57 protein-coding genes (2 of these 57 running past the window's edge) are annotated in these 55,156 nt (G+C 62.8%); 29 read left to right on the top strand and 28 right to left on the bottom strand.

The features are described from left to right. A protein-coding gene (gene dnaK, locus ACX3P0_RS15545) for a molecular chaperone DnaK (protein ID WP_459089819.1) crosses the window boundary here: on the bottom strand, positions 1-1,671 show its 5' portion. Its footprint begins 246 nt before the window's first position; 1,671 of the gene's 1,917 nt are visible here — the first part of the coding sequence; the start codon lies at positions 1,669-1,671; its stop codon lies off the left edge, out of view. A 388-nt stretch (positions 1,672-2,059) separates the two neighbouring features. Here dnaK and ACX3P0_RS15540 point away from each other — a divergent pair, with 388 nt between their 5' ends. Beyond that, entirely contained in the window at positions 2,060-2,524 is a 465-nt protein-coding gene (locus ACX3P0_RS15540; protein ID WP_459077807.1) for a group III truncated hemoglobin, read from the top strand. A 108-nt stretch (positions 2,525-2,632) separates the two neighbouring features. Continuing rightward, entirely contained in the window at positions 2,633-2,797 is a 165-nt protein-coding gene (locus tag ACX3P0_RS15535) for a DUF3309 family protein (protein ID WP_459089817.1), read from the top strand. 3 nt (positions 2,798-2,800) lie between these two features. Here ACX3P0_RS15535 and ACX3P0_RS15530 read toward each other — a convergent pair whose 3' ends face one another. The 3 genes from ACX3P0_RS15530 to ACX3P0_RS15520 all read right to left on the bottom strand — a co-directional run bounded on the left by ACX3P0_RS15530 (position 2,801) and on the right by ACX3P0_RS15520 (position 5,942). Then, complete coding sequence (locus ACX3P0_RS15530) at positions 2,801-3,520, bottom strand: Crp/Fnr family transcriptional regulator (protein ID WP_459089815.1); 720 nt, start codon at positions 3,518-3,520, stop codon at positions 2,801-2,803. 128 nt (positions 3,521-3,648) lie between these two features. Beyond that, the gene (locus ACX3P0_RS15525; RefSeq protein WP_459089813.1) at positions 3,649-5,049 is read right to left on the bottom strand and encodes a phospholipase D family protein; all 1,401 of its coding nucleotides are present in this window, start codon (positions 5,047-5,049) and stop codon (positions 3,649-3,651) included. A 71-nt stretch (positions 5,050-5,120) separates the two neighbouring features. Next, positions 5,121-5,942, bottom strand: a complete 822-nt coding sequence (locus ACX3P0_RS15520) for an endonuclease/exonuclease/phosphatase family protein (RefSeq protein ID WP_459089987.1) — start codon at positions 5,940-5,942, stop codon at positions 5,121-5,123. 217 nt (positions 5,943-6,159) lie between these two features. Between ACX3P0_RS15520 and ACX3P0_RS15515 the strand changes: the two genes are divergently transcribed. Further along, on the top strand, positions 6,160-8,526 hold the full coding sequence (locus ACX3P0_RS15515; protein WP_459089811.1) for a cation:proton antiporter domain-containing protein: 2,367 nt from the start codon (positions 6,160-6,162) through the stop codon (positions 8,524-8,526). Between the two features lie 9 nt (positions 8,527-8,535). Here the strand turns inward: ACX3P0_RS15515 and hemA are convergent, their stop codons facing one another. After that, entirely contained in the window at positions 8,536-9,813 is a 1,278-nt protein-coding gene (hemA, locus tag ACX3P0_RS15510; protein ID WP_459089809.1) for a 5-aminolevulinate synthase, read from the bottom strand. 253 nt (positions 9,814-10,066) lie between these two features. On the opposite strand from hemA, the gene galE reads away from it, so the two are divergent. Together galE and ACX3P0_RS15500 are read left to right on the top strand one after the other, a co-directional pair. Beyond that, positions 10,067-11,074 (top strand): UDP-glucose 4-epimerase GalE, encoded by a 1,008-nt coding sequence (gene galE, locus ACX3P0_RS15505; RefSeq protein ID WP_459089807.1) that lies wholly within the window; start codon positions 10,067-10,069, stop codon positions 11,072-11,074. A 111-nt stretch (positions 11,075-11,185) separates the two neighbouring features. After that, positions 11,186-12,436 carry a D-amino acid dehydrogenase gene (locus tag ACX3P0_RS15500; RefSeq protein WP_459089805.1) on the top strand — a complete coding sequence of 417 codons (1,251 nt, stop codon included), beginning with the start codon at positions 11,186-11,188 and terminating at the stop codon, positions 12,434-12,436. 112 nt (positions 12,437-12,548) lie between these two features. On the opposite strand, the gene ACX3P0_RS15495 is transcribed toward ACX3P0_RS15500, so the two are convergent. After that, complete coding sequence (locus tag ACX3P0_RS15495) at positions 12,549-13,535, bottom strand: Gfo/Idh/MocA family protein (RefSeq protein ID WP_459077816.1); 987 nt, start codon at positions 13,533-13,535, stop codon at positions 12,549-12,551. A gap of 127 nt (positions 13,536-13,662) precedes the next feature. Here ACX3P0_RS15495 and ACX3P0_RS15490 point away from each other — a divergent pair, with 127 nt between their 5' ends. Then, the gene (locus ACX3P0_RS15490) at positions 13,663-14,658 is read left to right on the top strand and encodes an aldo/keto reductase (protein ID WP_459077817.1); all 996 of its coding nucleotides are present in this window, start codon (positions 13,663-13,665) and stop codon (positions 14,656-14,658) included. Positions 14,659-14,675: 17 nt separating this feature from the next. On the opposite strand, the gene pheT is transcribed toward ACX3P0_RS15490, so the two are convergent. The 7 genes from pheT to infC all read right to left on the bottom strand — a co-directional run bounded on the left by pheT (position 14,676) and on the right by infC (position 20,971). After that, entirely contained in the window at positions 14,676-17,084 is a 2,409-nt protein-coding gene (gene pheT / locus ACX3P0_RS15485) for a phenylalanine--tRNA ligase subunit beta (protein WP_459089803.1), read from the bottom strand. Next, the gene (locus tag ACX3P0_RS15480) at positions 17,081-17,620 is read right to left on the bottom strand and encodes a hypothetical protein (protein WP_459089801.1); all 540 of its coding nucleotides are present in this window, start codon (positions 17,618-17,620) and stop codon (positions 17,081-17,083) included. Before ACX3P0_RS15480 ends, pheT begins: the two co-directional genes overlap by 4 nt. Before the next feature lie 11 nt (positions 17,621-17,631). Further along, positions 17,632-18,729 carry a phenylalanine--tRNA ligase subunit alpha gene (gene pheS, locus ACX3P0_RS15475; protein WP_459089799.1) on the bottom strand — a complete coding sequence of 366 codons (1,098 nt, stop codon included), beginning with the start codon at positions 18,727-18,729 and terminating at the stop codon, positions 17,632-17,634. A 151-nt stretch (positions 18,730-18,880) separates the two neighbouring features. Further along, complete coding sequence (gene rplT / locus ACX3P0_RS15470) at positions 18,881-19,279, bottom strand: 50S ribosomal protein L20 (RefSeq protein ID WP_459077820.1); 399 nt, start codon at positions 19,277-19,279, stop codon at positions 18,881-18,883. 33 nt (positions 19,280-19,312) lie between these two features. After that, positions 19,313-19,522, bottom strand: coding sequence for a 50S ribosomal protein L35 (gene rpmI / locus ACX3P0_RS15465; protein ID WP_459077821.1), 210 nt, complete (start codon positions 19,520-19,522; stop codon positions 19,313-19,315). Between the two features lie 179 nt (positions 19,523-19,701). Continuing rightward, on the bottom strand, positions 19,702-20,328 hold the full coding sequence (locus ACX3P0_RS15460; protein WP_459089797.1) for a methyltransferase family protein: 627 nt from the start codon (positions 20,326-20,328) through the stop codon (positions 19,702-19,704). A gap of 106 nt (positions 20,329-20,434) precedes the next feature. Further along, a complete protein-coding gene (gene infC, locus ACX3P0_RS15455) occupies positions 20,435-20,971 on the bottom strand; it encodes a translation initiation factor IF-3 (protein ID WP_459077921.1) in 537 nt (178 codons plus the stop codon). Between the two features lie 214 nt (positions 20,972-21,185). Between infC and ACX3P0_RS15450 the strand changes: the two genes are divergently transcribed. The 4 genes from ACX3P0_RS15450 (at position 21,186) to ACX3P0_RS15435 (ending at position 24,564) form a co-directional block, all read left to right on the top strand. Further along, the gene (locus ACX3P0_RS15450; RefSeq protein ID WP_459089795.1) at positions 21,186-21,980 is read left to right on the top strand and encodes an alpha/beta hydrolase; all 795 of its coding nucleotides are present in this window, start codon (positions 21,186-21,188) and stop codon (positions 21,978-21,980) included. A 1-nt stretch (position 21,981) separates the two neighbouring features. Continuing rightward, on the top strand, positions 21,982-23,124 hold the full coding sequence (locus ACX3P0_RS15445; protein ID WP_459089793.1) for a benzoate/H(+) symporter BenE family transporter: 1,143 nt from the start codon (positions 21,982-21,984) through the stop codon (positions 23,122-23,124). A gap of 115 nt (positions 23,125-23,239) precedes the next feature. Continuing rightward, complete coding sequence (locus tag ACX3P0_RS15440; protein ID WP_459089791.1) at positions 23,240-23,710, top strand: DUF2852 domain-containing protein; 471 nt, start codon at positions 23,240-23,242, stop codon at positions 23,708-23,710. Positions 23,711-23,805: 95 nt separating this feature from the next. Beyond that, complete coding sequence (locus ACX3P0_RS15435) at positions 23,806-24,564, top strand: M48 family metallopeptidase (RefSeq protein WP_459089789.1); 759 nt, start codon at positions 23,806-23,808, stop codon at positions 24,562-24,564. A 9-nt stretch (positions 24,565-24,573) separates the two neighbouring features. Here ACX3P0_RS15435 and ACX3P0_RS15430 read toward each other — a convergent pair whose 3' ends face one another. Then, positions 24,574-24,792 carry a hypothetical protein gene (locus ACX3P0_RS15430; protein ID WP_459089787.1) on the bottom strand — a complete coding sequence of 73 codons (219 nt, stop codon included), beginning with the start codon at positions 24,790-24,792 and terminating at the stop codon, positions 24,574-24,576. Positions 24,793-24,895: 103 nt separating this feature from the next. Between ACX3P0_RS15430 and ACX3P0_RS15425 the strand changes: the two genes are divergently transcribed. The 6 genes from ACX3P0_RS15425 to ACX3P0_RS15400 all read left to right on the top strand — a co-directional run bounded on the left by ACX3P0_RS15425 (position 24,896) and on the right by ACX3P0_RS15400 (position 31,288). After that, the gene (locus ACX3P0_RS15425; protein WP_459089985.1) at positions 24,896-25,555 is read left to right on the top strand and encodes a phosphoribosylanthranilate isomerase; all 660 of its coding nucleotides are present in this window, start codon (positions 24,896-24,898) and stop codon (positions 25,553-25,555) included. 26 nt (positions 25,556-25,581) lie between these two features. Continuing rightward, positions 25,582-26,802 carry a tryptophan synthase subunit beta gene (trpB, locus tag ACX3P0_RS15420; RefSeq protein ID WP_459089785.1) on the top strand — a complete coding sequence of 407 codons (1,221 nt, stop codon included), beginning with the start codon at positions 25,582-25,584 and terminating at the stop codon, positions 26,800-26,802. Position 26,803: 1 nt separating this feature from the next. Then, entirely contained in the window at positions 26,804-27,646 is an 843-nt protein-coding gene (gene trpA / locus ACX3P0_RS15415; protein WP_459089783.1) for a tryptophan synthase subunit alpha, read from the top strand. A 35-nt stretch (positions 27,647-27,681) separates the two neighbouring features. Next, positions 27,682-28,605: an acetyl-CoA carboxylase, carboxyltransferase subunit beta gene (accD, locus tag ACX3P0_RS15410; protein WP_459077830.1), complete on the top strand. Its 924-nt coding sequence runs from the start codon at positions 27,682-27,684 to the stop codon at positions 28,603-28,605. A 59-nt stretch (positions 28,606-28,664) separates the two neighbouring features. Beyond that, on the top strand, positions 28,665-29,996 hold the full coding sequence (locus ACX3P0_RS15405; RefSeq protein WP_459089781.1) for a bifunctional folylpolyglutamate synthase/dihydrofolate synthase: 1,332 nt from the start codon (positions 28,665-28,667) through the stop codon (positions 29,994-29,996). Positions 29,997-30,184: 188 nt separating this feature from the next. Further along, the gene (locus ACX3P0_RS15400) at positions 30,185-31,288 is read left to right on the top strand and encodes a hypothetical protein (RefSeq protein ID WP_459089780.1); all 1,104 of its coding nucleotides are present in this window, start codon (positions 30,185-30,187) and stop codon (positions 31,286-31,288) included. 75 nt (positions 31,289-31,363) lie between these two features. Here the strand turns inward: ACX3P0_RS15400 and ctaD are convergent, their stop codons facing one another. Beyond that, positions 31,364-32,959 (bottom strand): cytochrome c oxidase subunit I, encoded by a 1,596-nt coding sequence (gene ctaD / locus ACX3P0_RS15395; RefSeq protein WP_459089778.1) that lies wholly within the window; start codon positions 32,957-32,959, stop codon positions 31,364-31,366. A gap of 96 nt (positions 32,960-33,055) precedes the next feature. Next, entirely contained in the window at positions 33,056-33,718 is a 663-nt protein-coding gene (locus ACX3P0_RS15390; protein ID WP_459077834.1) for a 5-formyltetrahydrofolate cyclo-ligase, read from the bottom strand. A gap of 133 nt (positions 33,719-33,851) precedes the next feature. Between ACX3P0_RS15390 and ACX3P0_RS15385 the strand changes: the two genes are divergently transcribed. Further along, positions 33,852-34,697, top strand: coding sequence for a LysR family transcriptional regulator (locus tag ACX3P0_RS15385; RefSeq protein WP_459089776.1), 846 nt, complete (start codon positions 33,852-33,854; stop codon positions 34,695-34,697). On the opposite strand, the gene ACX3P0_RS15380 is transcribed toward ACX3P0_RS15385, so the two are convergent. Both ACX3P0_RS15380 and ACX3P0_RS15375 read right to left on the bottom strand, forming a co-directional pair. After that, the gene (locus ACX3P0_RS15380; protein WP_459077836.1) at positions 34,694-34,909 is read right to left on the bottom strand and encodes a hypothetical protein; all 216 of its coding nucleotides are present in this window, start codon (positions 34,907-34,909) and stop codon (positions 34,694-34,696) included. The genes ACX3P0_RS15385 and ACX3P0_RS15380 overlap by 4 nt on opposite strands. Before the next feature lie 178 nt (positions 34,910-35,087). Continuing rightward, positions 35,088-36,623, bottom strand: a complete 1,536-nt coding sequence (locus ACX3P0_RS15375) for an FAD-dependent oxidoreductase (RefSeq protein ID WP_459089774.1) — start codon at positions 36,621-36,623, stop codon at positions 35,088-35,090. Positions 36,624-36,811: 188 nt separating this feature from the next. On the opposite strand from ACX3P0_RS15375, the gene ACX3P0_RS15370 reads away from it, so the two are divergent. The 6 genes from ACX3P0_RS15370 to ACX3P0_RS15345 all read left to right on the top strand — a co-directional run bounded on the left by ACX3P0_RS15370 (position 36,812) and on the right by ACX3P0_RS15345 (position 43,370). Further along, positions 36,812-37,507: an RNA polymerase sigma factor gene (locus ACX3P0_RS15370; RefSeq protein ID WP_459089772.1), complete on the top strand. Its 696-nt coding sequence runs from the start codon at positions 36,812-36,814 to the stop codon at positions 37,505-37,507. Between the two features lie 395 nt (positions 37,508-37,902). After that, positions 37,903-39,735, top strand: a complete 1,833-nt coding sequence (locus ACX3P0_RS15365; protein WP_459089770.1) for an assimilatory sulfite reductase (NADPH) flavoprotein subunit — start codon at positions 37,903-37,905, stop codon at positions 39,733-39,735. Positions 39,736-39,742: 7 nt separating this feature from the next. After that, positions 39,743-41,470: an NADPH-dependent assimilatory sulfite reductase hemoprotein subunit gene (locus ACX3P0_RS15360; protein WP_459089768.1), complete on the top strand. Its 1,728-nt coding sequence runs from the start codon at positions 39,743-39,745 to the stop codon at positions 41,468-41,470. Between the two features lie 103 nt (positions 41,471-41,573). Further along, positions 41,574-42,134 (top strand): hypothetical protein, encoded by a 561-nt coding sequence (locus tag ACX3P0_RS15355; protein ID WP_459089766.1) that lies wholly within the window; start codon positions 41,574-41,576, stop codon positions 42,132-42,134. Positions 42,135-42,234: 100 nt separating this feature from the next. Next, positions 42,235-42,672, top strand: coding sequence for an alternative ribosome rescue aminoacyl-tRNA hydrolase ArfB (arfB, locus tag ACX3P0_RS15350; protein WP_459077842.1), 438 nt, complete (start codon positions 42,235-42,237; stop codon positions 42,670-42,672). A 68-nt stretch (positions 42,673-42,740) separates the two neighbouring features. Then, on the top strand, positions 42,741-43,370 hold the full coding sequence (locus ACX3P0_RS15345; protein ID WP_459089764.1) for an alpha-ketoglutarate-dependent dioxygenase AlkB family protein: 630 nt from the start codon (positions 42,741-42,743) through the stop codon (positions 43,368-43,370). Here the strand turns inward: ACX3P0_RS15345 and ACX3P0_RS15340 are convergent. The 9 genes from ACX3P0_RS15340 to hisB are packed head-to-tail and all read right to left on the bottom strand — an operon-like array spanning position 43,321 to position 49,208. Next, positions 43,321-44,190: a glycosyltransferase family 87 protein gene (locus ACX3P0_RS15340; RefSeq protein ID WP_459089983.1), complete on the bottom strand. Its 870-nt coding sequence runs from the start codon at positions 44,188-44,190 to the stop codon at positions 43,321-43,323. The two genes, ACX3P0_RS15345 and ACX3P0_RS15340, sit on opposite strands and share 50 nt — an antisense overlap. Beyond that, complete coding sequence (locus ACX3P0_RS15335; RefSeq protein ID WP_459089762.1) at positions 44,187-44,600, bottom strand: hypothetical protein; 414 nt, start codon at positions 44,598-44,600, stop codon at positions 44,187-44,189. The genes ACX3P0_RS15340 and ACX3P0_RS15335 overlap by 4 nt, the downstream gene beginning before the upstream one ends. Before the next feature lie 10 nt (positions 44,601-44,610). Further along, the gene (coaA, locus tag ACX3P0_RS15330) at positions 44,611-45,570 is read right to left on the bottom strand and encodes a type I pantothenate kinase (RefSeq protein ID WP_459089760.1); all 960 of its coding nucleotides are present in this window, start codon (positions 45,568-45,570) and stop codon (positions 44,611-44,613) included. A gap of 24 nt (positions 45,571-45,594) precedes the next feature. Then, positions 45,595-45,921, bottom strand: coding sequence for a phosphoribosyl-ATP diphosphatase (locus tag ACX3P0_RS15325; RefSeq protein ID WP_459089758.1), 327 nt, complete (start codon positions 45,919-45,921; stop codon positions 45,595-45,597). An 8-nt stretch (positions 45,922-45,929) separates the two neighbouring features. Beyond that, the gene (hisF, locus tag ACX3P0_RS15320; RefSeq protein ID WP_459089756.1) at positions 45,930-46,724 is read right to left on the bottom strand and encodes an imidazole glycerol phosphate synthase subunit HisF; all 795 of its coding nucleotides are present in this window, start codon (positions 46,722-46,724) and stop codon (positions 45,930-45,932) included. Next, entirely contained in the window at positions 46,721-47,485 is a 765-nt protein-coding gene (gene hisA, locus ACX3P0_RS15315) for a 1-(5-phosphoribosyl)-5-[(5-phosphoribosylamino)methylideneamino]imidazole-4-carboxamide isomerase (RefSeq protein ID WP_459089754.1), read from the bottom strand. The genes hisF and hisA overlap by 4 nt, the downstream gene beginning before the upstream one ends. After that, the gene (gene hisH / locus ACX3P0_RS15310; protein ID WP_459089752.1) at positions 47,482-48,132 is read right to left on the bottom strand and encodes an imidazole glycerol phosphate synthase subunit HisH; all 651 of its coding nucleotides are present in this window, start codon (positions 48,130-48,132) and stop codon (positions 47,482-47,484) included. Before hisH ends, hisA begins: the two co-directional genes overlap by 4 nt. Then, on the bottom strand, positions 48,133-48,606 hold the full coding sequence (locus ACX3P0_RS15305) for a DUF2628 domain-containing protein (RefSeq protein ID WP_459089750.1): 474 nt from the start codon (positions 48,604-48,606) through the stop codon (positions 48,133-48,135). A gap of 2 nt (positions 48,607-48,608) precedes the next feature. Next, positions 48,609-49,208 carry an imidazoleglycerol-phosphate dehydratase HisB gene (hisB, locus tag ACX3P0_RS15300; protein WP_459089748.1) on the bottom strand — a complete coding sequence of 200 codons (600 nt, stop codon included), beginning with the start codon at positions 49,206-49,208 and terminating at the stop codon, positions 48,609-48,611. 193 nt (positions 49,209-49,401) lie between these two features. Between hisB and hslV the strand changes: the two genes are divergently transcribed. The 6 genes from hslV to ACX3P0_RS15270 all read left to right on the top strand — a co-directional run bounded on the left by hslV (position 49,402) and on the right by ACX3P0_RS15270 (position 54,710). Then, complete coding sequence (gene hslV, locus ACX3P0_RS15295) at positions 49,402-49,953, top strand: ATP-dependent protease subunit HslV (protein WP_459077852.1); 552 nt, start codon at positions 49,402-49,404, stop codon at positions 49,951-49,953. A gap of 7 nt (positions 49,954-49,960) precedes the next feature. Beyond that, positions 49,961-50,476: a GNAT family N-acetyltransferase gene (locus ACX3P0_RS15290; protein WP_459089746.1), complete on the top strand. Its 516-nt coding sequence runs from the start codon at positions 49,961-49,963 to the stop codon at positions 50,474-50,476. Beyond that, on the top strand, positions 50,473-51,075 hold the full coding sequence (locus ACX3P0_RS15285) for a DUF2585 domain-containing protein (RefSeq protein ID WP_459089744.1): 603 nt from the start codon (positions 50,473-50,475) through the stop codon (positions 51,073-51,075). Before ACX3P0_RS15290 ends, ACX3P0_RS15285 begins: the two co-directional genes overlap by 4 nt. Before the next feature lies 1 nt (position 51,076). Next, the gene (locus ACX3P0_RS15280; RefSeq protein WP_459089742.1) at positions 51,077-52,129 is read left to right on the top strand and encodes a hypothetical protein; all 1,053 of its coding nucleotides are present in this window, start codon (positions 51,077-51,079) and stop codon (positions 52,127-52,129) included. Between the two features lie 24 nt (positions 52,130-52,153). Continuing rightward, a complete protein-coding gene (hslU, locus tag ACX3P0_RS15275) occupies positions 52,154-53,467 on the top strand; it encodes an ATP-dependent protease ATPase subunit HslU (protein WP_459077856.1) in 1,314 nt (437 codons plus the stop codon). Between the two features lie 283 nt (positions 53,468-53,750). Further along, entirely contained in the window at positions 53,751-54,710 is a 960-nt protein-coding gene (locus tag ACX3P0_RS15270) for a DUF1402 family protein (protein ID WP_459089740.1), read from the top strand. Positions 54,711-54,714: 4 nt separating this feature from the next. Here ACX3P0_RS15270 and ACX3P0_RS15265 read toward each other — a convergent pair whose 3' ends face one another. Next, a protein-coding gene (locus ACX3P0_RS15265; RefSeq protein ID WP_459089738.1) for an IlvD/Edd family dehydratase crosses the window boundary here: on the bottom strand, positions 54,715-55,156 show its 3' portion. It continues 1,361 nt past the right edge of the window; only the last 442 of its 1,803 coding nucleotides appear in the window; its start codon lies off the right edge, out of view — the gene reads right to left on this strand; it ends in the stop codon at positions 54,715-54,717.

The following is a 55,156-nucleotide window of genomic DNA, read 5'->3' as shown; positions in this document are numbered from 1 at the left end:
GCGGTCTTCCTCCGAAACCTTCTCGCCATACTCCTTCAGCGACTTCTCCGAAGAATGCGCCAGCGCTTCGGCCTGGTTACGTGCTTCGACCAGCCCGCGCCGCTTCTTGTCGGTCTCGGCATTGGCCTCGGCATCCTTGACCATCTTGTCGATGTCGGCGTCGGAAAGGCCGCCCGAGGCCTGGATGCGGATCTGGTGCTCCTTGCCGGTGCCCTTGTCCTTGGCGGAGACGTTGACGATGCCGTTGGCGTCGATGTCGAAGGTGACCTCGATCTGCGGCACGCCGCGCGGCGCCGGCGGAATGCCGACCAGGTCGAACTGGCCGAGCGCCTTGTTGTCCTGCGCCATCTCGCGCTCGCCCTGGAAGACGCGGATGGTCACCGCGCTCTGCGAATCCTCGGCGGTGGAGAACACCTGGCTCTTCTTGGTCGGGATCGTCGTGTTGCGCTCGATCAGGCGCGTGAACACGCCGCCCAGCGTCTCGATGCCGAGCGACAGCGGCGTCACGTCGAGCAACAGCACGTCCTTGACGTCGCCCTGCAGCACGCCGGCCTGGATGGCCGCACCAAGCGCCACCACTTCATCCGGGTTGACGCCCTTGTGCGGCTCCTTGCCGAAGAACTGCTTCACGATTTCCTGGATCTTGGGCATGCGCGTCATGCCGCCGACCAGAACCACTTCGTCGATCTCGCCGGCCTTGAGGCCCGCGTCCTTGAGCGCCGCCTTGCAGGGCTCGATGGTGCGCTGGACGAGATCGTCCACCAGCTGCTCGAGCTTGGCGCGGGTAAGCTTCAGCGTCAGGTGCTTCGGGCCGGTCTGGTCGGCGGTGATGAAGGGCAGGTTGATCTCGGTCTGTGTGGTCGACGACAGTTCGATCTTGGCCTTCTCCGCAGCTTCCTTGAGGCGCTGCAGGGCCAGCTTGTCGGTTTTCAGGTCGATGCCCTGTTCCTTCTTGAACTCGGCCGCCAGGTACTCGACCAGGCGCATGTCGAAATCCTCGCCGCCGAGGAAGGTGTCGCCATTGGTCGACTTGACCTCGAACACGCCGTCGCCGATTTCCAGCACGGAAATATCGAAAGTACCGCCGCCAAGGTCATAAACGGCGATGGTCTTGCCTTCCCTTTTGTCGAGGCCGTAGGCGAGCGCTGCCGCAGTCGGCTCATTGATGATGCGCAGCACTTCAAGGCCGGCGATCTTGCCGGCGTCCTTGGTGGCCTGGCGCTGGGCGTCGTTGAAATAGGCCGGAACGGTGATGACCGCCTTCTCGACCTTCTCGCCGAGATAGGCTTCCGCCGTTTCCTTCATCTTCTGCAGGATCATGGCCGAAATCTGCGAGGGCGACTGCTTGGCTCCGCCGGCTTCCACCCATGCGTCGCCATTGTCGCCCTTGACGATCGTGTAGGGGACGAGATCCTTGTCCTTGGAGGTGACGGGGTCGTCGTAGCGGCGGCCGATGAGGCGCTTGACCGCGAAGACGGTGTTTTCAGGATTGGTGACCGCCTGGCGCTTGGCCGGCTGGCCGACGAGACGCTCGCCGTCGCTGGAAAAAGCGACGATCGAAGGCGTCGTGCGCGCGCCTTCCGCATTCTCGATGACCTTCGGCTCCTTGCCGTCCATGATGGCGATGCAGGAGTTGGTCGTTCCGAGGTCGATACCGATTACTTTTGCCATTTTTTTTCGTTCTCTCCGCTAAGCAGGTTTTCCGGACCCATCAGGCGTTCCGTGGAAAACCCCTGTTCACAAGAATTTCCGTCGCTACAACCGGCTCATGTCCGGGCAGCGAACGGCTTGCCGGGTATATAAGAACAGGCTTGGCGGCACGCAAGCGCTCTACACGAGACATTAACAGCAGGCTTTGCCGGGAACGGCGGGCTTTGTCGGAGCGCCAGCTTGCTTTATCGCAAATACGAATTACCTGCCTGCTCTATGACGGTCATGAGAGACGGTTTGATAATTCGCGTATGTAAGCACCGGAAGCGCGGAAAACCACGCCAGATGACCGGCAGGGTAGAATTTCCAAACAGTCTCCAGGACGTGGAATGAAGACGGAACAGGAAGCATGACGCAAATTCGAAAAGGTCGGGAGACGATCATCATCGACGGTGTTCCGTTGCCGGAGGTTCTCGACGAGGCGATGGTCCATGCCGTCGTTCACGGATTCTATGACGAGATTCGCCGCGACGCTCTGCTGGGTCCGGTCTTCAACAGCCGTATCGCGCCGGAGGCCTGGCCCGTTCATCTGGCAAAAATGTGCGACTTCTGGTCATCGATGCTTTTGCGCACGGGCCGCTATGACGGGCGGCCATTGCCGCCGCATCTGGCCATTCCGGGACTTGGCGAGGCGCATTTCCGGCGTTGGCTGACATTGTTTCGCGCAACCGTGCGGCGCCTTTGCCCGCCCGATGTGGCGGCGCTGTTCATGGATCGCGCGCTGCGCATCGCGCACAGCTTTCGCCTGGCGGTCGCCTTCAGCCGTGGCGAAAACTCGGTCGCCATCGAGCCTATCCTCGAAGACAGCCTTTAACGCCACGCTGCCGGTCTCAAGCGCCCCATGGAACGCGAGACGGCTCTGCGCGTTCTCTCCTGACGCAATCGACGCCGCAGTGGCGCCGACAGTCGAGGAGGCCGCATCATGGGCTTGGGCACCATACTTATCATCATTCTGGTTCTGGCGCTGCTTGGCGGCTTCAGCGGCTTTGGCGGCGGACCTTTCTACGGCACCGGCTATTACGGCGGCGGCGGACTTGGCCTAATCTTGATTATCGTCATCGTTCTCGTCGTGCTCGGCCGAATATAGCGCTCAGCGCGGCTCCTTCTGCAGGCTGAGATAGGTGGGATCGAATTCCGCGATCTCCACCAGACCGTCCCAATCATCGATCTGCACACGGTCGCCTTCCCAGGTGATGACGCCGCGTTGCCGCAGGTCTCGCAGCGTGCGGTTGACGTGGACGAGGGAAAGCCCGAGCGCATCCGCCAATTGGTTCTGCGTCAATGGCAGCTTGAAACTCAACCCTTTGGTCTGGTCCACGATCTTCAGGCGCGTATAAAGTTCACACATGAGGTGCGCCAGCTGGCCGATTGCAGGCCTGCGCCCCATGGCAACCAGCCATTCGCGGTGTACCGATGCGTCGATCAGCGTATCGAGCCAGAGCATCCGTGCAAGATGAGGGGACGTTTCCGTAAGCTTCTTCAGCGCCTCGTGTTCGACCTGAACCAGCGTGCAGTCCGACAGGGCAACGACGCCATGCGCCAGCACCTTCAGCAGGAAGCCATGCAGGTCGAGGAAGTCGCCTGGAACGTGAAACGCCACGATCTGGCGGCCGCCGTCTTCCAGTACCTTGAAGCGGCCGCACAGGCCGTCGACAAGAAGCAGGCTCACCTTCGGGCGGGCGCCTTCACGCACGATCTCTTCGCCGGCCAGATAGGATTTCTCCCGCGCAAACAGCGCGAAGAGTTCCGTTTTCTCCTTCTCGGAGATGACATCCCGATGGCTAAGCTGCAGGAAAAGGGGAAGGGCCAAGGGCGATCTCCAACGACGTGCAGCGCAGGGAAGAATCCCTCGACGGCAACGGGTAACCGGGCGTAGGCCGGATCGGCGCACGCGCTCACAGCAAAGCAACGGGTATCCCCGCAAGGCCGGCCCGTCAATTACAGCTGCGACTCGATCGGCAGCCAGCGGACCAGCTTAGCCAGGACGCGCCGGGACAGGCTGGCTTCCGGTTCGGTGGTATATTGGTGCATCTGGCCCTGGTCGATGCCGGTCCAGACCAGCCTGCCGTCGCGCAGGGTCACGGCATAGCTTGTCTGCGGCAGGATCTCGTGGCGGAAGCGCCGGCGCAATTCCGCCGCCAGCCACTCGTCCTCGAACAGCACGCCCATCTCCGCATTCAGCGATATAGAGCGCGGGTCGAAGTTGAAGGAACCGACGAAGCCGATTTTCCCGTCGACCGTAAAGGCCTTGGTGTGGAGGCTGGCGCCCTTGGAGCCGAAGACCGAGATATTCGCCTGCCGGCTGAACGGCTGCAGTTCGAATAGCCGGATGCCGGCTTTCAGCAGGCGCTTGCGGTAGTTGGCATAGGCGCCGTGCACGGTTGCGACATCGGTGGCGGCGAGCGAGTTGGTCAGCACGGTGACAGTCGAACCCTTTGCCACCAGTTGCGAAAAGATGGCCGTGCCCTTCCTGCCGGGGATGAAATAGGGCGAGACGATTTCCAGATTTTTAGCGCTGGATTGCAGGATCGGCAGCAATTCCCGCATCAGCCAGCTTCGCGTTTTCTCGCCGCGAACCTTTTCCGGCGGATCGGAGATGACGCGGGCCGCCGGGGTCCAGTGGAAGCCGCCGCCCGCCGCGATGAACTCGGTGATCGAGTTGAGGCTGCGCAGGCCCTCCAGCAATGCGGTATCCTCGGTGCGGTCGATTTGCGAGACGAAGCCCGCCACTTCGGCAGGCTCACCCGGATGCAGCGCGCCGATGCCCATGACGGCGGATGAGTTCCAGAAGGCTTCGAATATCCGCGTAGCCTGCGAAACGGCCGGCCCCACCAGCAGCAGATCGAGGTCGCGGAAATTCGTCTCCGCCGCGTCGAAATAGGCGTCACCGATATTGCGCCCGCCGACGATGGCGATGGTATCGTCGGCAATCCATGCCTTGTTGTGCATCCGTCGCGTCATCGCGAACAGGCGGAAGACCAGCTCAAGCCCGCGCAGCAGGCTGCCGTTCCTCATGCCACTCGGATTGAACAGCTTCAGTTCGACGTTGGGGTGCGCATCAAGCGCCTGATAGGCGCTGTCGCTGTTGGGAGAATTGATGTCGTCGAGCAGAATGCGCACCCGCACGCCGCGCTCCGCCGCCCGTACGACCTCCTGCATCAGCAGGCGCCCGGTATGGTCGTCGTGCCAGAGGTAATACATCAAGTCGAGCGTGCGCGTAGCGCTTCGCGTGGCCAGGATACGCGCGGCGAAGGCGTCATAATTGTCCGCGATCAGAAGCAGGCCGGTATTGCCCGCCCTGATCTTGTCCTTTGCCAGCCGCGAAACCGCCAGGTCCATTCTCTTCCCTTCACCGCAGCCCGCGCGTTGCGCATTCAGGTTGGGCGCATCCAGGCTGGAGTAAGAACTGTTCAGGCGCGGTCTGGTTGCGTGGCCGCCTGCCTTATGCTGTCGAGGTTCAGCCGCGCCTTGATCGGCAAATGGTCGGACGCGAGCCGGGCGAGAGGCGATTGATGAACCTCGATGCGGGTGATGAGGCTGGCTGGCCGGGCCAGGATGCGATCCAGCGCCAAAAGCGGAAAGCGTGACGGAAAGCTCGGCAGCACGGCGTGGACCGGGCCGAAATGCGGCAACAGCGCCAGCAGGGAAGAGCGGTTGCGCACGCGCCATTCGTTGAGGTCGCCAAGCAGGATGGTCGGCCGCAGCACCGACTGCGTCGCCTCCACCAGCGCGCTTGCCTGCTGCGAGCGCGAGCGCCGCAACAGGCCGAAATGCGCTGCTACGACGCGCAGAGCGACACCCTTCAGTTCCAGATCGACGATAATGGCGCCGCGCGGCTCGAATCCCGGCAGCCGGACCTGGCGCACGCCCTGTACGATGCCGCGGCGCGCCAGGATGAGATTGCCGTGCCAGCCGTGGCTGCCATGGTGTTCAGGCGTATGTGTGGGGACGAGATCGGTATCGCGTTGCAGCGCGTTCAGGTCGAGCAGGCCCAGCCGCGCGCCGGTCCGCTCGTCGGCCTCCTGCAGCGCGACAATGTCGGCGTCGAGTTCGCCAAGGACTCGGGCGATCCGGGCCGGATCGAATTTGCCATCCGTGCCGACGCATTTGTGGACGTTGTAGGAAGCAATCGTCGTGCAGGCCGCGTCGCTTTCGAAATCGATGAAGCCCGGCGCCTTCCGGCGAAGCGCGCTGGCGAGCGAATGGGGAAGGGTCTGCGAACGGTCGAGCATACGGTCCGGTTTTGCGCGGGAAGGGGATTGGCTGATATGCCGGGCGCCGCTGTTAACGGACATGACGCCCAAGGGTTCCGAGATTCGGCCGGACAAACAGCGGGCAGGCGCATGTGGCGGGGGATGCTTGCATCATCGGAAAAGAATAGGGTTCAACGCAACGTAAATCCACTTCCGGGCGTTTCAGTCGATAGAATTGCGGGGGATAAGAGGCTCAATGTATCGTGCAGGCAACGGACGGCTGGTCTCTGTTTTCATTCTTGGGCTGGGTTTTGCACTGTTGCTCGTGGCTTCGGGGCGCGCCTGGGCGGAAACTGGCGGGGCCGACGGTCCCAGCCTTTCCGGATCGAGCGAAACCGCCTTCGTCGCCGGTATCGTCCTTCTTTTGATCGTCGGGCGCGGGCTTGGCGAAATCCTGCAGCGCCTGGGGCAGCCCGCCGTCATGGGCCAGTTGATCGGCGGCATCGCGCTCGGACCGTCCCTGTTCGGCTGGCTATGGCCCTCGGCACAGCATTTCGTGTTTTCCAGCGATCCCGTCCAGAAAAGCATGATCGACGCCGTTTCGCAGCTTGGCATTCTCATGCTCCTGCTTTTGACCGGCATGGAGACCGATTTGAAACTGGTGCGCCGCGTGCGCGCGGCCTGCGTTTCGATCTCGACCACCGGCGTATTGGTGCCGTTCGCCTGTGGCTTCGCGCTGGCGCAGTTCCTGCCCGGAGAACTGCTGCCCGAACCGGACGAGCGCATCGTCGCCGGCCTTTTCCTCGGCACCGCCCTGTCGATTTCGTCGGTCAAGATCGTCGCCATGGTCGTGCGCGAAATGAACTTCATGCGCCGCGACATCGGCCAGATCATCGTCTCCTCCGCCATCATCGAGGACACGGTAGGCTGGCTGATTATCGCCGTCACCTTCGGCATCGCCACCCATGGCAAGGTCGAGGTGCTGTCGCTGCTGGGCACCATCACGGCGGTGGCGGCGTTCATGGTGTTCAGCTTCACGCTGGGCCGGCGCATCGTCTTCACCCTTATTCGCTGGACCAACGACGTTTTCCGCAGCGAATATGCGGTCATCACCATGATCCTCATCATCATGGGCGTCATGGCGCTGATCACCGACCTGATCGGCGTGCACACGGTGCTTGGCGCGTTCATCGCCGGCATTCTGGTCGGCGAATCGCCGATTCTTTCGGATCACATCGAAACCCAGTTGCGCGGCATCATCACGGCCTTGTTCATGCCCATCTTCTTCGGCGTGGCCGGCCTGTCGGCGGATCTTACCGTGCTCGTCGACCCGACACTGGCCCTGCTTACCCTTGGCCTCGTCGTCATCGCCAGCGTCGGCAAATTTAGCGGCGCATTCATGGGCGGCAAATTCGCCGGCCTGTCCTGGAAGGAAGCGACCGCCATCGGCTGCGGCATGAATGCGCGGGGCTCCACGGAGGTCATCGTCGCCAGCATCGGCCTGTCGATGGGCATCCTGTCGCAGAACCTGTTCACCATGATCGTCACCATGGCCGTGCTGACCACGCTGGCCATGCCGCCGATGCTGCGCTGGGCGCTGGCGCGGCTGCCCATGGGCGAAAAGGAAAAGGAGCGCGTCGAGCGCGAGGAACTCGACCAGCGCGGTTTCGTGTCGAAACTCCAGCGCCTGCTTCTGGCCGCCGACGACAGCGCGATCGGCAAGTTCAGCGCCCACCTTGCGGGTTTGATCGGCGGCGGCAGGGGGACGCCGACAACCTTCCTGCATCTGACAACAGGCACGGCCTCGGCCGGCGCTGCCACCGGGAAGGGCCCGCAAAAGCACATGGACACGATCCGGAAGGGGGCCAAGGCCAGCGCCACGGCGGCCAAGGAAAGCGACGACAGCCCGGTCGAGAAAGTTCATCTCAGCATGCGCAGCGAAAGCGGCGCCACCGGCAAGACGATCAGGGAGGAAGCGCGCAAGGGCTATGACATGCTGCTTGTCGGCCTCAACAACAGCCTGACCCAGAAGGGCGACTTCACCGCGCGCCTGAACGACCTGGCCAGCGGTTTCGACGGTCCCCTTTGCATCGTCGTGAAGGGGTTCGGCGCAACCGGCAGGATGCCTACCCTGCAGGCGGGCGAGACCATCCTCGTCCCGGTCAACGGCACCGATGCCTCACGCCACGCCGCCGAACTGGCGTTGGCGATGGCGCGTCCCAACCGCGCCCGCGTCAAGGCGCTCTATGTATCGCAGGAAGGAAAATCGAGCCGGAAAACCTCGATTTCGCATCAGCATGAGGAAGCCGTCCTCAAGGACATCGCCCAACTGGGCGAGCGCTATGGCGTATCCGTGCTGACGGCGATGCGGATGCAGGGCGGGGCCGGCGAAGCCATCCGTAAGGAAGCGGCGAGGGGCATTGCGCTGATCGTGATGGGCGTCACCCAGCGGCCGGGAGACGAATTGTTCTTCGGGGACACGGCGGCAAACGTCTTACAAAAATGTCGCGGCCCGATCGTGTTGCTTACCACCGGCCGTGTCCAGCGCGACGATGCCGAACAGGAAGCGATCCGTTCCGCCGTCCCGGTCGAGCAAGACGATAAAAATAGCGGGGAAGCCTGAAAGGCTGGTTCAGCCGCCAGACTTGGGCACGAGCAGCGGTATGACGCGTTCGCTTTCCGCAACGGCCGGGCGTCCGGCCCCGCCATAGGCAATGCCCAGCGCGTCCCACGTCTCGACCAGCGCGCCTTGCAGTTCCAGGATCAGTTCGTCCGAGTGGTAAGGCGTTGGCGTGATACGCAGGCGTTCGGTGCCGCGCGGCACGGTCGGATAGTTGATCGGCTGGATGTAGATGCCGTGTACGCCAAGCAGGCGGTCCGTGGCCATTTTGCAAAGCTCGGGGTCGCCCACCAGGATCGGCACGATATGGGTGTTCGAGGCCATCACCGGTAGACCGGCGGCGGCCAGGATGTGCTTGGTGCGCTCCGCCTGGCGTTGCTGCGCGTCACGCTCGGTCTGCGAGGTCTTGAGGTGCCGGATGGAGGCTGTCGCAGCGGCTGCGATTGCCGGCGGCAGTGCCGTGGTGAAGATGAAGCCCGGCGCATAGGAGCGCACGGCGTCGATGATGGCGCTGGTGCCGGTGATGTAGCCGCCCAACGTGCCGAATGCCTTGGCCAGCGTGCCTTCGATGACGTCGATGCGGTCGGCCAGCCCCTCGCGCTCGGTGATGCCGCCGCCGCGCGGCCCGTACATGCCCACGGCATGGACCTCGTCGATATAGGTCAGGGCGTTGTATTTTTCCGCCAGGTCGGCGATTTCCTTGATCGGCGAAATGTCGCCGTCCATCGAATAGACGCTCTCGAAAACGATCAGCTTGGCGCGCTCGCGGCCGGCCGCCTGCAGCAGGCTTTCCAGATGCGCGACATCGTTATGGCGAAAAATCTTCTTTTCCGCGCCGGAGCGACGCACGCCCTCGATCATCGAGGCATGGTTCAGTTCGTCGGAAATGACCAGGCAGTTGGGCAAAAGCCGCGCGATGGTCGAGATCGACGCCTCGTTCGAGATGAAGCCGGAGGTGAAGACGAGCCCGGCCTCCTTGCCATGCAAATCGGCCAGTTCAAGCTCCAGTTCGACCAGCGGGTTGCTGGTGCCGGAAATGTTGCGGGTGCCGCCCGCGCCCGAACCCATGCGGCCGGCCGTGTTCTGGAATGCAGCGATCACGTCGGCGTGCTGCCCCATGCCGAGATAGTCGTTCGAGCACCAGACGGTAATTTCCTGCTCGCGCCCGTTGGCGCGCCAGATGGCGCGCGGGAATTTTCCGACGATGCGCTCGAGATCGGCGAAGACCCGGTATCGCCGCTCTGCGTGGAGCTGGTCGATGGCATCCTCGAAGAACCGCTGGTAGTTCATGCTTGCGTCCCACATTTTGCACGGATCATAACCACTGGCTGTTTCCGCGTCCACCGGACCCGTTTGGTCAAAATGCCACGCCTTTTCCTAACAGTGAACAACCACGTTCAAAGGACCTGGTCTTTGTTTTGAAACAATCCAGTCTCAAATAGGTTGTTTGCCGCCGGTCCCTGCGTGGGATTTTAACCGCTTGCGGCGGACAGTGCACCAATCCTAAAGTTCAAGCTGTTTCCAGCGTAACAGAGGGTATCGCATGACGGTTCTGGTAACGGGGGGTGCCGGCTATATCGGCAGCCACATGGTCTGGGAGTTGCTGGATGCCGGCGAAAGCGTCGTTGTCCTCGACCGGCTGTCGACCGGCTTCGAATGGGCGGTGGCCCCCGAGGCGAAACTCGTCGTCGGTGACGTGGCGGACAAGGAACTGGTCGGCCAGATCATTCGCGATCATGGCGTCGACGCCATCATCCACTTCGCCGGTTCCATCGTGGTGCCGGAATCGGTCGCCGATCCGCTCGGCTATTACGAGAACAACACCTGCAAGACGCGCGCGCTGATCGAGACGGCGGTGCGCGAAGGCGTGGCCAATTTCATTTTTTCCTCCACCGCCGCCGTTTATGGCGGGGCCGGGCTGGAGCCGGTTCGCGAAGACGCGCAACTTTCCCCGGAATCGCCCTATGGCCTGTCCAAGCTGATGAGCGAATGGATGCTGCGCGATGCGGCGGCCGCGCACGGTCTTCGCTATACGGCGCTGCGCTATTTCAATGTCGCCGGCGCCGATCCGAAAGGCCGCACCGGTCAATCGACGCCGGGCGCTACCCATCTCATCAAGGTCGCCTGCGAAACAGCCCTTGGAAAACGCGCCTCGATGCAGGTGTTCGGCACCGATTATGAAACGCCGGACGGCACCTGCATCCGCGACTATATCCATGTCAGCGACCTGGCGGCGGCCCACAGGCTGGCCTTGCAGCGGCTGCGTGCCGGCGGCGCGAGCATGATCGCCAATTGCGGCTATAGCCACGGCTATTCGGTGATCGAGGTGATCGACAGCGTGCGCCGCGTCTTCGGTCACGACTTTCCGGTCGTCATGGGTGGCCGCCGTGCCGGCGACGCCGCCGCCGTCGTCGCCAATTCCGATCGCGCCCGCAGCGAACTTGGCTGGGTGCCTAAGCACGACGACCTGACCCGGATCGTGACGGACGCGCTGGCGTGGGAGCGTATCCTGACGGCCAAGAATTCTTCGCGCGCGGCTGACTGGCCCTAAAGCTGGATGGGTTTGAGGGGTCGAAGCGCTGTTGCGTAAGCGCTATGGAGGCAGCTTCGACGCACGGCGTGTTGAGTCGTCGGCGCCACTCCGGCGGGCAGGGGATGTAGCATGAAGATACTCGTTTTGGGTGCCGGCGTGGTCGGCACGGCTGCCGCCTTCTATCTGGCGAAAGACGGCCATGAAGTCACCGTCGTCGAACGGCACGCCATGGCTGCGCGCGGCACCAGCTATTCCAATGCGGGGCTGGTTTCGCCGGGAGACGCCACCGCATGGGCCTCGCCGGCGGCGCTGAAGACTTTCGTACGCGGCATTTTCAATCATGAGCTCGGCGTCAAGGTCAGGCTTTTGTCCGATCCGTATCTCCTCGCCTGGAGCCTGCGCTTCCTGCGCCAATGCACGTCGGGCCGCGTCCGCGCCAATACCAACGTCAAGCTGCGCATGGCGCTTTATTCGCGCGAATGCATCAACGCGCTCTCAACCGAAACCGGCATCGCCTACGACGAACGCAAGAAGGGCATCGTCTATTTTTTCCGCACGCAACAGTCCTTTGATGCGGGTGCGCAAAGTTACCTGTACCTGGGCGAGCGCGGGCTGGACGTCCAGGTCGTCGACCGCGACCGGCTGGTTCAACTGGAGCCCGGCCTGGCCGCCTCCAGGGCCGACATTGCCGGCGGCGTCTATTCGTCGATGGACCAGACCGGCGATTCGCGGCAACTGGTCGAGGCGCTTGCCGCCTATGCGGTGGAAAAGCTCGGCGTAAAATTTCTGTACGACACCACGGTCGAAAGCCTCGACATCGAGGGCGACAGGGTGCGGTCCGTGATGACCTCCGCCGGCCCACTGAGCGGCGATGCCGTGGTTCTCGCGATGGGGCCTGAAAGCGGCCCGTTTGGCCGCCGCTACGGCATTGACCTGCCGATCTATCCGGTCAAGGGTTATACGGCGACGGTGACGCTGGAAGACGAAAGCAAAGGCCCGACCATGGGCGGCGTCGACGAGGATCGGTACGTCGCCTATTCGCGGCTGGGAAATCGGCTGCGGATCGGCTCGACGGCCGAACTCACCGGTTTCGACCGCAGCTTCAAGCCGCGCGACTTCGCCTCCCTGTTCAGGGCGGCGCACGAGCTTTTCCCCGGCGCGTTCGATGAGAAAAAGGCCGAGCTTTGGGCGGGTTTGCGGCCGATGATGCCCAATTCCGTTCCGGTGCTGGGGCAGGCGCGCTTCAAGAACCTCTATCTCGATACCGGCCACGGCCACCTTGGCTGGACCCTAGCCTGCGGTTCCGGGAAATTCCTGGCCGATCTGGTTGCCGGGCGCAAGCCGGAGATCGATCCGCAGGGACTGCTCTATCAAGCATAGACTGCGCGCTAAAGCACGTCGCGATCTTTCAGGTTCGCTTGCCGTGCTTTAGGTCTTTGTTTTTTCGCATGTCTTTGCCCCGAAACCGGTTTCCACTTTCGGGAGACATGCTTTACACCGCCTCCCAGCCGTCCTTTTCGCCGGCGCGGTAAATGGCGTCTATGACCTTCTGGTTGAGCACGGACTCTTCCAGCGTGAAGACGCGGTCCTTGCCGCCCATTGCAGCCCGCGCGAATGCTTCGAACTGCAGCCGGTATTGCGACGCACCGGGAAAGCGGAAGACTTGCGCTTCCGTATGCTTCTGGTCGTGCAGTTCGATGCGGGCATGGTCGTAAAGCCCGGCATTGAAGGGCGACGCCACCTCGATGAAACCCCGGTCGCCGTGGAACACCATCGATTGCCGCAACGCCATCTGCGTCGAGACATAGAAGGAAAGCTCGAAATCGCCGAAATCGGCGCGCACCGAGGAATTGATGTCGGTGCCGAAGGTCTTGTCGCGCTCGATCGTGGCCTGGACGCGCAGCGGCTCCTTGCCCGTGGCGAAGCGTGTCGAAACGGTTGGATAAACGCCGATATCGGGCAAGGCGCCGCCGCCGAGTTCGAGCTTGTTGCGCATATTGTCCGGATCGACATTGTAGTAGCAAAACGCGCCCTGCACGTGGCGCAGGCGTCCGATGGCGCCATCGGCGATCAGCTCGCGCAGCTTGATCCATTGCGGATGATAGGTGACCATGAAGGCTTCGCAGACCAGCAGCTTCTTCGCGTCGCGCAGCTTGATCAGCGGCAGAATATCCGAGGCTGACAGCGCCAGCGGCTTTTCCACCAGCACATGCTTGCCGGCTTCCATGGCCTTGGCCGCCCATTCGACATGCTGCGCGGTCGGCAGCGGGATATAGACGCCGTCCACCTCAGGCGAGGCCAGAAGTTCCTCATAGGAGCCGAAGGCATGGCGTGCACCAAAACGCTGGCCAAGCGCCTGCGCCTTGCCGAGATCGCGGCTGGCAATGGCGGCGAGCACGCCATTCTCGGTATCGACCAGAGCCGGGATAAGATGATCGCGCGCGATCTTGGCGGTCGACAAAACACCCCAGCGAAACATCCGGCTTTCTCCCTGCATCGTGATGGCGCGAAGCTTTGCCCTAAAAGGCGGATTATGCCAAGGTCGCATCGGGCAGGCCGTGCACCGCACCGGCAACGACATTGCCCAATTCCAAAAAGGAAACACCATGAAAGAGCGCAAGCTTGGAACCGAACTGTCCCTCTTTCCCGTCGGGCTTGGCTGCATGGGGATGAGCCACGCCTATGGCGGGCAGGAGGAAAGCGAGGCGATCCGTACCCTGCACCGCGCCGTCGAACTCGGCGTGAATTTCTTCGACACGGCGGAGGTCTATGGCCCCCTCACCAACGAGATTCTGGTCGGAAAGGCGTTGCGCCCGCTGCGCGACAAGGTGAACATCGCCACCAAATTCGGCTTCAACGTCATTGAGACGCCGGAAGGGCCGAAGACATTGCCCGGCCTGAACAGCAAGCCCGGCCATGCACGCGCTGTTGCCGAAGCGTCGCTGAAGCGGCTCGGCATCGAGGTGATCGACCTGTTCTACCAGCACCGGCCCGATCCCGAGATTCCCATCGAGGAGACGGTCGGCGAAATGGCCGAGCTGGTGCGCGAAGGCAAGGTACGCGCGCTTGGTCTGTCAGAGGTTGGCGTCGCCACGCTGCGCAAGGCGCATGCGGTGCATCCGATTGCAGCATTACAGAGCGAATATTCGCTATGGACGCGCGACCCGGAGGACGGCGTGCTGGAAACCTGCCGCGAACTCGGCATCGGCTTCGTGCCGTTCAGCCCGCTCGGGCGCGGTTTTCTCGCGGGCGCGATCCGCTCTGCGGATCAACTCGGCGAAGGCGATTTCCGCCGTGGCCTGCCGCGTTTCGAGGCGGAAAACATCGAGAAGAACCTTGCCGCCGTCGCCCGGCTGGAGAAGCTTGCATCGGAAAAGAATGCCAGCGCCGCGCAACTGGCGCTGGCCTGGGTGCTGCATCAGGGCGATTTCATCGTGCCGATCCCCGGTTCGCGCAAAATCGCCAATCTGGAGCAGAACGTGGCCGCTGCCGGAATTTCACTGAACGCGGCGGAACTGGCCGAAATCGGCGGCCTTATCACGCCGGACCAGATCGCCGGCTCGCGTTATGGCGCAGCCATGATGGCACAGACGAACCGGTAAATGTTGGTGCTGCGGGTTTAGCCCCGCAGCACGCCGCCGGTCTGTTTTTGCACATTGTCGACGATGCGCTTGGCCAGCGCCTCGAAATCCTCGTCGGTCAGCGTCTTTTCGACCGGCTGGATCGACACTTCGATGGCGACGGACTTCTTGTCCGCGCCAAGCGAAGCGCCCTCGAACACGTCGAAGACGTTGACGCCGTTGATCAGCTTCCTGTCGGCGGCAAGCGCTGCCTTGGTCAGCGTACCGGCCTCGATCTCCTTGCCGACGACGAAGGCGAAATCGCGCTTCACCGCCTGGAAGGCGGAAAGTTCCAGTCTCGGCTTGGTCCGCGTCGGCTTGGCCTTCGGCTCCGGCACGGCATCGACGAACACCTCGAAGCCGCAGAGCGGGCCGGAAACGTCCAGCCCTTCCAGCGTCTTCGGATGGAATTCGCCAAAATGCCCGAGCACGACTTTCGGGCCGAGCTTGATCACGCCGGAACGGCCCGGATGATACCATGCGGGTGCGCCGGTCTCGATCTGCAGCCGGTCCACTGGCGCGCCGCAGGCTTCCAGTGCTGCCAGCGCATCCGCCTTGGCGTCGAACACGCCGACAGGTTGCGCATTGCCGGACCAGTTGCGGCCAGAGCCTTCAAGCCTGGCGGTGCCGCGCCGCACGCCCGCCGCCACGCGGCGCTGGTTTTCGGGCGTATCGCCTTCATAGGTGCCCGACACTTCGAACAGCGCGACATCGCCGATACCCTTGTCGGCATTGCGCTGGGCGGCGGCGATCAGTCCCGGCAGCAGCGAGGGCCGCATGTCGGACATGTCGGCGGCAATCGGGTTGGCAAGTTTCAGCGCGCTCTGACCCCCGCCGAACAGTTCGGCGTGCTTGGCCGGGATGAACGACCAGGTGATGGCCTCCATCATGCCGCGAACGGCAAGCGCCCGGCGCGCCGCGCGGGTACGGATTTGCAGCACGGTCAGGATTTTGCCGTTGACCGCGTCGTGGCTGGCCAGCGGCGCAGGCAGGATGGCATCCACACCGTGGATGCGCATCACCTCCTCGACCAGATCGGCCTTGCCGTCGACATCGGGCCGCCACGAAGGCACAGCCACGTCGACCACTTCGCCTGACCCTTTCGGCTGGAAGCCGAGGCCGGAAAGAATGTCGAGGCTGGTCGCAGCCGGCACGTCGAGGCCGGTCAGCCGCTTCACTTCCGCCAGCTGGAACGAGACGATTTTCGGCGTATGGCCGGCATAGCCGACGATTTCTTTCTCGCTTGGCTCGCCGCCGCACAAGTCGAGCACCAGTTTGGTTGCCAGTTCCAGTCCCGGCACCATGAATTCCGGATCGACGCCGCGCTCGAAGCGGTAGCGCGCATCGGTGATGATGCCGAGCGAACGGCCGGTGCGGGCGGTGGCGATCGGGTCCCACAGCGCGGATTCGATCAACACGTCGGTGGTGTTTTCGTCGCAACCCGAATGCTCGCCGCCCATGATTCCGGCGATGGATTCGACGCCGTTCTCGTCGGCTATGGCGCACATTTCAGGCGTCAGCGTGTATTCGCGGCCATCCAGCGCCAGCACTTTCTCGCCGTCCCTCGCGTGACGAACGGTCAGATTTCCGGCGACCTTCTTGGTATCGAAGACATGCAGCGGCCGGCCGCGGTCGAAGGTGACGTAGTTGGTGATATCGACCAGCGCGCTGATAGGGCGCAGGCCGATGGCGATCAGCCTTTGCTGCATCCATTTCGGCGACGGGCCGTTCTTGACGCCCCGCACAAGCCGCAGCGCGAAGCCGGGACAAAGCTCCGGCGCTTCGATCACCACCTTGACCGGGCATTCGCCCTGGCCGGCAATAGGCTCGACAGGCGCCGCCTTGAGCGTGCCCAACCCCGAAGCCGCCAGATCGCGGGCGATGCCGTGAACGCCCGTTGCATCCGGGTGGTTCGGCGTCAGATTGATGTCGATGACCGGATCGTCGAGATGCGCGTACGCGGCATAGCTCGCGCCGACAGGCGCGTCGGCGGGCAGGTCGATGATGCCGTCATGCTCGTCGGAAAGCTCAAGCTCGCGCTCCGAGCACATCATGCCGTGGCTTTCCACGCCCCTGATCTTGCCGATGGAAAGCGTCACGTCGATGCCGGGCACATAGGCGCCGGGCGCGGCGAACGCGCCGATCAGGCCCGCCCGCGCATTGGGTGCACCGCACACGACCTGTACCGGCGGGCGGCCGTCACCGGTATCGACGGTCAGCACCCTGAGCCGATCCGCATCGGGGTGCTGCACCGCCGTCAGCACCTTGGCGATGACGAAGGGTTTGAGGCTGGCCTTGTCGTCGACCGATTCGACTTCGAGGCCGATCGAGGTCAGCCGCGCGACGATTTCATCCAGCGAAGCGTCGGTTTCAAGGTGATCCTTGAGCCAGGAGAGGGTGAATTTCATGTTTTTTCTCCTGCCTTCAAACTTGCCCAGTGGTACCCTTTCTCACCGGCACCATCTCCAACCCAGTTCATGGGTTGAGCAAATGTTTCGACCAGGAATTCGATACCTTCGTTTCGTTTAGCCACCATATCTCGTGGGGCCTTGCGATAGCCGATAATCTTCCCCTGACGATATGACGGCTCGGCTTTCGACTCGTGGAGCGCCAAATACGCACCGGCGCTAATGCTCATTTCCACATTTCTCTCAGCAACAACCCATGATCCGCTCCAGAAATTTCCGTCCCCAACCACGGAAACCCCAAGGTCTCGCCCACAAACAAAGTGATAGCCCAATACAACATCCCCTTCGTGGCGAGCGCTATGGACAGTCGCAGACCTTCGCGGGGCGGGTTTCCGAGAGTTCAGCTCGAAGTCGCACATTGCAACCAAATCCTGCGCATCGAGACGTTCGGCATTTGCTCTAAGGGTTTCGAGCTTTGCTTTGTCGAGTACTTCTAGGCGCTCAGGTGTATACGTATGAGTGAGTTGCTTAGCCATAACCGTTATCCCTAGCTGCTCAACCCGCCGAACAGCGTCGGCATGTCGAGCGGGCGGAATCCGTAATGCGACAGCCAGCGCACGTCGGCGTCGAAAAAGGCGCGCAAATCCGGCATGCCGTATTTCAGCATGGCGATGCGGTCGATGCCCATGCCCCAGGCAAAGCCCTGATACTCGTCGGGGTCGAGCCCGCCGGCGCGCAGCACATTGGGATGCACCATGCCGCAGCCCAGGATTTCCATCCAGTCCGAGCCTTCGCCGAAGCGCACTTCGCCGGGGCGCGAGCGGTCGCACTGGATGTCGACCTCGAGGCTCGGCTCGGTGAACGGGAAATAGGACGGCCGGAACCGCATGTTGACGCTCGGCACTTCGAAGAACGCCTTGCAGAACTCTTCCAGCACCCACTTCATGTTGGCGACATTGGCGGTTTTATCGACCACCAGCCCCTCGACCTGATGGAACATCGGCGAGTGGGTGGCGTCCGAATCCTGCCGGTAGGTTTTTCCCGGAATGACGATGCGGATCGGCGGCTTTTGCGTCTCCATGGTGCGGATCTGCACCGGTGAGGTGTGGGTGCGCAGCACTTTGCGCTCGCCATTGGCGTCCGGCTGGAAGAAGAAGGTGTCGTGCATTTCGCGCGCCGGGTGGCCTTCGGGAAAATTCAGCGCGGTGAAATTGTAATGGTCGGTCTCGATATCCGGCCCTTCGGCAATCGAGAACCCCATATCGCCGAAGATGGCGGCGATCTCGTCGATGACCTGGCTGATCGGATGGATACGGCCGCGCTCGGCCGGCGACTGGCGCACCGGCAGCGTTACATCGACCTTTTCGGCGGCAAGCCGCGCGGTGATGGCGACGTCTTTCAGTTCCGCCTTGCGCGCGGTCAACGCCTCGGTGACTCTGATTTTCAGGCCGTTGATCGCCGGCCCTTTGGTCTGGCGTTCCTCCGGCGTCATCGCGCCCAGCGTCTTCAAAAGCTCGGAGATCGAGCCTTTCTTGCCGAGTGCGGCGACCCGCACAGCCTCGATGGCCGGCTCGTCGCCAGCCGATGCGATCTCTGCCAGCAAAGAGCTTTCCAGAGCTTCAAGATTTCCAACGTTGGCGTCCACGGCTAATTCTCTCGTTCCGGCGACTGGTGCCGTTTTGGTTATAGATTGGAACCAATTTGGTTACATTGGTGACAAAGAGAAACCCGCGCCAGCCGTGCCAGCGCGGGTTCCCCAAATCAAGTATCCAAGAATGCTTGGGAAGCGCTGGTCTTTAAGCGACAGCGCTTTCAAAAGCGTTCGGCGTCGTATCTTTCAAATATTCGAGCGCGACCTTGGCCTTTGCCACCAGCGCTGCGAATGCCTGCGGCTCGTGGATGGCCATGTCGGACAGGACCTTGCGGTCAATCTCGATGCCCGACTTGTTGAGGCCGTCGATGAAGCGGCCATAGGTCAGGCCGTGCTCGCGGGTCGCCGCGTTGATGCGCTGGACCCACAGAGCGCGGAAATTGCGCTTGCGGTTCTTGCGGTCGCGATAGGCGTACTGCAGCGACTTCTCGACCGCCTGCTTGGCGATGCGGATGGTGTTCTTGCGACGACCGTAAAAGCCCTTGGCGGCCTTTAGGACCTTCTTGTGCTTGGCGTGGCCGGTAGTGCCTCTTTTTACGCGCATGTCATGATCTCCTTAATATCGCTCTCAACCGGCTCAGATGCCGCCGCCGTTAGGCAGAAAATTCTTGATGATCTTCTTGGCATCGGGTTCAGCCAGAACCATGGTGCCGCGTGCATCGCGAATGAACTTGTTGGAACGCTTGATCATGCCGTGGCGCTTGCCGGCGGCTGCCGACAGGACTTTCCCGGTACCGGTGATCTTGAACCGCTTTTTAGCGGCTGACTTGGTCTTCATCTTGGGCATTTTGCTTATCCTTATACGGTGGGCGCACGATTACGCCGAAATTGTCTCCAGGCCGACCAAAGCCCGAAAAGCAAATGAAACCGCCACGGCATGCCCTGCCGGGCGGTTTTTTAGGAACGCGGGGTCTATACGGCACAAAGGCGTGGCGTGCAACACCCGTTCCTGCCTGTTGCCGTCTTTCAGAACAGATGAAACAGAACCGGCAAGCGACCCGACGTCTGGGCGGCGTCGATCGTTTCGAACACCGGCATGGCGACCAGGAAGATCAGCCCGTCGAGCAGCGTCTGCAGCAGCAGGCGCGGCTTGAAACTGCCGGTGTCGCCTTCCCGGTAGAGCGAGAGCTTCGGAAAGAAGCGCGGCACCTTGGCCAGATAGGCGCGGTAGTCTTCGCCAAGCGCCACTTTCAGGTATTTTTCCTCGCGCAGGATGACGAAATGAAAGGCCAGCGCGCAAAACACGCCGAAACCGACGGTGGCAAGGATCGACCCCATCTGTGCACCGACGCCCGCGGCAGCGATCGATGAGAACAGATAGAGCGGATTGCGGGTGATGGAGTAGGGCCCGCTGGTGACGACCTCCGCGGACTTGCGCCCACCGATATAGAGCGTCGACCACAAGCGACCGACGATGCCGAGGAAGATCAGCAGCACGCCGACCATTTCGATGGATTCGTGAGCCGGGGTCTCCGGCGCGAAGGCCGACTGGCCAAACAGCAGCGCGGCAACCATGGCCACGATGACCACGGCCAGCACCAGGCGTCGCATGCGCTGGTAGGTGCCGAGCGATTCCTTGGCCTTGTCATCCATTGCGGATCCGATCGTCGGAAGCTTTCGCGGAGCGCCTGGCGACAGCCGCTTGGTTGATAAAAAAACAGGCGCCTCGCCGGCGCCTGTTTTACAGGGATGGGAAGGGTCAGCGCGGTGCCAGGACCATCATCATCTGGCGTCCTTCCAGCTTCGGCTCCGCCTCGACTTTGGCGATGGTGGCGGTTTCTTCGCGCACCTTGTTCAGAAGTTGCATGCCCAACTCCATATGCGCCATCTCGCGGCCTCGGAAACGCAGGGTCAGCTTGACCTTGTCGCCTTCGTCGAAGAAGCGCCGGACCGCCTTCATCTTGGTCTCGTAATCATGATCGTCGATGTTCGGGCGCATCTTGATCTCCTTGATCTCGACGACCTTCTGGTTTTTGCGGGCCTCGGCGGCCTTTTTCTGGCTGGCGTATTTCAGCTTGCCGAGGTCGAGAATCTTGGCGACGGGCGGGTTGGCGTTGGGTGAAATCTCGACGAGGTCGAGCCCGGCCTCTTCGGCGAGCAGCAATGCATCGTTGATGGAGGCTTCGCCCAGATTTTCACCGTCGACGCCGATGAGCTGGACACGGGGAACTCGAATGTCGGTATTGGCGCGCGGCCCGTCCTTGGTAGGCGCGGCGGCTTTGAAAGGTCTGCGAATGGTCGTGGTCTCCTTGGCCGTTTCGTTCAGTGTTTTGAAGTTAAGGAATGCGGACGCGCAAATGTGGTGGGCGCGCGGTCGATGTCAATAGCACAAGCCTAACCGAAAATCACCACTCGCCGATACCTATCTGGGCCAAGAATGTGACCTGGCCGGGTACTTTTGTCGCGCGCGGGCCTGTGTCAAAAGGGTCCGGCACGGAGAAAAAGCTGTCATGGCCGCCACGCAAGCCGAGTTTATGGACGTCGACGGATGCAAAATAGCGGTCCGGCATCAACCGGGCGTCGGTCCCGGCCCCGGCGCAGACCCAGCCCCAGGTGTCGTCTGGTTGGGCGGCTACAAGTCCGACATGCTGGGCACCAAGGCTGAAACGCTGGCCGTTTGGGCGCAGGCGCAGGGCCGCGAATATCTGCGGCACGATTATTCCGGCCATGGTGAGTCGGGCGGCGCTTTCGCCGACGGCACCATCTCCCGGTGGCTGGGCGAAAGCCTTGCGGTGTTTCGGAAGTTCACCAACGGTCCGCAGGTGCTGGTCGGTTCGTCCATGGGGGCATGGATTGCGCTGCGCATGGTGCAGGAGTTGCTCAAGTCCGGCGAAAGCCGGATCGCGGGGCTGGTGCTGCTGGCGCCGGCCCCGGATTTCACCAGCGAACTGGTCGAACCGGCTTTGACCGACGCGCAAAAGCGCTGTCTGGCCGAAAACGGCTATTTCGAGGAGCCGTCCGAATATTCCGGCGAGCCTTATGTCTATACGCGCGCGCTGATCGAGGATGGGCGGGCAAACCGCGTCATGTCCGGACCGATCGATCCGCGCTGCCCCGTCCATATCATGCAGGGACTGGCCGATCCGGACGTTCCGCCAAGCCATGCGCAAAAGCTAGCGAGCCTGCTGCCTCCCAATGACGTGACCTTGTCGCTCATTCCCGAGGGCGATCACCGTCTTTCGCGGCCGCAGGATCTCGACATGCTGGTGCGCACGGTCGAGGCCCTGGTACGGCAAGGGGCATAGCATGCGCCTTTCCATACCCGTATCCGCCTTTGTCGCCGCCATCGTCGGCTTTGGCGGCACGCTGGCCATCATCATTGCTGCCGCCGATGCCGTCGGCGCCACGCAGCTTCAGACGGCAAGCTGGGTAACGGCGATCTGCCTCGCCATGGCCATCGAAACCGCTTGGCTGTCGTGGCGCACGAAAATGCCGGTCATCACCGCATGGTCGACGCCGGGCGCGGCCCTGATCGCCGCCAGCACCGGCTTTTCCATGGGCGAGGCGGTGGGCGCCTTCCTCGTCACCGGCGTGCTTCTTGTGATCACCGGCCTGTTCAATCCGCTGACGCGCCTGATTGCGAAAATACCGGGATCGGTGGCGTCGGGCATGCTGGCCGGCATCGTCGTCACCTTCGCCATCGGCGCGGTGAAGACCATTCCCGCCGACCCGCGGCTGATCCTGCCGCTGATCGCCGCATTCTTCGTCATCCGCCTGTTCAACCCGGCGCTTTCGGTGCTGGTGGTGCTGATCGGCGGTGGCGTGGCGGCCTTCCTGACGGGCCGGGTCGGCGGCCTGCCGACGCCGGAACTGTCGACGCTGACCCTGATTGCGCCGGAATTTTCCGTCACGGCAATCATCGGCCTGGCGATCCCGCTTTATCTCGTCACCATGGCGTCGCAGAACCTGTCGGGCCTGGCCGTGCTCAAGGCGGACGGCTACGATCCGGCACCCGGTCCGCTGATTGGCGTCACCGGCCTTTTCTCGGTGCTGAGCGCGCCTTTCGGGGCATCCACCACGAACCTCGCCGCGATCTCGGCGGCGATCTGCACCGGCCCGGACGTGCACCCGGACCCGGCGCAGCGCTGGAAGACCGGGCCGTTCTACGCGCTTGCCTATCTGATCTTCGCGATTTTCGGAGCCTCGCTGGTGGCGATCTTCGCCGTCCTGCCGCAAAGCCTGATCGTGCTGGTGGCGGGCCTGGCGCTGATCGCGTCGCTTTCCAATGCCTTGTCGATAGCGCTCAAGGATGCGGACGAGCGCATGGCCGCGACCATCACCTTTGCGGTCACCGCATCGGGCCTGACGCTGTTCGGCATCGGCTCTGCCTTCTGGGGCCTTGTCGGCGGCCTGCTCGTCCTTTTGCTCGATGGCTTCAAAAAGCGATAGCACTTTCAGGGGCTTGTCGAGTTTTGGCGGCCGCTGTCTTGAATCGCCGTTTTTGCGTTCCCATCTCGAATCCAAGCAGCCAGCGTGGCTGCCTCCAATTGAAGGAACGGTAGAAATGAACACTTCTGCATTGATCCGCCCGGCATGGACCCCGGCGACCATTGCGCTGATGGTGGTTGGTTTCATGGTGTTCTGGCCGCTGGGTTTCGCCATGCTCGCCTACATCATCTGGGGCGACCGCCTCGACGGCTTCAAGCGTGACGTGAACCGCGCCACCGACGGCATCTTCGCCGGCTGCCGTCGTGGCTCGGACAAGGCTGCCCGCTGGGGCAATCGCGGCTCGGCCCGCACCGGCAACGTCGCCTTCGACGACTGGCGCGAAAAGGAACTTGAGCGCCTCAACGAGGAACGCCGCAAGCTGGACGAAATGCTCGACCAGTTCGACGAGTACGCCCGCGAACTGCGCCGCGCCAAGGACCAGGACGAGTTCGACCGCTTCATGGCCAACCGCCACAAGCCGACCGCGCCGGCTACCACCCGTAAGCCGAAGGGCGACAAGCCGTCCGAAGGCCTGCTGGACGACTGATCCGGGCCATCCCGGCAAGAGAGACGGCGCCGCACCAAGCGGCGCCGTTTCTTTTTTGTTCTTCTTAAACCCCTCGAATCGCGTATCTTGCGGCCATGTCCTTCGGCTTCTTCCGCACCCTTCAAAAACCTGCGCCGTCGCCTGTCGAAGCGCGCGAACACACGGTCGCGGGGCGCACGCTGCCGTTGCGGATCGTCGAGAACGAGCGCGCGCGCCGGCTCACGCTGCGCATCGACGCCGGTGGGCAGGGCTTGCGCATCACCGTGCCGCCGGGCCTGCGCCGGGGCGAGGTGGAAAAGTTTCTCGACCGGCATCGGGGCTGGCTGGAGCAGCGGCTGGCCAAGGTGCCTGAGCGGCCGCAGGTGCGCCCCGGCATCAAAATCCCGTTCCGGGGTCTGCCCCACCTGATCGTTCACGAACCGGGCAGGCGCGGTATGGTTTCGGTCGGGCACGACGGTTCCGGCCCGTTTCTGGCCGTCCATGGCGACCGCCTGCATCTGCCGCGCCGCGTCGCCGATTTCCTCAAGCGCGAGGCGCGGCGCGAGATCGAGGCGCTCGTCGCCCGCCATACCGCGACGGTGGGGAGGAATGCCAAGGCGATCCGCTTCCGCGATACGTCGAGCCGCTGGGGTTCGTGCACGTCGGACGGGACGCTCTCGTTTTCCTGGCGCATCATGATGGCGCCGCCGGCGGTGATCAATTATCTCGTCGCGCATGAGGTGGCGCATCTCAAGGAGATGAACCACGGTCCGGGATTCTGGAAGCTGTGCGGGGAACTCTGCCCGGATACCGAGCGGTGCAAGGCCTGGCTGAAACGCAACGGCAGCGCGTTGCAGGCCATTGCCTTCGAGTGATCTACATATTCAACCGTCGTTTGCGGCACTCAATTCATCCGGCCGCAAACCTTCGTCGTCCCCGCGTGGCCAGGGCAGGAAATTTTCATCGAAGTCGCTACCGGCAAAATAGCCCAGCGCGCGGTGCGCCTCCGCGCCGCTGCAGGAAGCCTTGTCCATGAGCTGCGCGATGACCTGATGGGCCTGCTCGAGCTTCTTCCTGAGTTGGTCGGCGGTTTCTTCAGCCATGGGTGCCTCTTCCTTGTTGAAGGATACAGATAGCGCCTTTGGCGACAACGGCAACGACATGCTTTTCCTCGACTCTTTTGCCGTTTCATGCCAATCCCGCCGCATGGCTCTCGACATAAAAATATGCGGGTTGAAAACCGATGCGGCCGTGGCCGCTGCCCTTTCCGGCGGCGCCAGCCATGTCGGCTTTATTTTCTTCCCGAAAAGCCCCCGCAACATTGCTCCGGCCGAGGCAGGCCGCTTGCGCCAGGCGGCGCGCGGCAAGGCCAGCGCGGTTGCGGTAACCGTCAACGCCACCGATGAAGCGCTGGACGAAATCGTCGAAAAAATGCAGCCCGACATGCTGCAGCTTCATGGAGCTGAAACGCCGCAGCGCGTGGCCGAGGTCAAGGCGCGCTACGGCCTGCCGGCGATCAAGGCGCTGGCAATCAGCGAGGCCGCCGATCTGGAGCATATCCAGCCATTCGTCGGCATTGCCGACCGCTTCCTGTTCGATGCAAAACCGCCGAAAGACGCCACGCTTCCCGGCGGCAACGGCGTCGCATTCGACTGGCGCATTCTGGCGGGCCTTGACGCTACGCTGGATTACATGCTTTCCGGGGGGCTCAACGCCGCCAATATCGGCGAGGCTCTCCGGCTTGCCAACCCGCGCGGCATCGACATCTCGTCGGGCGTGGAAAGCGCGCCGGGTGTCAAGGACAAGGCGTTGATCGAACAATTCTTCCGGGCCGTTGCCGCAGCAACCGACAACCGTGCCGCCTGACTTTCGGCTTTTTTAGGAGATCGGCGATGAACCAGCCGGCGATGCCAAATTCCTTCCGCACCGGTCCCGACGAGCAGGGCATGTTCGGCATTTTCGGCGGTCGTTTCGTTGCCGAAACGCTGATGCCGCTGATCCTCGAACTGGAAAAGAACTGGAGCGAGGTCAAGGACGATCCGGCCTTCAAGGCCGAATTGCAGAACCTGTCGACCCATTATGCCGGGCGGCCGTCCAAGCTGTATTTCGCCGAAGGCCTGACGAAGCATTTGGGCGGCGCGAAAATCTATTTCAAGCGCGAGGATTTGAACCACACTGGTTCGCACAAGATCAACAACTGCCTCGGCCAGATCCTGCTGGCCAGGCGTATGGGCAAGAAGCGCATCATCGCCGAAACCGGCGCCGGCCAGCACGGCGTTGCCTCGGCCACCGTCGCGGCGCGCTTCGGCCTGCCTTGCGTGGTCTATATGGGCGCGACCGACGTCGCCCGCCAAAGCCCCAACGTCTTCCGCATGAAGCTGCTTGGCGCGGAAGTGAAGCCGGTCAGCGCCGGCCACGGCACGCTGAAGGACGCCATGAACGAAGCCCTTCGCGATTGGGTCACCAACGTTGAAGACACCTATTATCTGATCGGCACCGCCGCCGGCCCGCATCCCTATCCGGAGATGGTTCGCGACTTCCAGTCGGTAATCGGCATCGAGGCGCGCGCGCAGATCCTCGAGCAGGAAGGCCGCCTGCCGGATACGATCATCGCCGCCGTCGGTGGCGGCTCCAACGCCATCGGCCTGTTCCATCCCTTCCTTGACGACAAGGGTGTCCAGATCATCGGCATCGAAGCGGGCGGGCGCGGGCTGGACGGCATCGAGCATTGCGCCTCGATGAATGCCGGCAAGCCGGGCGTGCTGCACGGCAACCGCACCTATCTGCTGCAAAACGATGACGGCCAGATCATGGACGGCCACTCGATCTCGGCCGGCCTCGACTATCCCGGCGTCGGACCGGAGCATTCCTGGCTGCGCGATACCGGCCGCGTCGAATATGTGCCGATCCTCGACGACGAGGCGCTGGAAGCCTTCCAGTTGACCACCCGCGTCGAAGGCATCATCCCGGCGCTGGAATCGGCGCACGCCATCGCGCACGTGATGAAGATCGCGCCGACCATGGGCAAGGACAAGGTCATCATCGTCAACCTGTCCGGCCGTGGCGACAAGGACGTGCATACCGTGGCCTCGATGATGGGCATGGAGATCTGACATGACCGACACCCGCATCGACCGCCGCATGGCGAAGCTTAAATCAGAGGGCCGTCCGGCGCTTGTCACCTATTTCATGGGCGGCGACCCGGATTACGACACCTCGTTGTCGATCATGAAGGCCTTGGCCCGCTCGGGCGCAGACGTCATCGAACTAGGCATGCCGTTTTCCGATCCGATGGCCGATGGCCCGGCAATCCAGGCGGCTGGCTTGCGCTCGCTGAAAGCCGGTCAGACGCTGGTAAAGACCTTGCAGATGGCGGCCGATTTCCGCCAGGGCGACAACGAGACGCCGATCGTGCTGATGGGATACTACAACCCGATCTACATCTACGGCGTCGGCCGCTTCCTGAAGGATGCCGTCGCTTCCGGCATTGACGGGCTGATCGTCGTCGATCTGCCGCCGGAAATGGACGAGGAACTGTGCATCCCGGCCGTCAAGGCGGGCATCAACTTCATCCGTCTCGCCACGCCGACCACCGACGACAAGCGGCTGCCCAAGGTGCTGCAGAATACCTCCGGCTTCGTCTATTACGTGTCGATGACGGGCATTACCGGTTCGGCCTTGGTGGACACCGGCAAGGTGGCCGACGCTGTGAAGCGCATCAAGGGTCATACCGACCTGCCGGTCTGCGTCGGCTTCGGCGTCAAGACCGCCGAGCAGGCGCGGGTCATCGGGGCGTCCGCCGATGGCGTGGTCGTCGGCACGGCCATCGTCAACGCCGTCGCCAATGTGCTGGGCCCGAACGGAGAGCGCACCGCCGACCCGGCGGAGGCCGTCGCCACGCTGGTCACCGGGCTGGCGCAAGGCGTCCGCGCCGCCCGCCTTGCTGGCGTCGAATAAATTCCCCATCTTCCGTACAAACGGGAAGCGAAGTCATGAACTGGATCACCAACTACGTCCGCCCCAAGATCAATTCGATGCTGGGTCGGCGCGACATGCCCGAAAATCTCTGGATCAAGGATCCCGAGAGCGGTGAGATGGTCTTCCACAAGGATCTGGAAGAAAACCAGTATGTCATTCCGGCTTCCGGCCATCACATGAAGATTTCGGCCAAGGAGCGGCTGAAATTCTTCTTCGACGACGGCAAATACGAGACGCTGGAAAACCCCAAGGTCGTGCAGGACCCGCTGAAATTCCGCGACGAAAAGCGCTATGTCGACCGGCTGAAGGACGCCAAGTCCAAGACCGGTATGGAAGACGCCATCCTCAACGCGCTGGGTTCCGTCGAGGGCTTGCCGGTGGTGGCGACCGTGCAGGATTTCGCCTTCATGGGCGGCTCGCTGGGCATGGCTGCCGGCGAGGCCATCGTCCATGCCTTCGAGGTGGCGCGCCAGCGCAAGCGGCCGCTGATCCTGTTCGCGGCCTCCGGCGGCGCGCGCATGCAGGAAGGCATCCTGTCGCTGATGCAGCTTCCGCGCACCACGGTCGGCGTCGACCGCCTGAAGGAAGCGGGCCTGCCCTATATCGTGGTCCTGACCAATCCGACCACGGGCGGCGTTACCGCTTCCTATGCCATGCTGGGCGATGTGCACATTGCCGAGCCCGGCGCACTGATCGGCTTTGCCGGACCGCGCGTCATCGAGCAGACCATCCGCGAAAAGCTCCCGGACGGCTTCCAGCGCTCCGAATATCTGATGGAGCACGGCATGGTCGACATGGTGGTGTCGCGGCTGGAACTGCGCGCAACCATCGCGCGGCTGCTGAAAATCCTGCTCAAGCTGCCAGAAGAAGAAAAGCCGCTGGCGCCGGAAATCCTGCCCCCGGCCGCTGCCGCTCCCGAAAGCCGGCCGCAAGCCTGACACGAAACGGCGCGGTTGGAACCGCGTTGCGCGCGACGCGGCGCGCATAGGACTGCATCATGACAACGCTTGCCGCCGACCGCGAGATCGAAAATCTGCTGACCCTGCATCCGAAGGGCTTCGACCTGTCGCTTGACCGGATTTCACGCCTGCTCGACAGGCTGGGCAATCCGCAAGACCGGTTGCCGCCGGTCATCCACATTGCGGGCACCAACGGGAAGGGTTCCTGCGCCACCTTCTCGCGCGCGCTTCTGGAAGCAGCCGGCTACCGCGTACATGTCCACACGTCGCCGCATCTGGTCCACTGGCATGAGCGCTACAGGCTTGCGGCCGATGGCGGCGGCCGTTTCGTCGAGGACGCAGTGTTCGCCGACGCCATCGCGCGGGTCGCCAGGGCCAATGGCGGCGAGACGATCACCGTCTTTGAAATCCTCACGGCGGTATCCTTTCTCCTGTTTTTCGAACATCCCGCCGATGCAGCCGTCATCGAGGTCGGGCTCGGCGGGCGCTTCGATGCTACAAACGTCGTCTCCAATCCGGCCGTATCGGTAATCATGCCGGTGTCGCTCGATCATCAGGCCTATCTTGGCGACCGCGTGGAACTGATTGCCACGGAAAAGGCCGGGATCATCAAGCGCGGCTGCCCGGTCGTCGTCGGCGCGCAGGAGAGCGAGACGGCACTCGCTGTCCTGGTCGAGACAGCCGAGCGGCTGGACTGCCCGGTATCGGTCTATGGACAGGATTTCCTTGCTTACGGGGAAAATGGCCGCCTGGTCTATCAGGACGAGGACGGACTGATGGATTTGCAGCCGCCACGCCTGCCCGGCCGCCACCAGTTCGCCAATGCGGCGGCGGCGATTGCGGCAGTCAAGGCGGCGGGGTTCAACATTGACGCGCGTGCGGCGGAAAAGGCGATGGCCGATGTGACCTGGCCGGGCCGCATGCAGAAGTTGACGCAGGGCAGGCTGGTCGATCTTGCCCCGGAGGGCGCCGAAATCTGGCTCGATGGCGGCCACAACCCCGGTGCGGGTGTGGTCGTCGCCGAGGCGATGGCCGAGCAGGAGGAGAAAAATCCAAGGCCGCTGTTTCTCATTTCCGGCATGATCAATACCAAGGACCAGAGCGGCTATTTCAGCGCCTTCAAGGGACTGGCGCGCCATGTCTACACTGTGCCGGGCAGCTTCAGCGATGCCGGTGTATCCAATGACGAACTGGCGGTGCGTGCGGTCGAAGCCGGGCTATCGGCGGAGCCGGTAAGTTCTGTCGCCAGCGCGCTCATGCTGCTGCACGATACGTGGGACGACAGGGAAGCGCCGCCACGCATCCTGATCTGCGGCTCGCTCTATCTGGCCGGTCTGGTCCTGGCGGAGAACGGCACGCCGCCGAACTGAACCCGCCACCTGGAGCCAGGAACGGGTGAGTAAGGTTAAGGCTGAAATTCGATGCAACCTCCGCGCAAATACGGTATCAGCGAGGAGGGAGAAGCAGGCTTTCTGCACGGGTACGGTCAGGCCGGCGACGGCTTGTCGGGCTCTGGAAAGCACGGGGGGAGAACTGCCGGGGAACCCGGCAATCAGGCATGGGTGAAATTCGGCAGTTTGAAAAAGCGGATATTGCGGCCGTAGCCAGCCTGTTTCAGCGGCTTTTGCGGAACTCGCGCCGACCAGCCACGCCAGCACTTGAGACCTATCTTTCAAGCCTCTTTCTCGATGGGCCGGACCACGACTCTGAGATAAATTCCCAGGTCCATGTCGGAAAAAGCGGTGCCGTTTCCGGGTTCATCGGCGCGCTGCCCTTGCCGATGCTGATCGAGGGCAGGCGGGTGCGCGGCGCCATCGCCGTGGCGCTGATGGCGGACCGTGCCGACGATCCCTTTGCCGGTGCGCGGCTGATGCGGGCCTTTCTTGCCGGCCCGCAGGACATCTCGCTGACCGAAACCGCCAATCACGTTTCGACGGCCATGCTGCGCAAGCTTAACGCTGTCATTTTACCGTCCTACAGCCTCGAATGGCTTCGTATCATCAGGCCGGTTGGCCTGACGGTGGAACTGGCCGCCTATGCGGCCGGTCCGGCGCGCCTGCTTGCACCGCTGGCCCGGCCCGTCGATGCGTTGATCCGGCGCAGCACTGCTGAGCCGCGATGGTTCAATGTCGGCCACAAACTGCCCGCGAGGGCGCTTGCAAGCGAGGCTATAGACGACGATGCGGCAGCCGCGCTGATCGCGCAATTGACGGAAAATTTCACGACCAGGCCATTGTGGAGCGCCGCCGGCCTTCGCTACAGGGTGATCGAGTCGGGGCAGAAGTCGCTTTACGGAACCATGGTGCGCCGGATGGTAACGGGGCGCGACGGCCATCCGGTCGGGATGTTCGTCTATCATGGCGACCCAGGCCGGATCGGCCGCGTCATGCAGATATTGGCGGCGCCCGGACAGGCCGGCGCGGTAATCGACAGCCTGCTCGCACATGTCGGCGAGCGCGGCATGGTGGCGTTGCGCGGCCGCACGATGCCTGCCCTGCTGGAAGCCATGCTCGGCCGCGGCTTCATGTTTCTCCACACCTGCTCGACCGCCGTCCATGCGCAGGACCCGGCGTTGGTGGAGCCGTTCGTGAGCGGCAGGGCCTTCTTCAACGGTTATGCGGGCGAGTCCTGGTCCCGCTTGATCGGAGATCGCTTCGACTGAGCCTGTTCTTGGTCGCGCGAGGAGCAACAAAAAAGCCCGGTTGTCGCCGGGCTTTTTTATTCACCATGAAACGCGTTACGGGATACGCGGCAACGAAGAGAACTGGTGGTAGGGCGGCGGCGACGGGAGCGTCCATTCCAGCGTCGTTGCCCCGACGCCCCAGGGATTGGCCCCGGCCACGCGCTTGCGAGCGAACGCCTCCGCTATCATGATGAAGAAGACGAGCAGGCCGACGGTGGAAATGTAGGAACCGATCGAGGAGACGAAGTTCCAGCCGGCAAAGGCATCGGGATAGTCCGCGTAACGGCGCGGCATGCCGGCCATGCCGAGGAAGTGCTGCGGGAAGAAAACGAGATTCACCCCGACGAACATTAGCCAGAAATGCAGCTTGCCCAGCGCTTCATTGTACATGTAGCCGGTCATCTTCGGGAACCAGTAGTAGAAACCGGCGAAGATGGCGAAAGCCGCGCCCAGCGACAGCACGTAGTGGAAGTGGGCGACAACATAGTAGGTGTCGTGCATCATGCGGTCGACGCCAGGATTGGCGATGACGACGCCGGTGACGCCGCCGATGGTGAACAGAAGCACGAAACCCGTCGCCCACAGCATCGGCGTCTTGAAGGTGATCGACCCGCCCCACATCGTGGCGAGCCAGGAGAACACTTTCACGCCGGTCGGCACCGCGATGACCATCGAGGCAAAGGCGAAATAGCGTTGCGTATCGACCGTCAGGCCGACCGTGAACATATGGTGCGCCCACACCACGAAGCCGATCAGGCCGATCGCCACCATGGCATAGGCCATGCCCAGATAGCCGAAGATCGGCTTCTTGGAGAAGGTCGAGATGACGTGGCTGACGATGCCGAAGCCCGGCAGGATCATGATGTAGACCTCCGGATGGCCGAAGAACCAGAACAGATGCTGGTAGAGGATCGGATCGCCGCCGCCGTCGGGGATGAAGAAGGTGGTGCCGAAATTGCGGTCCGTCAGCACCATGGTGATGGCGCCTGCAAGCACCGGCAGCGCCATCAAGAGCATGAAGGCCGTGACCAGCATCGACCACGCAAACAGCGGCATCTTGTGCATCGTCATGCCGGGCGCGCGCATGTTGAAGATCGTGGTGATGAAATTGATCGCGCCGAGAATGGACGAAGCGCCGGACAGGTGAATGGCGAAGATGACGAGATCGACCGCCGGGCCGGGCTGGCCGGATTCCGAGAAAGGCGGATACATGGTCCAGCCGCCGCCGTGACCGTTCACGCCAGGCGCGCCCGGCACGAACAGCGAGGTGATAAACAGCACGAACGACACCACCAGCAGCCAGAACGAGATGTTGTTCAGGCGCGGGAAGGCCATGTCGGGCGCGCCGATCATGATCGGCACGAACCAGTTGCCGAAGCCGCCGATCATCGCCGGCATGATGACGTAGAAGATCATCACCAGGCCGTGCGAGGTGAGCACGACGTTGTAGACGGCGGGGTCGCCGAACAGCTGCAGCCCGGGTTCCTGAAGCTCCATCCGGATCAGCACTGACAACGCGGTGCCCAGGATGCCGGCCATCATCGAAAAGATCAGATAAAGCGTTCCGATATCCTTGTGATTGGTCGAGAGCATCCAGCGGTTGATGAAACTTGGCTTGTGATCTACCGGGACGGTTGTGGAAATCGACATGTCGTGCCCTGCCTCTTGTTTTAGGTGTGCTACGGTTCCGGTGCTGAACGGCCGATTGTCGTTGCAAGGGGGAACGCGGCCTTGCCTATGGGATCTTCATTTGTCCGTGACGATTACGTCCATCGGGATGTCGTGGGGTTGCGGGTAGATGGTTTGGACCTGTGCGGCGGCAAAGCCCACGCCCACGACGAAGGCTCGTCTCGGCAGCACCGCAAGGGTTCGGTCGAAAAAGCCGCCGCCATAACCGAGGCGGTAATTCGCCTCATCGAAGCCCACCAGCGGCGCGATCACCACGTCGGGCTGGACGGAGGGGCCGCGCGAGGGGACAAGAATGTCCCAGATCCCACGCTCCAGCGGTTCGCCCGGCGACCACACCCTGAATTCGAGCGGCCAGCCTTTCCGGATGACGACGGGTAGCGCTATCCGGCCGCCGCGTTCGACGACGCGGATCGACCAGTTGCGCAGGTCCGGCTCGCCGCGAAAGGGCCAATAACTCCCGACGATGCGGCCGCTGACCTTGCCTATGGTGCGGTCGAGGGTTGCGGCGATGCGCTCGGAACTCGCTTGGCGGGCCTGTGGGGTCATCGCAAGCCGCGCGCCGAGCAACCGCTTCCGTTCCGCCTTGCGCCAGCGGGCAACGTCGGCCCAGCCGTCCTGCAGGCTGGGCTTGGCCATGACGCCGGCATCGAGTTCGTGCATGAAGCAGGGCGGCGACGCGTATTCCTGCGGTTTTGGTTGTGAATCGTTCTCGTCAGACATCGCTTGCGCTGTCCTGCGGCTTGTGCGGCCATTGCTTTGTGTGCCGCAAAGGGTGACCCGCTTGAAAGCAGAAGGCAAACGGAATTAAATGCTCTATTGGTGCAATATTATTGCATTAAACCAGGAGGCAGCCTTGGACATCGACCGCGCCCGCACGTTTCTTGAAATCGTTCATTCCGGCAGTTTCATGCGCGCAGCGGACCGCCTGCATGTTACCCAGACCACGGTCAGCGCCCGCATCCGCACGCTGGAGGACGAGTTGGGCCGCCAGTTGTTCGTGCGCAACCGCAATGGCGCCCATCTGACGCCGGCAGGCCGGGAGTTCGAGCGCTTCGCGCAATCCCTCGTGCAGATATGGGAGCGCGCGCGGCATCAACTGGCAATTCCCGCCGGCCGAACAAGCGTGGTGGCGCTCGGCGGCGAACTGAGCCTGTGGAATCCGCTGCTGCTGGACTGGCTGGTCTGGATGAAGAAAGCCCAGCCCGAAATCGCCATCCACGCGCATGTCGGCGTGCCGGACCAGCTGATCGACCAATTGAGGACCGGCGTGCTCGACGTCGCGGTGCTTTATGCGCCCAAGCTGCTGCCCGGCTTCAGGGTGGAACTGCTTCAGGAAGAGCTACTGGTTCTGGTGAAAACCCGGCGTAGCGAGACCGAGACGGCGGACGCCGACGACTATGTCTATGTCGACTGGGGGCCGCTGTTTGCCGCGCAGCATGATGTCAGTTCCGCCGCCTTCGGCGAGCCGGGGCTGCTGGTTGGGCTGGGGCCGCTCGGCCTGAGCTATATTCTGCGGGCGGGCGGCATGGGCTATTTCCGGCGCGGCGCGGTCGCACCTCATATCGCAAGCGGCGAGTTGGAGATCGTGGAAGGCGCGCCTGAGTTCACCTATCCAGCCTATGCGATCTATCCGGAGGCAAGCAGCGCGCGGCCGGACGTCATGCACGCTCTGCGCGGCTTGAAGGAAGTGGTGGTCTAGCCGCTCACATTGTCGCGCGCGGCAAGCAGCGTCGTGATGACGAGGTCGCGCCCGGTGCGGTTGATGCCGACACCGCGAGGCCGGTCTTCAGCCAGGCCAAGCTCAATCAGCCGCTGCGCCATCTCGGCATCAAGCTCGGGATAGGGACCGCGGTTCATGCGCTTGAGCGCGGTCTGTTCGTCTTTCGTCAGGTCGTTCCAGCCAATCGTCACGGCAATTTCCTCTGCAAATTGGCACGCCACCTCGCAGGCAGTCGTTCGTTTGCGGCACAATGCACGAAATAAGGACATGGAAAAGGGCGCGAGGCGTCAACCGATGTCGCAACGCTGCAACGCCGACCGGGTGACGTGCGCTCTCATCCGCGCGCCGGGATGGGTATGTGGCAAAGGCCTATCCCCGATGCGCGGCCTCCAGCGAGGCGGCGCAGCCGAGCGCCTGCACATCGCGCCCTATCGTGGCGACCGCGACGGTTTTGCCGCCCTTTTTGTAAGTCACCGCGCAATCGCGGGCGGCGAGGCTGCCGTCGATCTCGATCGCATCCCATGCCTGTGCATGGCCGACATAGCGGATGGTCGTGTCGTAATGCGCGCTCCAGAAGAACGGGGTATCGAGGAAAGCCCGGCGCATGCCGAGCATGTTGTCGGCCGCCGCCTGCCCCTGTCGCTCGGCCACGACCCAGTGCTCGACGCGCCGGCGTTCGCCGCTGTTGCGATCGTGCCAGCGGGCGGCGTCGCCGGCGGCAAAGATGCCTGGCACGCTCGTTTCCAGATATTCGTCGACGACGATGCCACGATCGGTGGCGAGGCCCGCCTGCTCTGCAAGCACCACGCGCGGGCGTACCCCGACGCCGATGACGACGAGGTCGGCGTCGAGTTCGCGGCCATTGGCCAGCAGCACCTTGTCGTCATGGACGGTGGCAATGGTGGTGTTCAGGTGGAATTCGACGCCGTGTTCTTCGTGGACGGAACGGATGAAGTCGCCGAGGTCGGGGCCGAGAACCGTCTCGAAAGGGCGGGCATCCTGCGTCACGACATGCACGCGGATGCCTCGTTCGCGCAACGATGCCGCGACTTCGAGGCCGATGAAGCCGGCGCCCAGCACGACCGCCGTTTTCGCGTCCTTCGCCCGCTCGATGATGGCGCGGCTGTCCGCCATCGACCGCAGGGTAAACACATGGCCGCGCTCGGCCCCCGGAATTTTAAGGCGCACCGGTTCGGCGCCGGTCGCCAGAAGAAGGCGGTCGAAGGAAACGGAGCGCCCGTCGTCGGTGGCGACGCTTCCGGCCTTGGCATCGATGCCGGAGACGGTGGTGCGCAGGTGCAGGTCGATCCTGTTGTCGGCATAAAAATCGGGCGAACGCAGGGGCATCCAGGCTTCTTCGGCAGTACCCGCCAGATAGTCCTTGGACAGGTTGGGGCGGTCGTAGGGCGCATCCTCGTCCGAACTGAACATGGTCAGTTCGCCGTCAAAGCCGCGCCGCCGCAGCATTTCGGCTGCCGCAAAGCCGGCAGCGCCACCCCCGATAATGACGATCTTTTTGGGGTCGTTTGCGGTGTCGCGTCTTGAGGCGGTTGCGTCCTGTTTTTCCGCCTTGCCGGTGACGAAGACCTTTCCGTCCCTGTGCTCCACCTTCCATTTCGCCAAGGGGTCGAAAGCCGGCGCGCCGAGCGCCTCGCCGGTGCGCAGGCTGAAACAGGCGTGGTGCCACGGGCAGCGGATTGTATCACCGACGACGAGGCCCTGTGCCAGCGGCCCGCTGTAATGCGTGCAGGTGGCTGCCACCGCCAAAATCTCGTCGCCCACGCGCGCCAGCACGACCGGTTCGTCGCCGACATGGCCCAGAAGCAGGTTTCGGTCGCCGAAAGCGGAAACGGGAATGCCGCCGGTCAGGTCGGGGCCGGTATCCTCGGTGTCATGCGTGGCCATCCATGCTCTCCCTGGGTTGGTTGGCGATCCTCGCAGGTCAAGGCCTGTTGCCCAATCTGATGCGCCAGGTTCGAAAAGGTTCCATCTGGTGGCGTCGAACCTACGCTCTTTCTTCTCGCTTTCGGGAACCTTTAATCTTGGTCGGCATCCTATCGTGGGTGTAGATCCTGACCCCAGGGAGAAATGATATGGTCGATGCTGCAAACAGTGCCACCGCGATTGCCCTGCCTCAGGGCGAAGCGGACCTCGTGCGCCGGGCGCTGGCGCGCGACGGCGGTGCATTTCGCGCGATCATGAAGGCGCATAACCAGCGGCTCTACCGGCTGGCGCGCGGCGTGGTGCGCAACGACAGCGAGGCCGAAGACATCGTCCAGGAAGGCTATGTCAAGGCATTCACGCATCTGGGCAGTTTTCGCGGCGATTCCACGCTCTCCACCTGGCTTTCGCGCATCGTCATCAACGAGGCGCTCGGACGGCTGCGCAAGAAGCGCCGGGCCGTCGAAGTGTCGATGTCCGATGATCCCGTGCTGCAGGCCAAGATCATTCAATTCCCCCTTAATGCAAACACCAACGATCCGGAGCGGACGATGGCGCAAAGGCAAATCCTGGAAATCGTGGAGCGCGCAACCGATGGTCTTCCCGACCTCTACCGAACGGTGTTCGTGGCCCGCGTCATCGAAGGCTTGAGCATAGACGAGACGGCCGATTTGCTGGGCATCAAGCCCGAGACGGTGAAGACCCGATTGCACCGCGCCCGCAAGCTTATCCGCAAATGTCTGGACGAACAGATCGGCCCGGTCATGCTCGATGCGTTTCCCTTCGCCGGCAAGCGTTGCGAGCGCCTCACGGTGGCCGTTCTCGCTCGGCTAGGCTTGCCGGAGTGAGGGGCTGAGCCGCCTTCGTCGAGCATTCATTCTCGGCCGATAGCCCGAATTTCGCGCGCACCTGCCGCTCTGTCTTCGTTGTCCGCGTATGACATCGGTCGATTCGGCCGCCACTCCGACAAAAAAATGCATTCGGAAAATCGCACGTTTCAACCACGGTCTCAGCCATTCCTGGAAGGATCGTTTCGTGCTTTCGCCAACCTTTAGGATGGGCGTTTCAACATTTTCTCAGTGCAAATTTATTGTTGGTATCTAGCAATATCATTCATTTGAAACGCTCGAACCGGCGATGCAAAGGTCGCGCTGCAGCGGTTAGAGCGCGCCTTCCAAGCAATTGAAAAACCTGCCTAACCAGATGAAACGCACCGCGCTTTGTGGCCGGAGGAAGCGATCAGATGACGGCACTAGAATTTCCCGGACCTGGGTTTTCCGCAGAACAGTGGGAGCGCCTGAACGGGTTGGCGACCACGCTGAAACCGGGGCAGGCACTGTGGATCAGCGGCTATTTCGCCGGCATCGATCATGCGCGTGCGCTGCACGGCGAAACCGCGATCCCGCTGCGCTTGAGCGAGCCGGCGGTGAGTGCGCCCGTTGCGGTGGCATCGCGCACGCTGACCATCCTTTATGCCGGCGAAACGGGCAACAGCGCCGGTGTCGCCAAGGCTCTTGCCGAAGCTTTCCGCGCGCAGGGCGGGTCGCCGACCGTGGTCGATGTGGTCGACTACAAGCCGCGAAAGCTCAAGGATGAGCAGGATTTGCTGGTCGTCACCAGCACCCATGGCGAGGGCGATGCGCCGCTTTCGGCCGTCGGCTTCTTCGAATTCGTCGAGGGACGCAAGGCACCGCGCCTTGAAGGTGTACGCTTCGCCGTTCTGGCGCTGGGCGATTCCACCTACGAGCATTATTGCGGTGCCGGCAAACGGCTCGACGCCCGCTTGGAGGAACTGGGCGCGGAACGCCTTGCCGAGCGCATCGATTGCGATGTCGATTATGACGAGCCGGCTGCGGCATGGACCAAGACAGCGCTGGAACTGCTCGCGCCGAAAACCATACAGGCAAGCGTACCGGCACAGGCCGTTGGTAGTGCCGCGCCTTCCATTACCCCGTCTGCGTTCAACAAGAAAAACCCGTTCGCCGCGACCGTTATCGACAATCTCGTGCTGACTGGCAGCGGCTCCAGCAAGGAGACGCGGCATATCGAACTGTCGCTGGCTGGTTCCGGCCTGACCTACGAGCCGGGCGATGCGCTGGGCATGATGCCGCGCAACGATCCGGCGCTGGTCGAGGCCTTGCTGGATGCGCTGTCCCTTGCTGCGGATGCGCCTTTGTCGATCAAGGAACGGGCAACCACGCTGGGCGAGGCGCTGGTCGATACGCTTGAAATCACGGCGGCCACGCCTCGCTTCCTCGACCATTGGGCGGGCCTGAGCGAAGCCGGGGAACTGCAAGCCTTGCGCGGCGCGGAAAATGCCGAAGCGCATAGAACCTTTCTCCGCGACCATCACATCATCGATGTCGTCCGGCGCTACCCCGTCGCCGGCATCGAGCCTCAGGCATTTGCCGCCGGTCTGCGCCCCTTGCAGCCACGCCTTTACTCGATTGCCTCAAGCCTCAGCACCGCGCCCGATGAGGCGCATCTGACCGTCAGCACGGTCCGCTATGATCTGCATGGCGAGCCGCGCGAAGGCGTCGCCTCCGGCCACTTTGCCAAGCGCGCCGCGCCGGACGCCGCAATTCCGGTCTATATCCAGGCCAACAGCCATTTCCGCCTGCCCGACGACGACAAGCCGATCATCATGATCGGTGCCGGCACCGGCGTCGCACCCTACCGCGCATTTTTGCAGGAGCGGGAGGCGAGGGGCGCTTCCGGAAAATCCTGGCTGTTCTTCGGCGAACGCAACTTCGACAGCGATTTCCTCTACCAGACCGAATGGCAGGAACTGCTGAAGGACGGTGTTCTTTCGCGCATGAGCGTCGCCTTCTCCCGCGACGCCACGACGAAAACCTACATCCAGCACCGCCTCGCCGAACAGGCGCGCGACGTCTATGCCTGGCTGGAAGAGGGCGCGCATGTCTATGTCTGCGGCGACGGCGCCAGGCTGGCTCCGGACGTGCATTCGGCGCTGGCCGCCATCGTGGAACAGCAGGGCGCGCGCAGCAGCGCTGCCGCCGGCGATTATCTCGCCACGCTGAAGAACGACCATCGCTACCAGATCGACGTCTATTGAGGTTCTTATGAGCGTGCTTGAAGTAGATCGCAGCCGTGACGTTTCGCAGCCCTTGGACAAGCTAGGGCCGGACGAGACGTTGAAGGCCAACAGCGACCAGTTGCGCGGCACCATCGCGGCCGGGCTTGACGCCGAACTGACGGCGGCAGTTCCCGGCACCGACATCAAGCTGATGAAATTCCATGGCGTCTACCAGCAGGACGACCGCGACATCCGCGACGAGCGCCGCCGCCAGAAGCTGGAGCCGGCCTATCGCTTCATGGCGCGCGTGCGCCTGCCGGGCGGCGTGCTTTCGCCGGGCCAATGGCTGAAACTGGACGAACTGGGCCGCGCCTATGGCGGCAATTCGCTTCGGCTGACCACGCGCCAGACCTTCCAGTTCCACTACGTCCACAAGAAGAATTTGCGCTCCCTCATTCGGGGCCTGCACGACGTGCTGCTCGATACCAGGGCCGCCTGCGGCGACGATTCGCGCGGCGTCATGGCGTCGATCAACCCGCAGCTTTCGGCGCTGCATGCGCAAATCCACGCGCTGGCGCAAAAGGCCAGCGACCACGCCATTCCCAAGACCCGCGCCTACGACGAAATCTGGTACGGCGAGGAACGCAAGCCCGTCAGCGGCCCCGAGGAGCCGCTCTACGGCAAGACCTACATGCCGCGAAAGTTCAAGATCGGCTTCGTCATTCCGCCGATCAACGACATCGACGTCTATGCGCAGGATCTGGGCTTCATCGCCATTATCGAGGATGGCAAGATTGCAGGTTTCAACGTCGCCATCGGCGGCGGCATGGGCCGGACCGACCAGGCGCCCAAGACGTATCCAAGGCTCGCCAGCGTCATCGGCTTTTTGCCGGCCGACAAGGTGCTGGAAATGTGCGACGCCACCATGAAGGTGCAGCGCGACTATGGCGACCGGCTCGATCGCGCCCGCGCTCGTTTCAAATACACCATCGACGACAAGGGCCTCGATTTCATCAAGGCGGAGATCGAGGCGCAGCTAGGGTTTGCGCTGGCGCCGGCGCGGCCCTACGCCTTCACCTCGAACGGCGACCCAATCGGCTGGACGCAAGGCGAGGATGGGCGTTGGCATCATACGCTGTTCATCCAGAACGGGCGCGTCAGCAATTTCCCGGATAAGCCTTTGCTCGACGGCTTGCGCGCCGTCGCGAAAACCCACAAGGGCATGTTCCGGGTTACGCCGAACCAGAACCTCATCATTGCCGACGTGGCGGCCGAGGATAGGCCAGCCATCGAAGCGCTCTTGAAGGAATATCGGCTCGACGGTCTCAACGCCGGCAGCGGGCTGCGGCTCAATTCCATGGCCTGCGTCGCCTTTCCGACCTGCGGGCTGGCGATGGCGGAGAGCGAACGCTATTTGCCGGATCTCATCACCAGGATCGATGTCATCCTGGCCGCGCATAAACTGTCCGAGGAGCCGATCACCATCCGCATGACCGGCTGCCCCAATGGCTGCTCGCGGCCCTACATCGCCGAGATCGCGCTGACCGGGCGGGCGCCCGGAAAATACAATCTCTATCTGGGCGGCGGCTTCCACGGCCAGCGCCTGAACAAGATGGTGCTGGAGAATGTCGGCGAGAAGGTCATTCTCGAATATCTCGAAAAAGTAATCGCGCATTTCGCCGGCGAGCGTTTGCCGGGCGAGCATTTCGGCGATTTCGCCATCCGCGCCGGCTACGCGGCCGAGGTCAAGGAAGGCCGCTTCTTCAACGACTGATTGAGCCGGCGCTGTCAGGCGGATGGGTCGCATTGCCGCCGTGGCCGGATGCTGTATGATTGCTGCAAGGGAGTCAGGGCTGTTTTCGACTCCGGAGAAGCCGATGCCTGGAACCGCCAGTTCTTACAGTTTGTCGATCCTCGACACCAAGGTCTTGCAAGGCGACCAGCCGCAACTGGTCGTCCGCTATCAGGGACGGCGCGACCCTGTTGAAATCAGCCAGGCGCTTGCATCGGTCGATATCGACGGGCTTTTGGCCGGCTGCGAAGCAGTCGCGCAGACGATCTTCCATCAGGAATTTCGCCTCAACAACCAGGTTGACCTACACTTCACGCTGGAGGGTGAGAACGGCCTGAAGATCTGGCACACGCAGCCGACGCTCTACATGAAATGCCCGCTCACCATGTCGATGAAGTGGTCATGCCTGCATCTCAGCCAGGCCTACAAGACCATGACGACGCTCGGCATCATCGAATTGCCGCCGGAGACGGCGCTGGTCGGGAATGCGGTCGGCGTCAACGAGACCGCGCGGGTCGTCATGGATTCGATGGCCAGCGGCGTGGAGTTCATGGGCAATTTGATGCTCATGCGCAATACGATCGACCATGAGGCCGAAGCCAATCGCGGCCGCGAAGCGGACATCGCCTCGACCAAGATCGCCTGACGCATATCTCCCGAAAGTTGGAACCACTGTTCGGGGATCGTCAAGGCCGGCGGAAAACGCTAAGGGCTTGGCCCACACAGTCCAGCATGTGGCGTCAGATATGAGTGCCGACGAAGACATCGTCATTGCCGAAGGGGCGGTCATCCGCCCGGATGATTTGCACGAGGATTTCATCCGCTCGTCGGGGCCTGGCGGCCAGAACGTCAACAAGGTCGCGACGGCGGTGCAATTGCGTTTCGACGCGGCGCATGCGCAGGGCCTGTCGGAGCGCGTGCGCGAACGCACCATAAAACTTGCCGGGCAGCGCGCCACCAAGGACGGCGTCATCGTCATCGAGGCCGGACGCTTCCGCACGCAGGAACAGAACCGTGCCGACGCCCGCGCCCGGCTTACGGAACTCGTCGCCAAGGCTGCCGAACCGCCGCCGCCGCCGCGCAAGAAGACACGGCCGACGAAAGGGTCGGTCGAGCGGCGGTTGAAGAGCAAGGCCGGGCGTTCCACCGTGAAAAAGCTGCGTGGCCGCGTCGGCGAGGACTGACGGTTTCGGGTGGCGAATTTTGCCGGCGGCTGCCATCGTGCCGCGCCACGCGGTTCAGGATGGGGATCATGCTTTTATTGCCGGCGGGCGTCCGCCACATGCCGGGCTATCTGGCGCTCGACGCACAGCGGCAGTTGCTGGAGGCGACCCGCGACGTGGTCCGCCAAGCGCCGCTTTACACGCCCGCCATGCCCCGGACCGGCAAGGAAATGAGCGTGCGCATGACCAATTGCGGCGCTCTCGGCTGGGTGACGGACAAGGAGCGCGGCTACCGCTACCAGCCGACCCATCCGGTTACCGGCGAGGCGTGGCCGCCGATCCCGGAAGCGCTGATGCGACTGTGGCGCGATGTGGCGGCCTATCCGCATCCGCCGCAGGCCTGCCTTGTCAATTTCTACGGCGGCGAGGCGAAAATGGGCCTGCATCAGGATCGCGACGAGACCGAATTCGCAGCGCCCGTCGTTTCGATCTCGCTGGGCGACGATTGCCTGTTTCGGGTCGGCCAGACAATGCGCGGTGGCAAGACGGTAGCCTTCAGGCTGCAGAGCGGCGATGTCGTGATACTGGGCGGTGAAAGCCGGCTGGTTTTCCACGGCGTCGACAAGATTTATCCGCAGACATCACCGCTGCTGAAGAACGGTGGTCGCATCAATTTGACGCTGCGGCGGGTGACAGAGCCGGCTGGTCAGCTTCTCTAATCGTGAAAAATACGATGAGAAGAAGCAAGGGCATGATGGGAAAGCCGCTCTCGGCAAGCGGCAACGGCAAATTCGGCGCGAACCAGCTTATGAAGGCCGCGCCGGCTGCAAGATAGAAACGGCCCCCGGATTGCGCTCGCCCGGCGCGAAGGATCAAGAGCCCGCCAGCCAATAGCAGCGACAGGTCGTAAACGTGCATGTAGGGGGTGATAAGGCAGGTCCCGACCAGCACCAGGGCGCTTTGAACCTGGTGGTCCGTCGTCCGCGAAAGGCGCCATGCAAGGGTGACGAGCACAAATAACGCAAACACTCCATGCACCGCCAATGCGCTGTCGCCGGACATGCCGAGCAAGCGAAGCGACATGAACAGGGAGGGGATCATGGCCATGAAGAGGCCCCTGCCGTGCCGCTCCAGTTTCGAAAGCTCCGGCATCGTCAGATGGAGGTAGTCGGACCATGCCTGCGTGCCGAAAACGAGGACGGATAAGATCAGGACGAAGCAGGCGACTGCCGCCGTGATGAGGATGAGCATCCACCGCCGCTGGAAGCCCCAGATGAGGGGCAGGAGAAAGCCCGTCTGCGGCTTGATGGTCAGCAGGACCGCGCCGACGATCGAATACGGATCGGTCCGGGAGCGTGGAGCGAGCGCCAGTAGCATCAACCCGGTAAAGAAATTGCCCGTCTGGCCGTAGTAAATGCAGGAAAGAGCCGCCGGGGAACAAACGAGAACGAACACTTCTCGCCAGCCAAAACCGAACCGCCGCGCGCACACTGCCAGGAAGCCAACGCCGAAGACGCTCCAGGCCACAAAACCGGTCAGATAGCCGACAAGGCCGAACGGCCAGGTGAGAAGAAGCGAGTGTGGAGGATAGGCCCAAGGCGAGCGCCAATATCGGCGTGAACGAAACCCTGCTGAAACGCCTTGAAGGCTGCCGGATCGTAGATGGTCCCGACGGCTCCTGCCACGAGCAGCTTGCCGGCAGTCCAGAGATTGATGAAATCGCCCCCTAACGGCGAGACGGGGTCGATCTGCAGCCCGTTGCGGTTCGCCAACTCTCTTGCGAAGCCGGCGACAAAGAAAATCAGATTAGCTGCTGTCAGGATGACCAGTACCAGCAGGAAACGATGTTCATCGGCCGGCTTGCCGACAGGCTCGTGCCCTTCATGGCGCTCGCTTCTTGTCATGGCTTTCCAGCGTTTTAAGAAACTGAACGGCGTCTCGCGCGGCAAGTTTGTCCTCTCACAGCTTCCTGAGCGCCACTTCTTCGATCAGATGATCGGCGCCCTTGCGCAAGATGAGGTCGGCGCGGGCGCGCGTCGGCAAAATGTTCTCGCGCAAATTCTTCAGGTTGATGTTGGACCACAAGCCCTCGGCAATGGCCTGGGCGGCCCCTTGCGAAAGCTGGGAATAGCGGTGGAAGAAGGAGTCCGGGTTGCGGAAGGCGGTTTCGCGCAACCGCATGAACCGCGCAATGTACCAGTCGTGGATGCGGTCTTCGTCAGCGTCGATATAGATGGAGAAGTCGAAGAAGTCCGACAGGAACGGCACGATCTTGCCGTCGCGGGGCAGCTTGCCCGGTTGCAGTACGTTGATGCCTTCGAAGATCAGGATGTCCGGCCGATCGATGGTCGCAAACGCGCCGGGCATGACATCGTAGGTCAGGTGCGAATAGAGCGGCGCCTGGATGGCGCGCTGGCCGGATTTGATGCCCGACAGGAACCGAAGCAGCGCCCCGACATCGTAGCTGTCGGGAAAGCCCTTGCGCTCCATCAGGTTTTCGCGGCGCAGGATTTCATTGGGCAAAAGAAAGCCGTCGGTGGTGACGAGATCGACCTTGGGGCTGGATGGCCAGCGCGCCAGCAGTTCCTTCAGCACGCGTGCGGTGGTCGATTTTCCGACGGCGACGGAACCGGCAATGCCGATGATGAACGGCGTCTTGGCGACATCGCCGACATTGAAGAAATCGCGGCGCTGGCGAAACAAGAGCTGGCTTGCCTCGACATGCGCCGACAACAAGCGCGACATCGACAGGTAGATGCGCTTGACCTCTTCCAGGTCGACAGGGTCGTTCAGCGACCGCAGCCGGCGGATTTCTTCCTCGGTCAGCGTCAGCGGCGTATCGGCGCGGAATTTTGCCCATTCCTCGGCGGAAAAGAAAAGATAGGGCGAATATTTCTCGGTAGGAGCGAGCTGGTCCATCGCGTCTCCTGCCCCCCTTTGCACTCAGTCCGGCTTTTGCCGGGAAGCCTTCTCGGCAATACCCGAGCGGCTGGTACGCTGCCCCAGTTCGTCAAGCACCGCATTCAGCGGCACGCCGGCGATGCCCAGCACGACCATCCAATGATAGAGCAGGTCGGCGCTCTCGGAAACGAGGCCGTCCTTGTCGCCCTTGACGGCCGCGATCACCGTCTCGACCGCCTCTTCGCCAAGCTTTTGCGCCGCCTTGTCGATGCCGCGCGCATAAAGCTTCGCCGTCCACGATTCCGGATCGCCGGAATGGGCGCGCTCGTAAATGATTTTCTCAAGATCGGAAAGCGAAAAATCGACCATGCCGCCGTTTAAGGCCGAACCGCGGCGCTGTCGAGTCGCATGGGCAGGCCGGCCTTGGCCATATGCTGCTTCGCCTGGGCGATCGAATAGGTGCCGAAATGGAAGATCGAAGCGGCCAGCACCGCCGTCGCATGGCCGTCGCGAATGCCTTCCACCATGTGATCGAGGTTGCCGACACCGCCCGACGCGATGACCGGCACGCGCACGGCATCCGCCACGGCACGCGTAAGGGCAATGTCGTAGCCGGCCTTGGTGCCGTCGCGGTCCATCGAGGTCAGCAGGATTTCGCCCGCGCCCAGGCCGACCATCTTTTGCGCGAATTCGACCGCATCGATGCCGGTTTTTTCACGGCCGCCATGGGTGAAAATTTCCCAGCGGTCGGTCTCGCCTTCTCCCGAAATCTTCTTGGCGTCGATGGCGACGACGATGCACTGATTACCGAATTTCTGCGCCGCCTCGGCGACGAAATCAGGATTTTTCACCGCTGCCGTATTGATCGACACCTTGTCGGCGCCGGCCAGCAAAAGCTTGCGGATATCCGCCACCTCGCGCACGCCCCCCCCGACCGTCAGCGGCATGAAGCATTGCTCGGCGGTGCGGGCAACGATGTCGAAAATGGTTTCGCGTCTTTCCGATGTCGCGGTGATGTCGAGAAAGCAAAGCTCGTCCGCGCCCGCCGCATCATAGGCTTTCGCGATCTCGACGGGATCGCCGGCGTCGATGAGATCGACGAAGTTGACGCCTTTGACGACGCGGCCGTCCTTTACGTCGAGGCAGGGGATAACACGGAATTTAAGCGTCATGACCGCTCCTCGAACAGGGCTGCCGGCGGGTTGGTCTCGCCGCGCAGGATCGAAAGCGCCTCGGCGGGATCGATACGGCCGTCATAGAGCGCGCGGCCCGAGATCGCGCCTTCGAGCTTTTGCGCGTCGGGCATGGTCATGCGCACGATGTCGGCTATGGAGGCAAGCCCGCCCGATGCGATGACCGGAATGGACACCGCATTGGCTAGGTCGATGGTGGAATCCCAGTTGATGCCGGCGAGCACGCCGTCGCGGTCGATGTCGGTGTAGATGATGGCGGCAACGCCGGCACCCTCGAATTGTTGCGCCAGTTCGATGACGCCCAGCGACGACGCTTCCGCCCAGCCCTCGACCGCCACCTTGCCGCCCTTGGCGTCGATGCCGACGGCGATCTTTCCCGGAAAGGCCTTGCAGGCCTGCTTCACCAGTTCGGGATCGCGCACGGCGATGGTGCCGAGGATGACGCGGGCAAGGCCGCGCGCCAGCCAGCTTTCGATATGGGCCAGCGTGCGGATGCCCCCGCCAAGCTGCACCGGGTTCTTCGTCGCCTTGAGGATGGCGTCCACGGCCTCGCCATTGACACTGCGTCCCTGAAACGCGCCATTGAGATCGACGACATGCAGCCACGAAAAACCCTGATCCTCAAAGGCTTTCGCCTGTGCAGCCGGGTCGTCATTGTAGACAGTAGCGGTCGCCATGTCGCCGAGCTTGAGGCGAACGCACTGGCCGTCCTTGAGGTCGATGGCAGGGAAAAGAATCATGGCTTCCACGCGAGAAAATTGGCGATCAGCGCCTGGCCAAGTGCCTGGCTTTTTTCGGGATGGAACTGCGTGCCGACAAGGTTATCCCGCACGACCGCCGCAGTCACCGGCCCGCCATAATCGGCGACGGCCAGCACTTGATCCGGCTTCTGCGCGTCGAGATGGTAAGAGTGGACGAAATAGGCGTGCAGCCCGTCCGGTCCGGTCGGAATGCCAGTAAAAACCGGGTGGTCACGCTTCAGTTGAACCGTGTTCCAGCCGATCTGCGGGATCTTTAGGGCAGGATCGGCGGGCGCGATTTCCTTCACATCGCCGGCAATCCAGCCGAAGCCGTTGGTGACCGTATTTTCCAGCCCGCGCTCAGACATCAACTGCATGCCGACGCAGATGCCCAGGAAGGGTTTTCCGCGCCCAATCGCGGCCTCCTCGACCGCTTCCCACATGCCCTCGATCGCGTGCAGGCCGGCGGCGCAGTCGGCGTAGGCGCCGACGCCAGGCAGCACGATGCGGTCGGCGGAGCGTACCCGCTCGGCATCGGCGGTCAGTTCAATCTGAGCGGAAATGCCGGCTTCGCGCGCGGCACGCTCGAAAGCCTTGGTCACTGAGCGCAGATTGCCCGAGCCGTAGTCGATGATGGCGACGCGCATTCAGTGTCTTCCGGAGAAAGGGACCAGCCCGAGCGAAGCTTGCTGCGCGGGCCGGGCAAAGGTCGGATCGGGCACGATGGATGGCTCCGGGGCGTGCTCGCGAAGCGTCGTGCCCTTGTCGAGCGCATAGCGCGCATCGGCGTCGTCAAGATTGTCCGCCACGACGACGCCCCATTGCTTCCAGCCGCGCCGGATCAGTGCGGAAATTCGCAGCGCCTGTCCTTCAAGCCCGATAAAGAGCATGACAAGAAAACTCAGAAGCGAGCCCGCCAGCATAAAGCCGGACGCTTCGCCCAATGCGGACAGGAAACCGAGGGCGACAAAGGCGAGAACCGCTTCGATCCACAGCCGATGCCAGAGCAGCCACAGCGGCGGCACGAGAAACGCCACCCACGAAAACCCGTCGCGAACGAAAACCGTCGCGGCGGCATCAGGGGCACGGCCCGGCGGCTCCATTACGACATAGATGGCCATGCCTATCCCTTCAGCGAACCCTTGGTGGAAGGGACAGCTTGCGGCTGGCGCGGATCGGTTTCAAGGGCCGCGCGCAACGCTCGCGCCACCGCCTTGAAGCAGGTTTCGGCGATATGGTGGTTGTTGGCGCCGTAATGGTTGGTGACATGCAGCGTGACGCCGGCGTTCTGCGCCAGCGCCTGGAAGAATTCGCGCACCAGTTCGGTATCGAACGAGCCGATCTTGGGCGCCGAGAAAGAAACGTCCCAGACCAGGAACGGCCGTCCCGACACGTCGATGGCCGCCCGCGTGAGCGTCTCGTCCATGGCGAGGTCGATGGAGGCATAGCGCATGATGCCGCGCCGTTCGCCGAGCGCCTTCGACAGGGCCTGGCCAATGACGATGCCGGTGTCCTCGACTGTGTGGTGGTCGTCGATATGCAGGTCGCCCTTGGCCCGAACCGTCATGTCGATCAGCGAATGGCGCGAAAGCTGGTCGAGCATATGGTCGAAGAAGCCGACACCGGTTTCGATATCGGCCTTGCCGGTGCCGTCGACATGGAGCGAAACCGAAATATCGGTTTCCTTGGTCTTGCGGCTCACTTCGGCGGATCGGGCGGTCATGGCCTCATCCCTGTGCTGGAAATTCCAAGCTTGAAAACGAGAGCCTTCTAGCAGCACGATCATGCGATTGCCAGTTGCCAAAGCGCGAACAAGCCGGTTTGCAATCGCCCTTCGCTTGCATACATATGGCCGATCAAATCACTCGTAACGCGCTGGTCGCCTTATCGGGACCGCGCGGCATCGGAGCCAAAATATGTCGAATGAACTGAGCATGCACGCCACCACCATCATCACCGTGCGCAAGGGCGGCAAGGTGGTCATCGCCGGCGACGGCCAGGTCAGCCTCGGCCAGACCATCATGAAGGGCAACGCCAAGAAGGTGCGCCGCATCGGCAAGGACGGCAAGGTCATTGCCGGGTTCGCGGGCGCTACCGCCGACGCCTTTACGCTTCTGGAGCGGCTGGAGGCCAAGCTCGAGCAATATCCAGACCAGTTGACCCGCGCCTGCGTCGAACTGGCCAAGGACTGGCGCACCGACCGCTATCTGCGCCGGCTGGAAGCGATGATGCTGGTGGCCGACAAATCCGTCTCGCTCGCGCTGACCGGCAATGGCGACGTGCTGGAGCCGGAAGACGGCGTCATGGCCATCGGTTCGGGCGGCAATTACGCGCTGGCCGCCGCCCGCGCCCTGATCGACAGCGACAAGGACGCGGAAGAAATCGCTCGCAGGGCGATGAAGATCGCTTCCGAGATTTGCGTCTACACCAACAACAATTTCGTCGTCGAAGTCATTGATGCCGAATAAGGCTGGGATGCCGAGTAAGACTGCGCCGGTCTACGACTTCCGCGCGGTGACGGAGGCCGATCTGCCGATAATCGCCGGCTGGCTGGCCCTGCCGCATATGGCAAAATGGTGGGGCGACCCGGCAGCGGAAATCGCTTCCATCCGCGAGCATATCGACAGCGACGAGGTCGAGCCGCTCATCGTCGAACTGGACGGCCGCGCCATCGCCTATCTGCAAAGCTACGATCCGCATCTGGAAGACGGGCATCCCTATGCGGACCAGCCTTTCGGCACGCTCGGCATCGACATTTCCATAGGCGTGCCGGAATTGGTCGGTATCGGCCATGGCTCGGCCATCGTCGCGCAGTTCACCGAAATGCTTTTCGAGGAAGGTGTGCTGCGCGTCGTCATCGACCCTCACCCGGATAATGGCAGGGCGATAAGGGCTTACGAAAAGGCGGGGTTTCGGCCGCTCGGCGAACGAACGTCGGAATATGGGCGGGCGCTGCTGATGGCCATCGATGCGGATGAGGGCGAACAATGACCGAAGCAGCCAACAAGGGCGGCCTGACCGCCACCCAGATGTCGTGGCGGGCAGGGCTCGCCATCGCCGCCGGCCTGATTGCCATCCAGATCGTCGCGCTTGCCATGCAGGGCCATCCGGCGATCTGCACCTGCGGTTACGTCAAATTCTGGCACGGCGTCGTCAACAGTTCGGAGAATTCCCAGCACATTACCGACTGGTACACCTTCTCGCACATCATCCACGGCTTCCTGTTCTATGGGGCGGCGTGGCTGTTGTTCCCGAAATCGTCGATATGGTTTTGGCTGGTGCTGGCCATGACCGTGGAAGGCGCGTGGGAGATCGTCGAAAACAGCCCCTTCATCATCAACCGCTATCGCGAAGGCACCATTTCGCTCGACTATTACGGCGATTCCATCCTCAACTCGGTGTCCGACACGCTGGCGATGGTGCTGGGATTTGTGATGGCGCGGCGGCTTCCTATATTGGTGGTCGTGGCGCTCGCCGTCCTTTTCGAACTCGCCGTCGGCTATATCATCCGGGACAATCTGACACTCAACGTGATCATGCTGCTGCATCCGTTCGAGTCCATCAAGCAGTGGCAATCGGGATTGATGTGACATGACCGGCGACAAGGTCCAATCGATGATATCGGCGATCAGCGCGGACACGCTGTCGGCGGCGGTCGAGGGCGACCTGCTGACGGGCGAGCAGGCGCAGACGCTTCGCGATCTCGAATGCAGCCGGTCGGCCTCCGCGACGCGCGACGACGAGCAGTTCCGCTTCATCAACGGGTTCAGCGACATTTTCGTTGCCATTGGGCTTGGCCTGTTCCTCGGCGCGGCCGCCTATTTCGGCTATCGACTTGCCGGACAGGGCGGTATGCTGATCGTGGCTGTCGCAAGCTGGCTGCTGGCTGAATATTTTACGCGCCGGCGGCGCATGGCGCTGCCGAGCATCGCCTTGCTGCTGGCTTTTTCGGCGTCGACATTCGTCACCGTGGCGGCATGGATCGACGCCCTCACGGCAAATACCAGCAGCAATGATCCGGCCTCATTGGTGGGGGCGGCGCTCGTGACGGTTGCGGCCGCGTTTGTTCACTACCGGCGCTTCCACGTGCCGATCACGGTCGCGGCAGCGGCCGGCGCGGTTGTCGTGGCGGTCGCGGGGACCTTGCGGACCACGTCTCCCGAGGCTTTCAGCGCGTATCTGACGCCATCATTGCTGGTCTGTGGCCTTCTGGTGTTCGCGATCGCCATGCGGTTCGACCTCAGCGATCCGAAGCGGCAAACCCGACGCACCGATATCGCCTTCTGGCTGCATATGCTGGCTGCACCTTTGATCGTGCACCCACTGGTGAGCGGCTTCACTATCCGCCCCGGCGGGGCGGATGCCGCCTCCGCGTGGGGCATCCTCGGCATCTTTGTCGTGCTGGCGCTGGTGGCTATCCTGGTCGACCGACGCGCGATCCTGGTGTCGGGCCTGTCTTATGCCGGCATAGCGTTCGGCACGCTGGTCGGCGGCTCCGGCCTTATCGACAGCGTGGTGCCGCTCACCATGCTGGTGCTGGGCGCGCTCGTGCTGCTGCTCAGCGCCGGCTGGCGCGCGCTGCGCGGGTTCTTTCTGGGCTTGTTGCCCGCCGGCTTTTCCCGCTGGCTTCCCTCCCACGGATAACAATTGAAAGCAGAGTAGCGAGTCATGAGCACATTTTCCCCCCGTGAAATCGTTTCGGAACTCGACCGTTTCATCATCGGCCAGAAGGACGCCAAGCGCGCCGTCGCCATCGCCTTGCGCAACCGCTGGCGCCGCCAGCAGTTGGAAGGCCAGATGCGCGAAGAGGTGATGCCGAAGAACATCCTGATGATCGGACCGACCGGCGTCGGCAAGACCGAGATTTCTCGCCGCCTGGCCAAGCTGGCGGGTGCGCCCTTCGTCAAGGTCGAGGCAACCAAGTTCACCGAGGTCGGCTATGTCGGCCGCGACGTCGAGCAGATCATCCGCGACCTGGTCGAGATCGCCATCGGCCTCGTGCGCGAAAAGATGCGCGAGGACGTCAAGGCGCGCGCCCACATCAACGCCGAGGAACGCGTGCTGGAGGCGCTGGTCGGCAAGACGGCCAGCCCCGCTACCCGCGACAGTTTCCGCAAGAAGCTGCGCGACGGCGAAATGGACGACAGGGAAATCGAGGTCGAGGTGGCCGATACCGGCACCGGCGGCATGCCCGGTTTCGAGATTCCCGGCATGCCGGGCGCGAATATCGGCGTCATGAACATCAACGACATGCTGTCGAAGGCCATGGGCGGCAAGCGCACCAAGATGCGCAAGACCACGGTCAAGGATTCCTACGGGCTGTTGATCGAAGACGAGTCCGACAAGCTGCTCGACCAGGACGAGGTGGTGCGCCGGGCGCTGGAAGCGACGCAGGAAGACGGCATCGTCTTCCTCGACGAGATCGACAAGATCGCCAACCGCGAAGGCGGCATGGGCGCTGGCGTTTCGCGCGAGGGCGTGCAGCGTGACCTCTTACCGCTGGTCGAGGGCACCACGGTGGCGACCAAATACGGGCCGGTAAAGACCGATCACATCCTGTTCATCGCCTCGGGCGCGTTCCATGTCGCCAAGCCGTCCGACCTGTTGCCGGAATTGCAGGGCCGCTTGCCGATCCGCGTGGAGCTTCGTGCGCTGGAGAAGGACGATTTCGTACGCATCCTCACCGAAACCGAGGCCGCTCTGATCAAGCAGTATATCGCGCTGATGAAGACCGAAGGCGTCGATCTGATCTTTACCGACGACGCCATCGATTCGCTGGCCGGCATTGCCGTCGATCTCAACGCCACCGTCGAGAACATCGGCGCGCGGCGGCTGCAGACGGTGATGGAACGGGTGCTGGACGAGATTTCCTACGATGCGCCCGACCGCAACGGCACGGCGGTCACCATCGACGCCGCCTATGTGCAGAAGCATGTCGGCGACCTGTCGCGCAACACGGATTTGTCGCGGTTTATCCTGTAGGGCCTTGGTTGGGTCTTGCGAGCGGAAATCTCGCTAACCCCTCCCCACAAGGGGAAGGGGACTTCCGGACAACTCGAGCGAAACCCTGGCGCTGTTGAAGAAGCCGCAGCCTGATTTCCCTCCCCCTTGCGGGGTGGGGGTATCCTCCAGCACAACCGCGGGTACGCCCGACTGTGGCCAAATGGAAGCATATGCCCGCCTTTAGGCGCTCGCAACGATAGAAGGCTCGACTTGGTTCGGCGCTTTTTCTAGGTTGCGTGGCAACATTTGCAGACGGCGGCGCATGAAGAAGCTGATCTTTGTCATCCTTGCCCTGGTCCTGGCGGCCGGAGCCTTGCCGGCTGCGGCGGCAACGCGTGTCCCGCCCGGCAATCGCCATGTGGAGCAGCCCTCGATCCCCGGCGCTTCCAGCCGGCGCACCCAGGCCACCAACACCACCTTTCAGGCGAAGTACCGCAAGGTTTATGCGCTGCTGCAAAACGACGCCAAGCTTCGCGACAAGATCAGGCAGGCGGCTAGCGCCTACGGCATCGACCCGATCCATATCGTCGGCGCCATCGTGGGCGAGCATACCTATAATGTCGATGCCTATGACCGCTTGCAGACCTACTACGTCAAGGCGATCTCCTATTTGGCAAGCAAGCTGACCTTCGCCCATGACGGCGAAGACATCTCGGCTTTTCTGCAACGGCCGGAATTTGCCAAATGCGCGAGCCAGTCCGGCAGCTACGATTTGTGGGAATGCCGCGAGCAGGTCTGGAACCGTTCCTTTCGCGGCAAGACGGTCGGCGGCACGAGCTTTCCCGACAACCGCTTCGGCGCCACCTTCTTCCAGCCCTATTACGCCGGCCAGACCTTCGGGCTCGGCCAGCTCAACCCGCTGACCGCCTTGCAGATGAGCGACCTTGTCCACAAGGTCTCCGGGCTGCCGAAGCTCGACGTGAGCGACCCGAATACCGTTTACAAGACGATCATGGATCCGGACCTGACGCTCGCTTATGTCGCCGCGACGCTGAAGAAGTCTATCGACGCCTACAGGAACATTGCCGGCTTCGATATTTCCGGCAATCCGGGGATCACCGCGACACTCTACAATGTCGGCAATCCCGAACAGCGCGCCTATGCGCTGAAGGCGGAAAACGACAGGCGCCGCGCCGCGGGCGAGCCTGAAAAGCTGCCCGAGGAAAATTATTACGGCTGGCTGGTCAACGACAAGCTGCCGGAATTGCGCGCGCTTTTTTGAAGCGTCAGTGGTTGTCGCGCGGCACGCCTGACTTGTGCGCGACATCCTGGTATTTGACTGCCGGCTTCAGCACCATCCCGCCATCGAACTGGTCGACCATGCTGCGTTGGATTTCCTGCCATGGCGTCTGGTGCGCCGGGTAGGCGTAGCCGCCATTGTTTTGCAGTTCGGCGCGGCGGCGCGTCATCTCGTCGTCGGTGACGAGGATGTCGGCGGTGCCTTTGCGCAGATCGACACGCACGCGGTCGCCGGCTTTCAAGAGTGCCAGCCCGCCGCCGACCGCCGCTTCTGGCGAGGCATTGAGGATCGATGGCGTTCCCGACGTGCCCGACTGGCGGCCGTCGCCGATGCAGGGCAGCGAATGGATGCCGCGCTTGATGAGATAGGCCGGCGGCTGCATGTTGACCACTTCCGCGCCGCCTGGATAACCGACCGGGCCAGCGCCG

It is taken from the genome of Mesorhizobium sp. A556 (assembly GCF_054489545.1).
Note: the sequence above shows the minus strand (reverse complement) of the source record. Positions and strands in the feature narration are given on the sequence as shown.

Bases quoted from the DNA above. Each gene is read 5' to 3' on its own strand.
- ACX3P0_RS15540 (WP_459077807.1), top strand. From the start codon at position 2,060: ATGACGCAAATTCGAAAAGGTCGGGAGACGATCATCATCGACGGTGTT.
- ACX3P0_RS15535 (WP_459089817.1), top strand. From the start codon at position 2,633: ATGGGCTTGGGCACCATACTTATCATCATTCTGGTTCTGGCGCTGCTT.
- ACX3P0_RS15525 (WP_459089813.1), bottom strand. From the start codon at position 5,049: ATGGACCTGGCGGTTTCGCGGCTGGCAAAGGACAAGATCAGGGCGGGC.
- ACX3P0_RS15520 (WP_459089987.1), bottom strand. From the start codon at position 5,942: ATGCTCGACCGTTCGCAGACCCTTCCCCATTCGCTCGCCAGCGCGCTT.
- ACX3P0_RS15515 (WP_459089811.1), top strand. From the start codon at position 6,160: ATGTATCGTGCAGGCAACGGACGGCTGGTCTCTGTTTTCATTCTTGGG.
- hemA (WP_459089809.1), bottom strand. From the start codon at position 9,813: ATGAACTACCAGCGGTTCTTCGAGGATGCCATCGACCAGCTCCACGCA.
- galE (WP_459089807.1), top strand. From the start codon at position 10,067: ATGACGGTTCTGGTAACGGGGGGTGCCGGCTATATCGGCAGCCACATG.
- ACX3P0_RS15500 (WP_459089805.1), top strand. From the start codon at position 11,186: ATGAAGATACTCGTTTTGGGTGCCGGCGTGGTCGGCACGGCTGCCGCC.
- ACX3P0_RS15495 (WP_459077816.1), bottom strand. From the start codon at position 13,535: ATGTTTCGCTGGGGTGTTTTGTCGACCGCCAAGATCGCGCGCGATCAT.
- ACX3P0_RS15490 (WP_459077817.1), top strand. From the start codon at position 13,663: ATGAAAGAGCGCAAGCTTGGAACCGAACTGTCCCTCTTTCCCGTCGGG.
- pheT (WP_459089803.1), bottom strand. From the start codon at position 17,084: ATGAAATTCACCCTCTCCTGGCTCAAGGATCACCTTGAAACCGACGCT.
- ACX3P0_RS15480 (WP_459089801.1), bottom strand. From the start codon at position 17,620: ATGGCTAAGCAACTCACTCATACGTATACACCTGAGCGCCTAGAAGTA.
- rplT (WP_459077820.1), bottom strand. From the start codon at position 19,279: ATGCGCGTAAAAAGAGGCACTACCGGCCACGCCAAGCACAAGAAGGTC.
- rpmI (WP_459077821.1), bottom strand. From the start codon at position 19,522: ATGCCCAAGATGAAGACCAAGTCAGCCGCTAAAAAGCGGTTCAAGATC.
- ACX3P0_RS15460 (WP_459089797.1), bottom strand. From the start codon at position 20,328: ATGGATGACAAGGCCAAGGAATCGCTCGGCACCTACCAGCGCATGCGA.
- ACX3P0_RS15450 (WP_459089795.1), top strand. From the start codon at position 21,186: ATGGCCGCCACGCAAGCCGAGTTTATGGACGTCGACGGATGCAAAATA.
- ACX3P0_RS15445 (WP_459089793.1), top strand. From the start codon at position 21,982: ATGCGCCTTTCCATACCCGTATCCGCCTTTGTCGCCGCCATCGTCGGC.
- ACX3P0_RS15440 (WP_459089791.1), top strand. From the start codon at position 23,240: ATGAACACTTCTGCATTGATCCGCCCGGCATGGACCCCGGCGACCATT.
- ACX3P0_RS15435 (WP_459089789.1), top strand. From the start codon at position 23,806: ATGTCCTTCGGCTTCTTCCGCACCCTTCAAAAACCTGCGCCGTCGCCT.
- ACX3P0_RS15430 (WP_459089787.1), bottom strand. From the start codon at position 24,792: ATGGCTGAAGAAACCGCCGACCAACTCAGGAAGAAGCTCGAGCAGGCC.
- ACX3P0_RS15425 (WP_459089985.1), top strand. From the start codon at position 24,896: ATGGCTCTCGACATAAAAATATGCGGGTTGAAAACCGATGCGGCCGTG.
- trpB (WP_459089785.1), top strand. From the start codon at position 25,582: ATGAACCAGCCGGCGATGCCAAATTCCTTCCGCACCGGTCCCGACGAG.
- trpA (WP_459089783.1), top strand. From the start codon at position 26,804: ATGACCGACACCCGCATCGACCGCCGCATGGCGAAGCTTAAATCAGAG.
- accD (WP_459077830.1), top strand. From the start codon at position 27,682: ATGAACTGGATCACCAACTACGTCCGCCCCAAGATCAATTCGATGCTG.
- ACX3P0_RS15405 (WP_459089781.1), top strand. From the start codon at position 28,665: ATGACAACGCTTGCCGCCGACCGCGAGATCGAAAATCTGCTGACCCTG.
- ACX3P0_RS15400 (WP_459089780.1), top strand. From the start codon at position 30,185: ATGGGTGAAATTCGGCAGTTTGAAAAAGCGGATATTGCGGCCGTAGCC.
- ctaD (WP_459089778.1), bottom strand. From the start codon at position 32,959: ATGTCGATTTCCACAACCGTCCCGGTAGATCACAAGCCAAGTTTCATC.
- ACX3P0_RS15390 (WP_459077834.1), bottom strand. From the start codon at position 33,718: ATGTCTGACGAGAACGATTCACAACCAAAACCGCAGGAATACGCGTCG.
- ACX3P0_RS15375 (WP_459089774.1), bottom strand. From the start codon at position 36,623: ATGGCCACGCATGACACCGAGGATACCGGCCCCGACCTGACCGGCGGC.
- ACX3P0_RS15370 (WP_459089772.1), top strand. From the start codon at position 36,812: ATGGTCGATGCTGCAAACAGTGCCACCGCGATTGCCCTGCCTCAGGGC.
- ACX3P0_RS15365 (WP_459089770.1), top strand. From the start codon at position 37,903: ATGACGGCACTAGAATTTCCCGGACCTGGGTTTTCCGCAGAACAGTGG.
- ACX3P0_RS15360 (WP_459089768.1), top strand. From the start codon at position 39,743: ATGAGCGTGCTTGAAGTAGATCGCAGCCGTGACGTTTCGCAGCCCTTG.
- ACX3P0_RS15355 (WP_459089766.1), top strand. From the start codon at position 41,574: ATGCCTGGAACCGCCAGTTCTTACAGTTTGTCGATCCTCGACACCAAG.
- arfB (WP_459077842.1), top strand. From the start codon at position 42,235: ATGAGTGCCGACGAAGACATCGTCATTGCCGAAGGGGCGGTCATCCGC.
- ACX3P0_RS15345 (WP_459089764.1), top strand. From the start codon at position 42,741: ATGCTTTTATTGCCGGCGGGCGTCCGCCACATGCCGGGCTATCTGGCG.
- coaA (WP_459089760.1), bottom strand. From the start codon at position 45,570: ATGGACCAGCTCGCTCCTACCGAGAAATATTCGCCCTATCTTTTCTTT.
- ACX3P0_RS15325 (WP_459089758.1), bottom strand. From the start codon at position 45,921: ATGGTCGATTTTTCGCTTTCCGATCTTGAGAAAATCATTTACGAGCGC.
- hisF (WP_459089756.1), bottom strand. From the start codon at position 46,724: ATGACGCTTAAATTCCGTGTTATCCCCTGCCTCGACGTAAAGGACGGC.
- hisA (WP_459089754.1), bottom strand. From the start codon at position 47,485: ATGATTCTTTTCCCTGCCATCGACCTCAAGGACGGCCAGTGCGTTCGC.
- hisH (WP_459089752.1), bottom strand. From the start codon at position 48,132: ATGCGCGTCGCCATCATCGACTACGGCTCGGGCAATCTGCGCTCAGTG.
- ACX3P0_RS15305 (WP_459089750.1), bottom strand. From the start codon at position 48,606: ATGGCCATCTATGTCGTAATGGAGCCGCCGGGCCGTGCCCCTGATGCC.
- hisB (WP_459089748.1), bottom strand. From the start codon at position 49,208: ATGACCGCCCGATCCGCCGAAGTGAGCCGCAAGACCAAGGAAACCGAT.
- hslV (WP_459077852.1), top strand. From the start codon at position 49,402: ATGTCGAATGAACTGAGCATGCACGCCACCACCATCATCACCGTGCGC.
- ACX3P0_RS15290 (WP_459089746.1), top strand. From the start codon at position 49,961: ATGCCGAGTAAGACTGCGCCGGTCTACGACTTCCGCGCGGTGACGGAG.
- ACX3P0_RS15285 (WP_459089744.1), top strand. From the start codon at position 50,473: ATGACCGAAGCAGCCAACAAGGGCGGCCTGACCGCCACCCAGATGTCG.
- ACX3P0_RS15280 (WP_459089742.1), top strand. From the start codon at position 51,077: ATGACCGGCGACAAGGTCCAATCGATGATATCGGCGATCAGCGCGGAC.
- hslU (WP_459077856.1), top strand. From the start codon at position 52,154: ATGAGCACATTTTCCCCCCGTGAAATCGTTTCGGAACTCGACCGTTTC.
- ACX3P0_RS15270 (WP_459089740.1), top strand. From the start codon at position 53,751: ATGAAGAAGCTGATCTTTGTCATCCTTGCCCTGGTCCTGGCGGCCGGA.